General features: G+C 52.6%; 46 protein-coding genes and 1 tRNA gene (1 of these 47 running past the window's edge). 13 read left to right on the top strand and 34 right to left on the bottom strand.

Translation table 11 applies throughout. From position 1 onward, the window contains the following. The first annotated feature begins 72 nt into the window (after nucleotides 1–72). The gene (gene apaG / locus B4N58_RS10925) at nucleotides 73–456 is read left to right on the top strand and encodes a Co2+/Mg2+ efflux protein ApaG (RefSeq protein ID WP_008253163.1); all 384 of its coding nucleotides are present in this window, start codon (nucleotides 73–75) and stop codon (nucleotides 454–456) included. Here apaG and B4N58_RS10930 read toward each other — a convergent pair. Further along, the gene (locus B4N58_RS10930) at nucleotides 453–599 is read right to left on the bottom strand and encodes a hypothetical protein (protein ID WP_198006878.1); all 147 of its coding nucleotides are present in this window, start codon (nucleotides 597–599) and stop codon (nucleotides 453–455) included. The genes apaG and B4N58_RS10930 overlap by 4 nt on opposite strands. Here B4N58_RS10930 and B4N58_RS10935 point away from each other — a divergent pair. Next, entirely contained in the window at nucleotides 598–1,842 is a 1,245-nt protein-coding gene (locus tag B4N58_RS10935) for a murein transglycosylase A (protein ID WP_291749148.1), read from the top strand. The genes B4N58_RS10930 and B4N58_RS10935 overlap by 2 nt on opposite strands. Nucleotides 1,843–1,863: 21 nt before the next feature. Here the strand turns inward: B4N58_RS10935 and B4N58_RS10940 are convergent, their stop codons facing one another. Together B4N58_RS10940 and B4N58_RS10945 are read right to left on the bottom strand one after the other, a co-directional pair. Beyond that, a complete protein-coding gene (locus B4N58_RS10940; protein WP_291749151.1) occupies nucleotides 1,864–2,673 on the bottom strand; it encodes a DsbC family protein in 810 nt (269 codons plus the stop codon). Between the two features lie 86 nt (nucleotides 2,674–2,759). Further along, nucleotides 2,760–3,995 (bottom strand): FAD-dependent monooxygenase, encoded by a 1,236-nt coding sequence (locus B4N58_RS10945; protein WP_291749154.1) that lies wholly within the window; start codon nucleotides 3,993–3,995, stop codon nucleotides 2,760–2,762. A 135-nt stretch (nucleotides 3,996–4,130) separates the two neighbouring features. Here B4N58_RS10945 and B4N58_RS10950 point away from each other — a divergent pair. The 4 genes from B4N58_RS10950 to B4N58_RS10965 all read left to right on the top strand — a co-directional run bounded on the left by B4N58_RS10950 (nucleotide 4,131) and on the right by B4N58_RS10965 (nucleotide 8,404). Next, nucleotides 4,131–4,206 (top strand) — tRNA-Phe (locus B4N58_RS10950). A gap of 168 nt (nucleotides 4,207–4,374) precedes the next feature. Next, complete coding sequence (locus B4N58_RS10955; RefSeq protein ID WP_291749157.1) at nucleotides 4,375–6,762, top strand: GAF domain-containing protein; 2,388 nt, start codon at nucleotides 4,375–4,377, stop codon at nucleotides 6,760–6,762. A 41-nt stretch (nucleotides 6,763–6,803) separates the two neighbouring features. Beyond that, on the top strand, nucleotides 6,804–7,952 hold the full coding sequence (locus B4N58_RS10960; RefSeq protein WP_156799488.1) for a hypothetical protein: 1,149 nt from the start codon (nucleotides 6,804–6,806) through the stop codon (nucleotides 7,950–7,952). Beyond that, a complete protein-coding gene (locus tag B4N58_RS10965) occupies nucleotides 7,949–8,404 on the top strand; it encodes a hypothetical protein (protein ID WP_008247996.1) in 456 nt (151 codons plus the stop codon). Before B4N58_RS10960 ends, B4N58_RS10965 begins: the two co-directional genes overlap by 4 nt. A 30-nt stretch (nucleotides 8,405–8,434) precedes the next feature. Here B4N58_RS10965 and B4N58_RS10970 read toward each other — a convergent pair whose 3' ends face one another. The 20 genes from B4N58_RS10970 to B4N58_RS11065 form a co-directional block, all read right to left on the bottom strand. Further along, complete coding sequence (locus B4N58_RS10970; protein ID WP_159568245.1) at nucleotides 8,435–8,701, bottom strand: hypothetical protein; 267 nt, start codon at nucleotides 8,699–8,701, stop codon at nucleotides 8,435–8,437. Nucleotides 8,702–8,740: 39 nt separating this feature from the next. After that, nucleotides 8,741–10,231, bottom strand: a complete 1,491-nt coding sequence (locus B4N58_RS10975) for a pilus assembly protein TadG-related protein (protein ID WP_291749169.1) — start codon at nucleotides 10,229–10,231, stop codon at nucleotides 8,741–8,743. Nucleotides 10,232–10,337: 106 nt separating this feature from the next. Continuing rightward, nucleotides 10,338–10,748 carry a hypothetical protein gene (locus tag B4N58_RS10980; RefSeq protein ID WP_291749171.1) on the bottom strand — a complete coding sequence of 137 codons (411 nt, stop codon included), beginning with the start codon at nucleotides 10,746–10,748 and terminating at the stop codon, nucleotides 10,338–10,340. 103 nt (nucleotides 10,749–10,851) lie between these two features. Then, nucleotides 10,852–11,475 carry a ParA family protein gene (locus B4N58_RS10985; RefSeq protein WP_008247988.1) on the bottom strand — a complete coding sequence of 208 codons (624 nt, stop codon included), beginning with the start codon at nucleotides 11,473–11,475 and terminating at the stop codon, nucleotides 10,852–10,854. Between the two features lie 45 nt (nucleotides 11,476–11,520). Further along, nucleotides 11,521–13,749: a penicillin acylase family protein gene (locus tag B4N58_RS10990; RefSeq protein ID WP_291749177.1), complete on the bottom strand. Its 2,229-nt coding sequence runs from the start codon at nucleotides 13,747–13,749 to the stop codon at nucleotides 11,521–11,523. A 90-nt stretch (nucleotides 13,750–13,839) separates the two neighbouring features. Beyond that, complete coding sequence (locus B4N58_RS10995; protein WP_008247986.1) at nucleotides 13,840–13,962, bottom strand: hypothetical protein; 123 nt, start codon at nucleotides 13,960–13,962, stop codon at nucleotides 13,840–13,842. A gap of 84 nt (nucleotides 13,963–14,046) precedes the next feature. Beyond that, nucleotides 14,047–14,844: a ParA family protein gene (locus B4N58_RS11000; RefSeq protein ID WP_291749181.1), complete on the bottom strand. Its 798-nt coding sequence runs from the start codon at nucleotides 14,842–14,844 to the stop codon at nucleotides 14,047–14,049. Nucleotides 14,845–14,857: 13 nt separating this feature from the next. Continuing rightward, on the bottom strand, nucleotides 14,858–16,294 hold the full coding sequence (locus tag B4N58_RS11005) for a coniferyl aldehyde dehydrogenase (RefSeq protein ID WP_291749183.1): 1,437 nt from the start codon (nucleotides 16,292–16,294) through the stop codon (nucleotides 14,858–14,860). Between the two features lie 141 nt (nucleotides 16,295–16,435). Then, nucleotides 16,436–18,775: an efflux RND transporter permease subunit gene (locus B4N58_RS11010; RefSeq protein ID WP_291749186.1), complete on the bottom strand. Its 2,340-nt coding sequence runs from the start codon at nucleotides 18,773–18,775 to the stop codon at nucleotides 16,436–16,438. Nucleotides 18,776–18,790: 15 nt separating this feature from the next. Further along, entirely contained in the window at nucleotides 18,791–19,963 is a 1,173-nt protein-coding gene (locus B4N58_RS11015) for a WD40/YVTN/BNR-like repeat-containing protein (RefSeq protein WP_291749188.1), read from the bottom strand. A 70-nt stretch (nucleotides 19,964–20,033) separates the two neighbouring features. Continuing rightward, complete coding sequence (locus tag B4N58_RS11020) at nucleotides 20,034–21,401, bottom strand: DUF1329 domain-containing protein (protein ID WP_291749191.1); 1,368 nt, start codon at nucleotides 21,399–21,401, stop codon at nucleotides 20,034–20,036. Between the two features lie 27 nt (nucleotides 21,402–21,428). Further along, the gene (locus B4N58_RS11025; RefSeq protein WP_349677519.1) at nucleotides 21,429–23,282 is read right to left on the bottom strand and encodes a DUF1302 domain-containing protein; all 1,854 of its coding nucleotides are present in this window, start codon (nucleotides 23,280–23,282) and stop codon (nucleotides 21,429–21,431) included. Between the two features lie 376 nt (nucleotides 23,283–23,658). After that, complete coding sequence (locus B4N58_RS11030; protein WP_291749192.1) at nucleotides 23,659–24,318, bottom strand: TetR/AcrR family transcriptional regulator; 660 nt, start codon at nucleotides 24,316–24,318, stop codon at nucleotides 23,659–23,661. A 57-nt stretch (nucleotides 24,319–24,375) separates the two neighbouring features. After that, nucleotides 24,376–26,520: a CocE/NonD family hydrolase gene (locus B4N58_RS11035; protein ID WP_291749195.1), complete on the bottom strand. Its 2,145-nt coding sequence runs from the start codon at nucleotides 26,518–26,520 to the stop codon at nucleotides 24,376–24,378. A 128-nt stretch (nucleotides 26,521–26,648) separates the two neighbouring features. After that, nucleotides 26,649–27,809, bottom strand: coding sequence for an NAD-dependent epimerase/dehydratase family protein (locus B4N58_RS11040; protein ID WP_291749199.1), 1,161 nt, complete (start codon nucleotides 27,807–27,809; stop codon nucleotides 26,649–26,651). Nucleotides 27,810–27,864: 55 nt separating this feature from the next. Then, a complete protein-coding gene (cysC, locus tag B4N58_RS11045; RefSeq protein WP_291749202.1) occupies nucleotides 27,865–28,452 on the bottom strand; it encodes an adenylyl-sulfate kinase in 588 nt (195 codons plus the stop codon). Continuing rightward, nucleotides 28,430–28,822 (bottom strand): DUF4915 domain-containing protein, encoded by a 393-nt coding sequence (locus B4N58_RS11050; protein ID WP_291749205.1) that lies wholly within the window; start codon nucleotides 28,820–28,822, stop codon nucleotides 28,430–28,432. The genes cysC and B4N58_RS11050 overlap by 23 nt, the downstream gene beginning before the upstream one ends. 62 nt (nucleotides 28,823–28,884) lie before the next feature. Next, the gene (locus tag B4N58_RS11055; protein ID WP_291749208.1) at nucleotides 28,885–29,202 is read right to left on the bottom strand and encodes a hypothetical protein; all 318 of its coding nucleotides are present in this window, start codon (nucleotides 29,200–29,202) and stop codon (nucleotides 28,885–28,887) included. 14 nt (nucleotides 29,203–29,216) lie between these two features. Beyond that, nucleotides 29,217–30,074 (bottom strand): hypothetical protein, encoded by an 858-nt coding sequence (locus B4N58_RS11060; RefSeq protein WP_291749210.1) that lies wholly within the window; start codon nucleotides 30,072–30,074, stop codon nucleotides 29,217–29,219. 3 nt (nucleotides 30,075–30,077) lie between these two features. Continuing rightward, nucleotides 30,078–31,661, bottom strand: coding sequence for a type II secretion system protein GspD (locus B4N58_RS11065; RefSeq protein WP_291749213.1), 1,584 nt, complete (start codon nucleotides 31,659–31,661; stop codon nucleotides 30,078–30,080). Between the two features lie 139 nt (nucleotides 31,662–31,800). Here B4N58_RS11065 and B4N58_RS11070 point away from each other — a divergent pair, with 139 nt between their 5' ends. From B4N58_RS11070 to B4N58_RS11080, 3 genes are read left to right on the top strand one after another with little or no spacing between them, the layout of a single operon-like run. Continuing rightward, nucleotides 31,801–32,271, top strand: a complete 471-nt coding sequence (locus B4N58_RS11070) for a DsrE family protein (RefSeq protein WP_008247954.1) — start codon at nucleotides 31,801–31,803, stop codon at nucleotides 32,269–32,271. 12 nt (nucleotides 32,272–32,283) lie between these two features. After that, on the top strand, nucleotides 32,284–33,570 hold the full coding sequence (locus B4N58_RS11075; protein WP_291749216.1) for an MFS transporter: 1,287 nt from the start codon (nucleotides 32,284–32,286) through the stop codon (nucleotides 33,568–33,570). Then, nucleotides 33,545–33,709 (top strand): hypothetical protein, encoded by a 165-nt coding sequence (locus tag B4N58_RS11080; protein ID WP_291749219.1) that lies wholly within the window; start codon nucleotides 33,545–33,547, stop codon nucleotides 33,707–33,709. Before B4N58_RS11075 ends, B4N58_RS11080 begins: the two co-directional genes overlap by 26 nt. A gap of 11 nt (nucleotides 33,710–33,720) precedes the next feature. On the opposite strand, the gene B4N58_RS11085 is transcribed toward B4N58_RS11080, so the two are convergent. Together B4N58_RS11085 and B4N58_RS11090 are read right to left on the bottom strand one after the other, a co-directional pair. Further along, nucleotides 33,721–34,470: an LrgB family protein gene (locus B4N58_RS11085; protein WP_008247951.1), complete on the bottom strand. Its 750-nt coding sequence runs from the start codon at nucleotides 34,468–34,470 to the stop codon at nucleotides 33,721–33,723. Next, the gene (locus B4N58_RS11090; protein ID WP_291749223.1) at nucleotides 34,463–34,837 is read right to left on the bottom strand and encodes a CidA/LrgA family protein; all 375 of its coding nucleotides are present in this window, start codon (nucleotides 34,835–34,837) and stop codon (nucleotides 34,463–34,465) included. Before B4N58_RS11090 ends, B4N58_RS11085 begins: the two co-directional genes overlap by 8 nt. A 106-nt stretch (nucleotides 34,838–34,943) precedes the next feature. Between B4N58_RS11090 and B4N58_RS11095 the strand changes: the two genes are divergently transcribed. Beyond that, complete coding sequence (locus tag B4N58_RS11095; protein WP_008247949.1) at nucleotides 34,944–35,612, top strand: OmpA family protein; 669 nt, start codon at nucleotides 34,944–34,946, stop codon at nucleotides 35,610–35,612. A 64-nt stretch (nucleotides 35,613–35,676) separates the two neighbouring features. Here B4N58_RS11095 and B4N58_RS11100 read toward each other — a convergent pair whose 3' ends face one another. From B4N58_RS11100 to B4N58_RS11120, 5 genes are all read right to left on the bottom strand, one after another. Further along, nucleotides 35,677–37,446: an AMP-binding protein gene (locus B4N58_RS11100; RefSeq protein WP_291749227.1), complete on the bottom strand. Its 1,770-nt coding sequence runs from the start codon at nucleotides 37,444–37,446 to the stop codon at nucleotides 35,677–35,679. 245 nt (nucleotides 37,447–37,691) lie between these two features. After that, a complete protein-coding gene (locus tag B4N58_RS11105; RefSeq protein ID WP_291749231.1) occupies nucleotides 37,692–38,693 on the bottom strand; it encodes a CaiB/BaiF CoA transferase family protein in 1,002 nt (333 codons plus the stop codon). Nucleotides 38,694–38,973: 280 nt separating this feature from the next. After that, nucleotides 38,974–41,319, bottom strand: a complete 2,346-nt coding sequence (locus B4N58_RS11110) for an acyl-CoA dehydrogenase (protein ID WP_291749233.1) — start codon at nucleotides 41,317–41,319, stop codon at nucleotides 38,974–38,976. Nucleotides 41,320–41,391: 72 nt separating this feature from the next. Further along, complete coding sequence (locus B4N58_RS11115; RefSeq protein ID WP_291749236.1) at nucleotides 41,392–43,536, bottom strand: 3-hydroxyacyl-CoA dehydrogenase NAD-binding domain-containing protein; 2,145 nt, start codon at nucleotides 43,534–43,536, stop codon at nucleotides 41,392–41,394. A 21-nt stretch (nucleotides 43,537–43,557) separates the two neighbouring features. Further along, nucleotides 43,558–44,763, bottom strand: a complete 1,206-nt coding sequence (locus tag B4N58_RS11120; protein ID WP_008247942.1) for an acetyl-CoA C-acetyltransferase — start codon at nucleotides 44,761–44,763, stop codon at nucleotides 43,558–43,560. A 271-nt stretch (nucleotides 44,764–45,034) separates the two neighbouring features. Here B4N58_RS11120 and B4N58_RS11125 point away from each other — a divergent pair, with 271 nt between their 5' ends. From B4N58_RS11125 to B4N58_RS11135, 3 genes are all read left to right on the top strand, one after another. Continuing rightward, a complete protein-coding gene (locus tag B4N58_RS11125; protein ID WP_291749239.1) occupies nucleotides 45,035–45,661 on the top strand; it encodes a TetR/AcrR family transcriptional regulator in 627 nt (208 codons plus the stop codon). Nucleotides 45,662–45,729: 68 nt separating this feature from the next. Next, entirely contained in the window at nucleotides 45,730–46,983 is a 1,254-nt protein-coding gene (locus tag B4N58_RS11130; RefSeq protein ID WP_291749241.1) for a hypothetical protein, read from the top strand. 106 nt (nucleotides 46,984–47,089) lie between these two features. Continuing rightward, nucleotides 47,090–48,295 carry an ammonium transporter gene (locus B4N58_RS11135; RefSeq protein ID WP_008247936.1) on the top strand — a complete coding sequence of 402 codons (1,206 nt, stop codon included), beginning with the start codon at nucleotides 47,090–47,092 and terminating at the stop codon, nucleotides 48,293–48,295. A 13-nt stretch (nucleotides 48,296–48,308) separates the two neighbouring features. Here B4N58_RS11135 and B4N58_RS11140 read toward each other — a convergent pair whose 3' ends face one another. From B4N58_RS11140 to B4N58_RS11155, 4 genes are all read right to left on the bottom strand, one after another. After that, complete coding sequence (locus tag B4N58_RS11140) at nucleotides 48,309–49,010, bottom strand: DUF599 domain-containing protein (RefSeq protein WP_008247934.1); 702 nt, start codon at nucleotides 49,008–49,010, stop codon at nucleotides 48,309–48,311. Then, nucleotides 49,007–52,195, bottom strand: coding sequence for an accessory Sec system glycosyltransferase Asp1 (gene asp1 / locus B4N58_RS11145; RefSeq protein ID WP_291749248.1), 3,189 nt, complete (start codon nucleotides 52,193–52,195; stop codon nucleotides 49,007–49,009). Before asp1 ends, B4N58_RS11140 begins: the two co-directional genes overlap by 4 nt. Before the next feature lie 96 nt (nucleotides 52,196–52,291). Next, a complete protein-coding gene (locus tag B4N58_RS11150; RefSeq protein ID WP_291749252.1) occupies nucleotides 52,292–56,269 on the bottom strand; it encodes a translocation/assembly module TamB domain-containing protein in 3,978 nt (1,325 codons plus the stop codon). A gap of 71 nt (nucleotides 56,270–56,340) precedes the next feature. Then, nucleotides 56,341–57,671 carry the 3' portion of an autotransporter assembly complex protein TamA gene (locus tag B4N58_RS11155; RefSeq protein ID WP_291749256.1) on the bottom strand. The gene runs 454 nt beyond the window's last position, so 1,331 of the gene's 1,785 nt are visible here — the last part of the coding sequence; its start codon lies beyond the right edge, outside the window; it ends in the stop codon at nucleotides 56,341–56,343.

Consider the following 57,671-nt stretch of genomic DNA (forward strand, 5'->3'; position numbering starts at 1 on the left):
GCTTCGGATTTGTGAAATCGGGGGTTTGAAGTCATACTTGAAATCCAGAGCAACATTCACAAGCCACACCGCATGAGCAGCCCGTCACAGTATCAGTTTGAAGTCCGAGTCAGCACCCAGTTTCTGGAAGAACAAAGCGACAAGGACAAAGGCCCTTATGTATTCGCCTACACCATTGAAATTGAGAATGTGGGCGAGAGGACTGCGCAGCTATTAAGCCGCCACTGGATTATTACCGACGCCCACAACATTGTTCAGGAGGTGAAAGGCGATGGCGTGGTGGGTGAACAACCCACACTGCGCCCAGGCGAGCGATTTGAATACACCAGCGGTTGCCCCCTGCCTACCCCTGTGGGCACCATGAAAGGCAAATACACCTTTGTGGGCGAAGGTGGCGAGCAGTTTGATGTGCCAGTGCCCGAGTTTCTGCTTTCAATGCCCCGGGTATTGCATTAATCCTTGTCTGAGGGTTTACCGGGGCTGGATGATTCATCATCGGATTTTTCGACTGGATGATCGACCCTGGCCCTCAACGTCCACCACATGATGAACACGATCAGGCCCAAGGCCAAAACCATTTCCGCAATGAGTAACCACATGTTCAATCCACTCCGTTGTTGGTGGCCCAGCGCTGTGCTGGCTGCCTTGATTTTATCTGGATGCGCAACTGCTCCGACCCCGAAAACAGCTGAATGTTCATGTCCGGCTGGAGAAAAACAGGTCCAACTAGAGAAAAAAGACGAAAAACCGGCTTTGCCTCTGTTTGTGAAGTCAGACTTTTCTAGCTTGCCGGGCTGGAGCACGGCCAACCACGGCCGTTTTCTGGAGGCATTTGCTGAACAGTGCTCGGTAAACGGCAACGCGCTGGCAAAACGCAAAGCCACGCCCACCGGTTTGCTGGAAGCCTGCCGCAAGGCAAGACAAAATTTGAGCGGCAACGCACTTCTACCCGCACAAATCTGGATGGAAGCAAATTTTGAAGTATGGCAATTTCAACAGGAAGACGGCAAGAAAGAAGGTTTGCTGACTGGCTATTTCGAGCCAATGCTAAAGGGCTCACGCAAAGCCCAAGGCGCCTACAATGCGCCGTTGTACGGTGTGCCCGCAGATTTGATTACTGTAAAGCTGGACGAGCAGTACCCTGAACTGAAAGGAAAGCGCCTGCGTGGACGTTTGCAAGGCAATACGCTGGTGCCCTTCTTTGACAGGGCCGAATGGGAACGCCTTGGACCAGACCGGGAAAAGCCGATTGTTTGGGTGGACGACAAACTGGATGCATTTTTGCTGCAGGTTCAGGGTTCGGGCCGGGTAACCTTGCCTGACGGCAGCGTGATTCGTTTGAGTTACGCCGAGCAGAACGGTCACCCCTACAAATCAATCGGTAAAGTATTGGTGGATCGGGGAGAGTTAACTGCCGCGCAGGCCACCATTCCGGGCATTAGAAACTGGGCAAAAGCCAACCCGGGCAAGCTAGATGATTTGCTGAATGCCAACCCGAGCGTAGTGTTTTTTAAGGAAAACAAAGTGCTGCGTCCTCAGGAAGGCCCCGTGGGAGCCATGGGTGTACCCTTGACAGGCCAACTCAGTTTGGCCATAGACCGGGAAAAAATACCGTACGGCAGCCCAATCTGGATTGAATCCAGCAACCCAGTGACTAACACGCCAATTGCGCAGGGCACCCTGGCGCAAGACACAGGTGGCGCTATTCGGGGACGGGTGCGAGCAGACTATTTTTGGGGAACCGGGGAAGAAGCAGGTGCAGCAGCTGGGCTGACACGCCAACCCTTGAAAATGTGGCTGATTTGGCCCAAGGGCACGCCCCTGCCTGAAAGCGGAAGCTAGACCCAAGGGCACATTGCCTTGTTATTTGGCTCTTGAAGCCGCTGCAATGCGTCGATTCAGATCAGCAGAAGGGATGGCACCACTGACACGTGTGCCATCTTGAAAGAACACGGTGGGCGTGCCCGAAACCCCCATGCCACGCCCCAGGCTAACCAGCTCATCGATGGGTGGATTGCAGTTACCATTTCCGGTGGGGGACTGATCTTTCAGCATCCAGTCATCCCACATTTTGGACTTGTCGCTGGCACACATGACCTTTTGCGCTTTGTCGACAGAATCGCGCCCCAAAACCGGATACACATACGTGTAAACGGTGGTGTCCTGTAGTTTGGTTAAAGTTTCCTTGCGAAAACGTTTGCAATAACCGCAGTTGGGATCTTCAAACACGGCAATCTTCCGGCTGCCAGTGCCGTAGACGGATTTCAAAGCCAAACCTAAGGGCAGGTCTTTCTCAAAATTGATGGCATTGAGCTTATCCAATCTCGCTTCGGTCAAATTGGCCATGGATTTGCTTTCCATGAGCTCACCCAAAATAAGGTGACTGCCACTTGCGTTGGTGTAAATGATCTTCTTGGTGCCATTGTGATTCACCACCACTTCAAACAGACCATCGACAAACTCAATGTCGCTGACTGACACGACCTTCACACCAGAAGCCCCCAAGGACTCATTCACAGCAGCTGTAATACGCTCGACCTGTGATTTGCTTGCGGCTGCCTGCACGGGTTGAACAGATTGGGACAAGGCCCATGCGCCAGCCGACAAGGCAATTACAGAGAAAACAACAGCACTGCTGCGCTTGCGAAGGGACGAAGGTAGATTGAATTTCATAGGCCTGCTTGGGTAAAAATGATGAATTGTAATTAGGACACGCCCGAAGGCAATTTGTTCATTGCGCCAGGACTTTTCAGATCAACTTAACGCATGGCTTGTTGGGACAACCAACGCTTGAGCATGGGTAGCTGGTTGACAAGGTGCATGCCTTTGTTACGAACCCAGGCTGCACCAGGCAAGTCGAGCCGGAACAAGGTGTGAAGGCCATCGGTGAGAAAGTGCACCGGTGTACACGCCGCTTTGCGACGACGCTCCCAGGCGCGCCACAACTGCTCATCGGCAAGCCCCAAGCGCTGCACAGCCAGAAGACGCTTACGAGAGGTGAGTAGATTGGCCAACTCGGCTGCATCTTCCAACCCAAGATTCAACCCTTGACCCGCCAAGGGGTGGATCACGTGCGCGGCGTCACCCATCAACACCACACCGTTGTCGAACCAGACTGGCGCAACCCCATGCTTGAGCGGAAAGGCGTAGGTTTTACCCACAGGCACCAGATCACCATACAGTTCCTGAACAGCACCACCTGAGAGGGACTGCACACGACTGACCATGTCTGCAGGGTTGAGTTGCAGCAGCGCCTGTGACTGGGACAAAGGCATAGACCACACCATGGACACATGCGGCCCAGGCAGAGGCAACATGGCCAAGACGGAATCGCCTGAAAACCACTGACGTGCGGCACCGTGATGCGGCTTTTCAATGGCAAAGGTAGTGACCACGCCTTCGGCGCTGTAGTCATCGAGCGCGAAATCGAGACCGGCTTGCTTGCGGGTTTGGCTTTGCGCGCCATCCGCGGCAATCAGCAAGGGGACACGCACGGTTTTCAAGTTGGTGACCACGGCCCAACCCTCTTTTTCGCGGGAAAGGCCCTCGACTCTTGCGTCAAGCCAATCAATGCCCGGCTGATAGCGCATGGCAGAAAACAACACATCAAAGAGACAACTTTGCTCGATGATCCAGGTGAGGTAATCGACCCCGGTGTCACTGGCATTGAAACGCAAATGGCCCTGCGCATCCCCGCTGGAATCGCCCCAAACCTGCATCTCGGTCACAGGCTGTACTTTCTCGCTTGGGATATTGTCCCAAACCCGAAGCCGGTCGAGCACACGTTGGCTGCGATGCGACAAGGCGAACACCCGGGGATCAAACCGTTGATCGGGATTGGGCTGAAACTGGGGAGAACGAGCGCCGACCACCAGCACTTTAAAACCGGAGGTGGCCAACACCAGTGAAGCGACCAAGCCGACAACACCACAACCGATAATGGCCACATCGTAGCTGGGCGTTTGCTGAGGCTGCAGGCTTGTAAGATTGCTCATGGTCGATAAGGGTCGGCGAGGACTGCTTTGTTAATTATTGAACATGCTACAGCGATTTTGCATTTGTTGTTTGCGCAACGTCAAAGTTTCGGATAAACTTGCGGGCTTCGGTAGTGAACACCACCGAATACGCGTGGCCGAGTAGCTCAGTCGGTAGAGCAGAGGACTGAAAATCCTTGTGTCGGCAGTTCGATTCTGTCCTCGGCCACCACCCACTCCCCTGCACCGCCCGGTGCACCAAAAAAGGGGAACCCCCCTACTGCATTTCCCGAGTACATTGCGGCGATTTCATTAGCTGATACACTTGCCTCATAAGAAATAAATCAAGATTGGCGCCACGCCCTGCTTCACAACGCCACACCGTGCACAGAATGGATCGATGACCAAGCCCAATGAGGTGGCCGAGGCTTTAAGACTGGCCGAGCTGTATCAACTTGCGATTCTGGACACTCAACCCGAAGAGGGATTTGAGGCGATAGTTGATTTGGGTGTGTCTGCATTCAATTGCTCAAGCTGCATCGTTTCATTTGTTGACTCGGACCGGCAATGGTTCAAAGCCCGCCGTGGCTTTAACAGCCTGCATGCAGATGAAACCCCGCGCGACATTTCAATTTGCACCCACACCATCAAGAAAGACGAACCCATGGTGATCCCGGACTGCACCCTGGATGACCGAGTGAAAGACAGTCCGCTGGTGACCGGCTCGCCCTGGATTCGTGCCTATTTGGGCGTACCCATCAAAACTCCTTCAGGTGCCAGGGTAGGCTCATTCTGCTTGATCGACACAAGCCCCAGGATATGGAGCAGTGCTGAAATCAAAATGGCGAAATCGATGGCAGCACTGGTGGAAGTGTCGGTGGCGAACAGGCAGCAACAAGCGCAGGGCACTTATAGGCGCGAGCCCATTTTTCAGGATGGACACCGCAGTGACTTTGCTGGCCACGAACAATCCTATGCAAGCTGGAGAAGACAAGGTGACGAAAGTTTTATCGCCCTGTCACCCAACCTGGAGGACTGGCTTTGCTTGAGCCATAGCCCAAGAGTGAACTGGGCCTGGTTCAACAGCCTGATTGTAAGGGAGGATCGGCACGATGTTGAACTGGCCAGAGAGCTTGGCGACGGGAAGGCTTTTCAATATCAAATTCAGCTGCCCAATGGTCGTTTACTGACGCTAAAGGAACGTACTTACAAATCCCCCGAGGAGGAAGGAGAGACACTGACTGTGGGGCTGCTACAAAATGTGGCAGTGGCTGCACAGTTACCACGTGCGGCAATCCAGGGCCGCCCCAATCCACTGGACACCCTGAAAACAAACACCTCGGGGTTTCTTGCAGAATCAACGCGAGGTAAGTGTGTACTGGATTTGAACTTCAAATTGGTACAACTCGGGCAGGTTGACGACATCGAGCTTCACCGGGTGAAAGACAACCCGTCCATACTCGATTTTATTTACGAGGAAGACAGGGAAAACCTGATTCGGGAAATGGAAACCGTATTGGGCACGCGCCTGAAGAAAAAAGCATTCGCCAGGATCAGGCTACCCGACTGCAAACCCGTATGGACTCGCTTTGTGATTGACCGCCCCGCCCCAGGAATGGAAAGCAGCCGCAAAGCACTGGTGCTTCAATACACCAAGATGGTGAATGAATCGACCATGGTTGACCGGAATCTCTTTGATCAGACTTTGCTGGGAATGACTGAAAAGCTGGGGGGATTGGGCACCTGGTTTTACCATGTCGACAGCGGGCTGCTGAAGGTGAGCGATCAATTCAAAGCGATCTGCAAAGCCAAAGACTTGCCTTTGGGTAGTATTTTCGAACTGACAGAATTGTTGACCCGATTGACCGGAAAGAATATGGCGTCAACCCTCATCGAATGCATCAACAACCGCCAGGCCGCCAGCATTGAATGCGAGGTTAACCTCGACGGATTGACTGGGCAGCGTTGGTTTCGCTTTAGCTTTCAACCGATCAGCAACGGCCTGGGCAGTAGCAGCGGCCTGTATGGCTCGGTTGAAGACATTACCCACACCAAGCACCTTGCCCAGGAGTTGTCCCGGAAAAGTACCGCGCTGAACCAAGTACTGCATACGCTGACTGACGGCACGCTTGAACTAGACGAGGCCTTGCAGATTGAGGCCATTGATGCAAAGGCCCGACCTTTGGTTTTGGGCAAAGAACCGTTTGTTCACCACGCGGCCATTGCCGAAGTTTTGCCTGGACTGGATACGCAGGAGATTCGAAAACGCCAGGCGGAACTTCGACGGCTAGGTACTACAAAAGACTATGAATTTTTCCACGCCAAAACTGAACGTTGGCTGCGATTCAAATTTTTACCCAGCGAAGATGGCATTTCTATTTTGTTGCGCGACATCACGCAGCGCAAGGCCATGTACCGGGATTTGTTCATGGTGGGGTCTGCAATTGAGCAGATCAATGAAGTGATCATGGTGACCAACGACCTGGGCAGCAATGCCACTTCATTTCAGTGTATTTACCTGAACTCGGCTTTTGAAAATGTGACGGGACAAGCGGTTTCGAAGTGGTTGGGTCGTAACCCTTATCCTTTAATCGCAGACCGCTTGCCTCTGCGCGATTTCAGAAAACTGCTGGTTCACCTGCTGAAACGTGAGAAACTGACCATCAAAACCCGCTACGAAACTGACGGTGGTACGCATGTGCCCTGCGAAATACTGGTGTCGCCTTTTGTCGACAAAGAAACCGGAACACCATGGTCTTTGATTGTTTTCAGGCCATCGAGCGCTTGATAATAGGCGCACTCTAAAAATAATATGATTTGAGCCTGCTTTTGAATTTTGCCCTGACATTGCACAAATTGCTGAAGGCCGCCGCACTTGCGACGGGTCTTGCGCTCGCCCATGGGCAGGCCATGGCAGTGGACTACTCACTCAGCGGATTTGGCACTGTTCAATACACACTGGGTGACAACGAACAGAAGTACCTGCGTTTCATCAACGAAGACGGCACGTTCAAAGTCAACTCGATTTTGGGCGCGCAGCTGGATGTGAAATTCAACCCGCAACTGAGTGCAACAGTTCAGTATGTTGTCGCCCCGAAGCTGGACAACGATGAAGGCGTTGAAATTGACACCCGCTGGGCTTTCGCCACCTACAAGCCCAATGACAATTGGAGCTTCCGGGTTGGCCGCCAGCGACTGAACTTTTATCTGGATTCCGAAAATCTGGATGTTGGTCAAACTTATGTGCCAGCCAATTTAAGCCCTGAAATCTATTACAACGCGGGTGTTCTTGGCACAGACGGATTCTCGGCGAGCTACCAGTTTGAAGACACCGATGGTCGGTATTGGCGCCTTCAGGCCATTGCTGGCAACAGGGATATTATTCAACGGCTGTCTAACACCACGGCCGACTTCCCCACCAATCGCTATGAAGTCGCAGGGTTCGTGATTGGTGTAGACGGTGACAAATACCGCTTGCAACTTGCACATCATGAATCCCAGCTGGATCGGGAAATTCTCCAGTTCAATGGTCGGCGCGTTGTTGGGGGTTCGCTCAACGCGAGGCTACATTTCACCAATTTAGGTGCAGAGTACGACTGGCAACGCTACACGCTTCGCGCGGAGTTGAGTCAGCTCGAGTTTTCATCGACCAACAAAGGTGTGATTCCTGCTTTTGGACCACAAGTCCAGATTGTAGACACGCCGGAGTTTGAAGAGCATGGCGGCAACCTCACGCTGATTCGCAAAATTGGTGGGCAACATGCGGTTTACACCAGCCTGGGCCGCTTCATTTCCGAATTTGATGATCAGTACTCAATCGCGATTGGTGGAAAGTATGCATTGAGTGCATCTGACTCGCTCAAAGCCGAGATTCAGCATGTGGTCGAAAAAAATACTCGGCCTCAGCTGTCTGACAACCGAATTCCCAACACCACGTTCAATTTCCTGAGCGTGTCTTACAACTGGGTGTGGCAATGATTGCACGCACCACCAGTTTCGTGAAGGCAGCAACATCGATCGGCTTGTATTTGATGTTGGGTGTGGTTGGGGCTGCTTCCGCCGAGGTTTACGTGGTGTCGTCGGCGAGCCACCCGGTGAACGAAATCGCGATTCGTGAACTGCGCAGTATTTACAAGGGGCGTTTAAGCCAAGTTAACGGGCATCGCTTGACACCGTTGAATACCGCTCCCGGCACGACCGACCGTGATGAGTTCTTAGAACGCATCATGAACTTGAACGAGCTAGACTACACCGGCTACTGGCATGTACGCCGATACACAGGCCAAGGAACGCCCCCCGCGGAGGTTGAGAGCAAGGAAGCGCTGTTCGCGACGCTGAAAGAGCGGCCTGACGGCATTGGCTACCTGTGGGTTCCCGCAGGTACCAAGCCAAAATTGCCTGAAGGTTTGAAAGTGATTCGCTTGAAGTAATTCAATGAAAGCCTTCTGGGCTTGATTCCGTTATTCCTTGGTGTAGCCTTTGCTTAAAGGCAGCCACCAGGTGAAACCAAACACCAATGTTTTCAACACCACCTTGCCCACCGGAAGATTCAATGCGCGCAGGCGATTGATGGCCAGCGGAATTTCAAGCACATGGGCCAACAAAATAATGGCCGCAAATAGGGTGAGAAAAGGAACGTGAAAGCCCAGCAGCCCGACCAATGGGACGATCAGCCAAAAAACCACCAAACCGGCTTGAAGCCCGTACCAAACTCTTTGCTCGCCCATGTATGTCCCCTGCTTTTATTGATGTAGGGAAAGTTTAACTCAACGGGTGAGCACCGCAGTGTTGAAGCAATCCATGTTGTCAACTTGAACGTAAACTTCATTGGCTTCAAGACCCAGTACTTCAAGAATTTCATCAAGACCGCCACCCAACGAGTTTAAACCCGCCCGCAATACCGGGTTAGTGGCCAGCACATTGAGAATTCCGTTGAGTGCGTTTACACCCGTGTTCAGGTTGGTCAATAAATTGCCAACGCCCTGAGAAGCCTCAAAACTGTAGGAGGTGGTTACGGTGGGGTCTGGATAGCCCACCATAGGCACGTCATTGGCGCTGCCACTGCCAACGTTGGCGTTGACGGTACTCTGTCCCAACAATGGCAAAGAAGGCAAGCGCAGTGCAGCCGCGATTGGAGTCGAATCCAGATCAACTGCAACCGAAGAATCGGACTGAGGCAGCTTGCAGTCAATGTCTTTGATGTCGACAGAACCTCCACCAGCGGTCACCGTTAAATCAAGCACACCAATTCGACTCGAAACCGCAACCTGTTCGGTGCGTGCCGTAGCGATTACTCTCCCATCCGTGTTCCGCTTGGTAGCGACAAACAACTGGGGGGGGCTCAGCACTGAAACATTCAGCGTGTTGCCCAAATTAAGGCGAATGCCATTGCCACCCACCCCACTTGCCGCGGCAAAGCTGGAGGCGAAGGCCAAATTGCCCAACCGAACCGAGGCGCCAGCAAACTCGGAGTCTCCACTGGTATCCGCGGACAATATTTCACTGAGCAAAAAGTCGACTGTGTCTGCCGGACCATTGCCAGGAATTGCAATGACTGGAGCCTCGGGACCTGCAACATTCAGCGCCGCATCCAGCAAACGAGCCGCCGTAACTTCGGTGTTCAACAAACGGGCCATGTCGAGTTGATCACCCGCACCAAAAACACCCAGCTCAACACCCAATTGCAGTAAATCCACTTGAGTATTCGATGCCAACAAACCCTGGAAACCCAGCAAATTCAAACGAAGCTCAGAGCCGATCGCACTCATTAAAGGAGAAAGGCTTGAGCCATTCAAATTCAAGGCCAACAGATTGGTACCCACCAAGCCCGAGATCACCGGGGTCACAGTGGCTTCGGCCACGGCCACCACAGGCTCGGTGCCCAAAAACGCAGCGGGCACATTTCGCACCACGCGTACCAATACAGAACGGTCGCATGCGTTGGCGGGCAGCAAGGTATCTGTGCCCCTGACATTGCAATTAATCGAAATGCTGTCAGTGGTGTCGTCAAGGCCATTTCGCCTTGCGTAATCAACCGCTGCGGTAAAGCCCTGCGGCGCGTTGCCAATATCGCTGGCGGCAGCCTTGGCGGCCAGGTCGGCAATGCGTTGCACTTCTTCCTTTTCCCAAACCACTTGCCCCAAACCCAACACAGCCAAGGCACCCACGGTCATCAACATGATGAATACTGTGAGAATGGTCATGGCACCGCGCTGGCGGGAGGACACTGAAACTGACCTGGAAAATTGTGTGGACATGACGATGCTGCAATGGCGAACAAGCTTGATTTTGCATGAAAAGCCATCAATTTGATATGCAAAGCTAACGGGAAATCAGCATTCAGATCGTGTTTTCAAGGCTGGCTTATTTACCGTCTTTCAGAAACTTGCCAAGAATTCGCTTGCTGGGTTTGAGGCGACCAACCAGTGCTTTGGCCACGCTGGCGATGATTTCCATGGGGGCTGCAAGTCGGGAAGTTTGAGCGTGCGCGCCCAGTTCAAGCAAGGTTGCGGTGTCAAGAACACCCGTTTTACCCTGCAGCAACACAACACCCAATTCAGGGTTGTTCGCCTTGATTTGGTGAAGCAGTGGGGACTGACTGGCCTGCTCCGCATCAATCAACATGACCTTTACTTCATATTGATTAATTGAACTTTCAGCATGCTGCAGAGCCGGGCAGGACAAAACACGCTCAAATTGGTTGGAGGCCGTGAGTTGAGCTTCCAGCGCCAAGCGTGAGTCCTTGTTTGAATCGACGATAAGCACCGTGGTCATTGCCCCCTCCATTTGGTATTTGGAAGTTGTTTAGCAATTAAAGTGCCAGAAACAGGACGACAAAACAGCCCGTTTTGGTGCAGGCTCTGAATTCAAACTGTGCTTAGGCCCTGCCGAGCATGCCCTTGACTTCTCGCCACAAGCTGTCGATTTCGGCAGCCGCTTTGGAATTCGGCGCGAACTCATTGACGGATTTACCCAAGCCAACACTGATCACAAAGTCGTTGCGCTCATGCACGATGGTGCGGCAAATTTTAGCGGTGGCCTTGAGTTGTTCAAATACAATTTCAGGGGTGCTGCTGAACACGGAAGCACCATTGATGACCCAGGTCACCTTGCTGCCGGCATCGGATGCCCATTCCAGGGTGCTGCTTGCACTGTGAATATCAAGCGGGCTCGCTTTGGTGGGAATCAACACCAGGTCAGCATGCTCCATGGCGTCTTTGACCCATTTTTTGTCCGTGGGGGGCATGTCGATAAACACGTAGTCATAGCCTTCGTCCTCAAGCTCGGAAAGCTCAATCACGATGTCATTGAAACCCACTTTTCGCACATCCGGATAATCGGCCTCTCGCAAGGAATCCCAAAAACGGCTGGAGCCCTGAGGGTCAAGATCAAGCAAGGCCACTTTTTTCTTGCCCTGCTGACTGGCCAAGGCAGAAAGATTCAGGGAAAGCGTTGTTTTTCCAGCCCCGCCTTTGCGGCTGCTAATGATGATGGTTTTCATGGGTGGACATCCTGTGCAATAGGAAATTAAAGCAATATCGAGAATTTATTCTAACCTGCCTATGCAGTGGGGAAAAAGTTGTTCGATGCGGCTTGGCCGCAACGGCATTTGAATGCTTTGTCGGGTTTGCCACAGGGGAATTTGGTCGGTCAACAATTGGCTTCCCACCCAACCGTCTTGCCCACCCAACAACACAAAATGATTTTCATCGGGGTCGGACAAGTCTGAGAGATGTCGGCTTTGAGAGCCGTAGCTGGTTTCATCAAAACCCCGAATCAAATTGTGTGCATTTTTCATCAAGGTTTCCCGGGAGCCCGCAGCAGGAAACGATTTCGAAGAAAAAAGCTTGCCCAGCAAGGGCACATGCCCAAGTACATGGCGCAAGCGGATCTTGTGCAAATTGCCCCAAAGTTGCCAATGTTGCGCCTTGCGATTTGCCTCATCCACGCACAGCGGTACCACCCTGTCCCGTTCGGCATCGGTAAGATTTTCAAGGTCTTCCATCAAACATGCTGACAGATAAGACCATTGATCCATCAGGCTTGGCGTTCGACCCGCGTGGCGCAAAACCGACAGTTGTTTGACCAAGGCGGCCAGCAAAAACTCGAATTGAAGGGCTGCAAAACTGTCGGCTGTGTAAGCACCACTCCACAAATCAATTGAATTACACAACACGGTCTGCTCACTGTTGAGCAAGTGAGGGCGGCAAAACTCAGCCAATTGACTCGACAACTGATCGGCCAACGGAGAAGTGACATCCAGCTGCAGTGCCAGCAAGGCCTGTGGACTTAATCGCTTTTGAGAATTGAACAAGGCTCGTGCCCGCATGACACGATCGTCACCGTTGAACAGAAACCCCAAGCCGGTTACTTCTGAAGGCCTGTTGTTGGCAGACACAATAAAACCAGCGGCTGGGTTAATCACGCTGGGAAAGTCGCGGGCACACACTCGCACCGACCAGTGTTCACTGGCCATGGACTCGGCCAATACCCAATCGTTTTCGGGGAAACCAGGCCGCTTGGGCAAAGTAGCGGCCAGCACATGGCCAATATTTCCCGAGGTGTCAGCCCCAAGCACATTGAGTGGCGTAACGCCCACGCCATGCATGGCCTGCTGCAATTGCTCCACATTTTCAGCCTTCATGCCCAACAAAAAACTGGTGATTTCGTCGGTGGGCCAGTGCCCGGCCCAACGCAAGGAAAGATGGTCTTTGCCACACAGACGGCCCAAGGCTGCGCAATCGGTGAGCACAGGACCATGAGGGGAGAACCTGAGTTTTCTGCTTCGGGACCAGGAAAACCGGACCCGGATTTTTACGAGTTGCTCAGCCGTATTGTGCAAGGTGCTGTCATCGAGACGCACGAGGTCGGAGGATGCCGCACGCAAATTGGTACCGCCCCAGGCCAGGCTTGGGTTTCTTCCAAGACCGAGTATAGGCACACCCGGAAACATCAAGCCAACACATTGGTAAGTTGGCGTGCGCAGCCCCACCATCATCCACACATTGGGCAGGTGCTGACCCAGGTGCGGGTCGTTTACCATCAGCGGCTTACCGCTTTGGGTACGTGTGCCATGCACCACGATTGAATTGCTGCCGGAACGAGAAAGACTATTCAGAAATTCGCCGATTTGTTGAGCCGTGCTGGGCTTGCCAGAAACTGGACTGTCGAAACTGGTGGACACACCCGCCCCCACTCGGCGAAGCCGGTTCCACCATTCAATGAAGTCACCGGACAGGCGATGCTCGATGAGTGAGAAGTAAATGGGCCAGTTCACATCGGCGCCAGCCAGACGACCAAACAGCAGAATGTCCAAGGGGGTGTAAGGTTCGGGTTGAATGCCCAAAAACTTTTCATCCACTCCACGCTTGCGCTGAGCTTGAACACGGTTCAGCCCTGCCACAAAGCCTTCAACCCATTCTTGACTGCTTTTGGGCATATTGGCCCATATGTCCGGAGCGGCACGGCCAAAATCGAGCAAACGAATGAGATGGTCCATGTCAACGAAGCCACGGCCACCCATTTCAGAAAGCCGACCTTGGGCCAAACGTTTCAGAAACTGCAACTGCGGACCACGCTGAAACTCGGTGATTGCGCCCAACGCGAAAGCACCATCGCGGTCTGAATTTGAAAAAATGTAGGGTACAAAAAATTCGTTGAACCGGATGAAAGTACCCGCCGGAAACGGCAAGTTCAGAGCTTTGAATTGCTGTAACCGGTCTTCGAGCGTGTAAGTGGGATAGCGGACGGACAACCAGCCCATGGAACTGGACAAGCGGGCGATTCCCCGTGCAAGTTTACGCAATACGGGGTTTTGGGAAGGACCGAGGGATTTGAGCAAAGCTGGTCGGTAAGGGGTTCGCCCTTAAGAAAGACCGTAGGAGACCAGTTTGCCCAAGCGCTTCTGGAATTTTTTTTGCTGGCGCTGCTGGCGGGCTGCTTTAAACTGACCACCCAGCTTGTTGACCCAAACCATGGCTTGGCGCATTGAACACACTCACATTGAAATGATTTCGAAATGTGAGTGTGGGGCCTTCAGGTTTCAGGGATGTGACAGAACTGACTTAAATACTCAGGCCACTTTCTTTTTGCGTTTTGCCGCGGCCGCCTCAATCTCGGTGTGCATGGCCACGAATTCCTGACTGAGCTTGTGCGCAGGCATGAAATGGATCATTGGCTTGGCCGCCTCATGGCTTTCACGAATTTTGACGGATGAAGAAAGACAGGTATTCAACACTGGGTGCCCCTCTTCCAGTAATTCAGCCACCAATTTTTGCGGCAGGCTTGCGCGCGGCTGAAACTGGTTCACCACAATGCCTTCCACTTCAAGCGCAGGGTTGTGGTCGGCACGGATTTCATTGAGTGCATCCATGAGGTTGTACAAAGCACGGCGTGAAAATTCATCGCAATCAAAGGGAATGAGCACCGAATCGGCCGCAATAAGTGCGGAGCGCGAGAAGAAGTTCAAGGCTGGGGGCGTGTCGATGTATACACGGTCGTAATGGCCTTTCAGTTCATCGAGCGCTTCACGCAACTTGAAAATTTTATAACGCGATTCAAGTTTGACTTGAAGCTCTTCAAGTGCGGGGTGGCTGCCCAGCAAATCGAGGTTCTCATAAGGCGTTTCGACTACAAATTCAGCGCTTTTCTTGGGGCGAATTTTGAAGTTCAAGGCTTGATCGAAGAAATCGGCAAGAGAATATTCAAGTGGAGCCGAGCCACGGCCCATGATGTATTGGGTGCTGTTGCCCTGAGGATCGAGATCAATCAACAGCGTTTTCAGACCGCTGTTGGCCGAAATAGCCGCCAGGTTGCTGGTGATGGTGGATTTGCCAACCCCACCTTTTTGGTTGAAGACCACCCGACGCATGTAAACACTCCCTTTAGACGATTTTTTTCAATACTGTAACAACTTTTTCGAACACTGTGCCATAGGGAGCGCGCAGCAGAGGCGCGGCGTTGAATCTGGATTGCTCCAGAACAGGTTTGAGTTGGGACATTGCATTGAACCCCACCAAGCCGTGATAGGCACCCATGCCACTTGCACCGACGCCACCAAAGGGCATGTGGTCGTTCAGCACATGCCACATTGCATCGTTCACAGTAACACCGCCGGACACGGTTTGGCTCAATACCAGTTCTTTTTCGGCCTGCTTGCTGACAAACAAATAAAGCGCGATCGCCCTTTCTTTGGATTGAACCTGCGCGACAGCTTCTTCAAGGGTTCGATAAGCAAGAATTGGCAAAATAGAGCCGAAGACTTCCTCCTGCATGACTCGCATATCAGCGCTGGGGTTGACCACGAGCGTGAGAGGAAACTTCTTGGCTGAAGGCTCGAATACCTCATGGGCAGGATTGATCTCGATGATTTCTGCCCCCTTTTTTCGGGCGTCTTCGACCAGATCACGCAAACGAGCCATGTGCTTTGAATTGATGACACATGACACATCGGGGTTGTTTCGAATGGTGGGGTACTGCTTGTGGGAGGCCCGCTTTACCTCCGAAATAAAACGCCTGAGCTGACTTTCATGCACCATGGCGTAATCGGGTGCAACACACACCTGCCCTGCGTTGATCATTTTACCGTGAGCTGCACATGCGGCAGCCTGCGCCACATTGCCGCTGGGCGCAACAATCAAGGGAGACTTGCCCCCCATTTCAAGGGTGACTGGGGTGAGGTTTTCTGCCGCGGCCTTAGCCACCAGACGCCCTACCCGTTGCGAACCGGTGAACAACAAATGGTCAAACGGCAAACGGGAAAATGCATCGGCCACGGTTTCATCGCCTTCAATAACCGCCACGTGTTCTTCCCCGAAATTGTTTTCGAGCAATCGGGCCATGAGCGCCGAGGTTCTCGGGCTGTACTCGCTGGGTTTCAGCATGCAGCAATTGCCCGCAGCCAACGCTGAGGCCAGGCCTGCAAAACTGAGATACACCGGAAAATTCCAGGGTGTGATAATGCCAATAATGCCCAAAGGTTGGGGTTTGATGTACGACACCGACGGGCGAAGTTGCAGGGGTGTGGGCACTTTGCGTGCCTTCATCCACAAACCCACGTGTTTACGACTGTGCCGAACAGCAGACAGGCTGCTGACGATGTCGAGCATGGTGGATTCGTGTCGGGAACGATGGCCGAAGTCTTCCGACATGGCGTCTAGCAACTCACTTTCGTTGCGAAGAATAATCTCTTCAAGCAATTCGAGGTTGCTGATTCGCTCTTGTTTACTGGGGTGAGGATTGGCCCGATAGGTTCGCTGTTGGCAATCGAACACATCCTGCAATCGTCCACTGACCAGTTGTAGGTTATCGACTCGATCCAACAATCAACTCTCCATATCAATGAGGTTTGATTGTGAGGGCGCTAACAGTTGTACACAACCCCCTCAAATGAACTGTGTTGAAATGAAAAAACGGGCCGATAAAGCCCGTTTTTTCAATAACTTACAAATTTCTTACAGAAATTACACCTTTTCACCACGACGATCGAGGAAGTAGGCCAAAGCTGGCAGGAACACGACTGCGCCCACCATGTTCCACAAGAACATGAAAGTGAGCAACAAGCCCATGTCGGCCTGGAACTTGATGGGCGAGAATGCCCAGGTGGCCACACCGATACCCAAGGTTAGGCCAGTAAACACAACCGCCTTGCCGGTGGATTTCAGGGTTTCAAAGTAAGCGTCAGCAAACGGCATGCCTTCTTTCAAATACTCCTCAAGCTTGCCATAGATGTAAATGCCATAGTCCACACCAATACCCACACCCAGAGCGATCACCGGCAAGGTAGCCACTTTCACGCCAATGCCCAGTGCAACCATGAGTGCTGAACACAACAAGGAGGTGAGCGCCAGAGGGGCAATAATACAGATGACAGTGCGCACGGAACGGAAGGCCAGCCAAACCAGAATAGCCACTACACCGTAAACCCAGATCAGCATCTCGGTTTGAGCGCGTTCCACCACTTCATTGGTGGCTGCTTCAATACCGGCGTTGCCCGCAGCCAGTTTGAACACAGCGTCACCCGTATCGTTTTTGGCGATGAAGTCTTCGGCCGCTGCGACCACGCGCTTTAGCGTGTCAGCCTTGTGATCTTCAAGGAACACAATGATTGGCATGAAAGAACAATCAGAACTGAACAGACCGTCGGACAGGTTCATGCCGCTGATAGTACCGTTCAACACAAACTGGTTACGGTTCAGTGCATTCCATTTCAAGTCACCTTCGCTGTACGCGCTGATCACGAACTTGGAACGGTCGGCCAGAGAAATACTGCTTTGCACCCCGGGTACCTGTTCAATGGTCCACTGGAACAAATCGACTGCGGCCAGCGTGTTGTACTTGATACAACCGTCCATCTCGGTTTCAACCATGACCACGAACACATCGGTACTGGTGGAATAGTTGTCGGTGACATATGCGTTGTCCAGGTTGTAGCGAGAATCGGCGCGCAGCTCGGGGGCGCCCTTGTCAAGGTCACCAATTTGTACATTGGCATTGCCCCACAAGCCGACGGCCAACAAGGCCAAAGCGACTGCCAAGGCACCTTTGGCCATTTTGGCCTGTGCAAAACCAGCCAGAAAGTGCCACAACTTGTTGCTGCCAGATTCCTCTTGCTGCAACTTGGCCACCGCCTTTTCGTCGACACCCACGTAGCTCATGATCAAGGGCAGCAAAACCAGGTTGGTGAGAATAATCACCGCAACGCCTACCGAGGCCGCAATGGCCAAGTCGCGGATTACTGGGATGTCGATCACCATCAAGGTGGCGAAGCCGAAACCATCGGACACCAACGCAGTTAGACCGGCAATGTACAAGCCACGGAAGGCCAAACGGGCTGAGTCTAGCCTGTTGTGCCCCTCACCTTGCTTGTGGGCGATGGCACCCACAATTTGCACACCATGGCTTACACCGATCGCGAACACCAGAAAAGGCACTAACATGGAGTAAGGATCGAGCCCCATGCCCATGGCATTGAGCAAGCCCAACTGCCAAATCACGGCAGTGATTGAACAGGCCAGTGTGGCCAAGGTGCTTTTTATACTGCGGGAATAGAAAAACAACATGACCAAGGTGATGAGCACCGCGATGCCAAAAAACATCACCACCTGTGTTGCACCTTCAATGAGGTCACCTACAATTTTCGCGAAACCAGTGACGCGGATTTCAATTTTGTCGGAATTAAACTCATTGCGAAGTTCGGTTTCGATTCGCTCGGAGAACTCTTTGTAGTCCAGACGGTTGCCAGTTTCCGGGTTAATTTCCAGCAAAGGCAGATACACAATCGTGCTTTTGAAGTCGTTGCCCACCAAGCGACCAATTTGCCCGGAAAGCTCGACGTTCTGGCGAACTTGGGCAATGCTTTCAGCGTCACCGTTGTAGGTGGCGGGAATCACCTGCCCGCCTTCAAGGCCTTCCTCCGTTACCGAAGTCCAACGCACGTTGGCAGTCCACAGTGACGCCATTTCCGGGCGATTCACACCGGGAATATAAAAAGCTTTGTCGGTCACCTGCTTCAGTGTTTCAAGGTATTCGGCATTGAAAATATCGCCTTCCTTGGCTTGTACAGTGACACGTACCACGTTACCGAGGCTGGTGAGGTCGGCCCGGTTTTCAAGAAAGTTGACCACGTACTCGTGGTTGGTGGGGATCATTTTTTCAAAGCTGGCCGCCACTTTCAGCTGCGTGGCCTGCCAGGCCAGCACAATTGTTGCGATCAACATGAGCAGCATCACCACAGGGCGCTTGCTGAAAATCAATCGCTCGGCCAAAGGGGCTTTGGTTTTGGTTGAGTCTGGAGAAGTCATTTTGTATGGGGTCCGTTATTTGAATTCAGACAGGGGCAAGGTTTTAAAACCACGCAGACCCGCCAACAGAATTTCTTGATCGTTCAGTTGCACCACACTTGCGGAAGGCAGCTTGTCGGCACGACGTGCCACCTGAATAGTGCGGAAGTCGTCGGTGCTGCGCGCCAGAATACCGCGCGAACCCACCACCACCATGGAGCCATCGGCCAGCACAGTGGCGCCGCTGAATGTTTCTCGCAAATTGGTGCTTACCTCTTCCCATTGCTCACCACCAAACGGCAAACGGAAAGCGTTGCCTCGCAAACCAACTGCGACCATGGTGCGGGTGTCAGGCGCTTCCAGCAATGCAAACACCGAACCGTCATAATCAATTTTCTTGTTGGTCCAGGTTTCGCCTTCATCAGCGCTCACCAACACTGTACCCTGCTCACCAGCCACCCAAATTTCGCCGGTTTTAGACAGCAGCATGGTGTTCAAGTGATAATTGTTGGGGTTGTTGGTGCGGTCACCCAGATAAGTCCAGCTTGCACCTTGGTCGGTACTTTTCAGCAACTGACCGTAAGCACCCGCCACAAATACATTGCCGTTGCCATTCACGATCACATCCAGCAACGGTTTGGAGGGGCCTACTTCAAGATCGCCCTGTGCGGTGTCCACCACAAATGCAGCTTCTTCGGCTGCCACCTCGAGTGCTTCACGCACATCGGCAGGTGCATTTTCAGGCAGGTTATCCACTTGTTCTTGCAGTGCATCGGCTTTGGCCTGAACAATGTCGAGCACAAACTGGTTAATGGTTCCACCGTCGATCAATTTGACCCAATTCACACCACCATCTTCGGTTTTCAACACCACACCGTCATGGCCCACTGCGTAGCCCACGGCCTCGTTGGCAAAAGCCACCGAAGTCAAGGTAACAGACACAGGCACTTTGCCCGCAGTCCAGGTTTGTCCGTTGTCTTCGCTTTTCAGAATTTGACCAAACTCGCCCGCTGCAAACAGGTTTTTACCGACACGCTCTACATCAATCAGCAATGAGCGGGTTGCATTCACGCTTGGAATTGCGGGTATTTGAAGCAAGTCAACCTTGGCCGTAGACAGACTGCCGTAGGTAATCAAACCCGCGCACAGCATGGCACCCAATAGCAGCGTGGAGGCCGCTTTGTTGGAAAAACGATTCCGGAGAAACATTGAAGATCCTTTGAAATTAAAAAAGGCTACAAAGGGCCAATGCCCCCTGTAGCCTGAATTTACCTAGCGATTACTGAACGCCGAGTCGACGCAGGCCGGCCGGTGTGTAATTGGCGCGGTCTGGTGTGAAGTCAAATACGAAGGGCTGTTCTGCTTCATTGGTCAAACCAATGGTGAGGTAACGGCCCGCTTGCAAGTCGTACAAGGCTTCAGCAGCGTAGAAAGGAACCATTTCGTTGTAATACTGAATGTTGTGGGCTTCAGCAACGCGCCACAATGCACCCTTGCCATCGTAGTGATCGATGATGGAGGCTTGCCAGTTGTCTTCGTTCACAAAGAATACGCGCTTGGCGTAAATATGGCGTGCATCGCTCTTCAAGGTTGCTTCCACTTCCCACACGCGGTGCAACTCATAGCGCAGGTGCTCTGGGTTCATGTGCAGTGGCTGGTGGATTTCCTTGTAAGTCAGCTTGTTGCTGGCCAAACGATAGGAGTTGTACGGAATGTACATTTCCTTCTTGCCTTTCAACTTCCACTCATAACGGTCTGGCGCGCCATTGAACAAATCATAGTTGTCGGTTGTACGCAGGCCGTCAGCCGCTGTACCTGGTGAGTCGTAAGCCACTTGAGGTGCACGACGAACACGACGCTGACCCGCGTTGTACTGCCATGCACGGCGACCTTCAGTAACTTGGTCGAGTGTGTCGTGCACCAGCAGTACGTTGCCAGACACAGAAACAGGGCTCTTCAGGATTTGATAGAAGTAGAAGTTGATGTTTTCATCTTCGCCAGCCTTGTAGAAGTTGGGCAGGTTGCGAGGGAACACCAAGGTGTCTTCAATGCGGTTGATAATGAAGGTGCCATCGCGCTCCACTGGTACCTGAACGAAATCGCGCTTGGCTGCGCCGCCGCGATAACGGGTCAAGTGGTTCCAAATCACCTCAACACCATTTTGTGGAATTGGGAAAGGAATGGCCTGTTCAAAACCAACCACGGAGTTACCGTTGTTTTCAGTTTTGGCGTTGGTTGCGTTTTTCTTGGCTGCGTCCAACACTTTCTTGGGGTAAGCCGTTGTGCGGTGGGTTTTGTACACATTCATTTTGAATGTGGGGTACTTTTTCAGCATTTCCAGCTGACCTGGCGACAGGTTGGCTTTGTACTGATCAGCGTTTGCACCGGTGATGGTGAACAAAGGCTTCTCGCTAGCAAACGGATCCACCAAATGCTGGCCTGGCTTGTAACCTGCTGGTGCCTTGGTCAAACCGCCTGTGTAGGCTGGAATGGTACCGGCGGCATTGCCCGCCTTTTCAGCACCAAATTCAGTCAGGGTTGTGCCCAGCTTTGCCGCTTCTTGCGCGCTGACAGCCGCTTGCGCGGTGCCAACAGCAAACAAGCTTGCCAGAGCCAGTGCTGTGAGTTTTGTTTGAAACTTCAACATAAAAATTCCTCCAGTGTGTCTCTGTTCTTAGAATGAGTAGGATGCGCTCAAAGAGATGAAGTCGCGGTCTTTCAGGACGTCATAATCAGCTGAGTTGGCGAATGTGGTGTAGTTGATTGATGCCTTGGTGTTGGCATCAAATTCAAAGCCCAAGCCCCAACCAATTGACTGGCGACCCTCGTTGAAGGCTTGACCTGGTTCTGGCGACCAGCCATCAACATCATGCGACCAAGCGATACTTGGAATCAAATCGATACCCAGGAATACGTCGCGGTAAGTCGCTTGAGTGCGCATACGGTAACCCCAAGAAAACTCAGTGACGAAACCATTAAAGTCTCCCGTTTGCGAGGCTGAACCAAAGGTTGGAGATCGACCATATCGGATACCCCCGTTGCGTACATCGGGCAAACCATCCACGAACACAGCCGCAACCTCACCAACAAATACCACCTGACTTGAACCCAAAGCCCTGTCAAAAGTTTTAATGAAAGTGTTTTGAATCTGAGTAACATCAAAACGATCAAAACCGTCAACTATCGAATTATTTGGAGCGTTTGCTACACGCTGATTCAACTGAGTTGGAACCGTGGCTGCACCAAAAGCACCACTAAATGGATTGGTGCCTCCGTTGGTTAGACCAGCTCTCAACAAATCGGTAGCATTAATCTGTATTGGTAGGTCTTGAACCATAGAAGCTTCACCAGACCATGCCCAACCGCCTACGTTTGTCGCAAAACTCACACCGAACACCTTTTGATCCTCGGGATAATCAATTACATAGGCAGAATCACTATTCGCGCCGAAGGTCAGGTTATTGTTCGATCCTTTGCTCAGACTAGCCAAGGGAAGACGGGTGTGATACTGCATGGCATACACACCGAGTTCCGCATCCAAAGACTCGAAATAACTGCGCAGTGCAAAACCGAACTGGCCACCGTCGTCTGGCTGACGATCAATACCTCTGCGTACGAATGGTAATTGACCGCCAAGCGCACCAACTGGCGTGGAGAAATTTTGCTCATCTGACACAGGTGTTGGGCCTAGTGCCGGGAGGAACGCAAGACGAGCACAGCCATCAGCCGCAAAGTCAGCTGTCGAGAAATATGTACCGCAGCCTTCGGGAACTGTCTTTCTCCATTTCAATTGCAGAAAACCTTCCAAGCTGGTGGTATCCGTCAGGCCCAGGTTGGCGTACAGCATTTCGGCGGGTGTGAAGCCCTCTTTTAGTTCAGCACCAGGGCGGCGGAAGGCGGAAACGTCAATGGTGTTCAAACCAGCAATTGGGCTCAGAATGAAGGTACTTTCACCCCAGCTAATCACCTGCTTACCCAAGCGCAGGTCAAGAGGCATACCGCCTACGTTGGTATTGATATAACCAAATGCATCCAGCACATCGATACCATCAAAACGAGCATACGGATGGAAGCCGTTGTCATCCAGACGCTGATTGGGGCGATTGCTTGTGGGTTCATGCCCGTGGAAAACATCTTTGTTGTTCAAGGTGTGGTCGTAAAACCATTTCACACGTGAGAAAAAACCGTAATTGTCTTTTTTCAGCTCAAAATCGTGCACACCTTTAATAATTGTTGAGAAGGTGTCGCCTTTTTGAAAGTTCAAATTACCGTCGTCGCCAGTGTTCGAAGAACTGCGACCCCGAACACCAGCGGCGTTAACGTTGCCCACCGAATAGAGGGCTGGATCCTGCCCCTCAACACGGAAACTGGTACCCGCCGATACGGTGGAGTTCACGCTGAGGTCGAAATCACCAATTTGAAAATTGGCAGCCTGTACAGGCATCACAGCCGCGGCAAACAGCCCCGCTGCAATCATGTTGCGCACGGCAACGTGTGTTCTTGTTTTAGTAAAAGAATGTTTGTTCATGTAGCCCCCAAATAATTATCGAGTCAGCAGACGAAATACGTCTGCAATTGCCGAACAGCCCTCAGACCGAGGATGTCGGAAAATCAACTGAAAAATCGAATAGTTGTTCCGGCCTGCTAGAGGCGCGAACCAACCTTATGGGGAACTTCGAGAACCTTGAGAAAAATAAGACATGTCACCTCCAGTAATTGCACCTTGATTGATGCTTTTTGCTAATTTTTTGCTTAGTGTAAAGCAGCTTTCCAAAAAATAAAACCGTAATTACAGTTTTAATAATTTAGAGCGCCTTATCTAAAAATGTACCACCGGAGTAACATGAAATGTTGCGCGAATTGTCAATAGTCGCAATTTAGTAGTAATTTCACTACAGGGCTTGTCAGGACTCGATTCCGAGGTATCGACTTACCACATTCTGAATTCGCGTTTCGAATTCCTGGGTGCGAAATTTAACAGGGCCCGCATCACGCAGGCGGGCATTGTGAAGTGCACCGTAAACCACTTGTATGGCAAATGCCAAAGCCCGCATTGAGTCTGGGTGAACGGTGCTGTCGATGTGTTGCAACAGGGGCTTTGAAACCGTTGTGATAAAACCAAAACCCACATCCCTCATGGGCGTGGATTCGATGAAGCCTTTGGATTCCCGAATAAAAGCTTCGGTCAAAATTGAGCTGTACTCGCCCTGAAAAATACCTACAAGAAAGCTGACTACTTCGTCGCAAATCAGTTTACCTTCCACGCCGACCCAATTGCGATCGTCAAACTGGCTGGCCGCACTCATGAGCAATTCCTGGCAGCTTTCGGCAATCAAGGCATCAAAAAAACTTTCTTTGTCCTCAAAACGGCTGTAGAACGAGCCCACGGTGCAACCGGCTTCGGTGCAAATGTCCTTGATTGAAATTTCCTCAAGCACACGGGTGTGCAAAAGCTTGCGCCCTGCTTTCAGCAGGTCGTGGCGCTTTTGAAGGCTGCGCGCCTGCATGGCTGGGCGCACACCTTGGGTATTTTCTACAGCTTCAGCTTTGGCTTGGTTTTTCACTGGAAATAAGAGCGCCCACGTGGAGTGGGCGCTGCAAGTAATCGATTAATAGCCGGATTATGGCATTAAATTTTGCAATGTGGGTAAATTCAAAGTGCCGCGCAGTGCCACCAAAGGTGTGATTAAGTCGCGTGAGGCGGTTGCCAAATATTGCGGGTGGTAACCATACACCAGCAAGCCAAGGGTTTCACCTTCAGCCAAACGTTCGGCCACGCCGGTCATTTCCACATGGCGCTTGCCGAAACCGCGAACGGGCGTAACCTGATCGTCAATCAAGCGCCAGGCGCCATTCCGGTTCACACCCAGACCAACAAACAGCATGGGGTCGCAACCTGGCTCCAGCCCAGCCAAACCAATGGGCGACATGGCTGTTGCTGCATAAATTTCACTGCACAGCGGGTTCATCAACATGTCGACGGGCGGCGCAATTTCAAACGTAGCAGTTGGAATACCTGCCACGACGTTGACCCCTGCAGGCAATTCGATGGGCATGACCGCAGGTGCAAATGGATAGCGCAAAATGCCGGTAACCGCACTGGTGAGCACATTCAATGGGTCCGCACCAGGCGTGAAATCGATTGCAACCGGCTGAACGTTGCTGTTGGTCGCCTGGCCTTTGGCCTGTGGACCCAGATTATTGAAGAATGTGTTTTCGTTCACCCACAGTGCTGCATTTTCACTGGCCGAACCCTGGCCTACGTCGTCATTCAGACTAAGGCAAACTTTGCCTTTGTTCGCGGCCAAGGTTGCGAAGGCATTCGACTCGCTGGCATTTTTGATGGCCGCTGCCTCTTGGGGCGTAAACAACTTTTCAACCAGGAATGCAAATTGGGCCTCGGGAATACTGAGGGCACCACAAGCAAAAGGGCCACCTGGCTTCTGGAACTCAATTTCATTGAGACCGTTTTGTGCGCCCTGCTCGGTGAGGTCGGCCAAGCCCGGAACCATGGAAGGAGACAGGGGCAAAATATGACCGCTTTGGTGAGTTAACAAACGAACATCGGCTTTTTTGCCTTTGTCATCCTCAAGCGCGCGATAGCAGCTGAAGTTGTGGAAGGCATCGTTGAAGTTGAACAAAGTGTCCCGAAAGCCCTGGGTGAACAGAATATCAACCGGGTCTGGCGTTTTCTGGGCCAGGCCGGGCGTGACTTCGCTTTGAAGGAAGGTTTGTGCGCCCGGCGCTTCAGGATCACACCAGTAACTGGGGCTGTGATAACGGAAAAACTCGAGCGCACCTTCCGGGAAACGGTTTGCGGTGGCACCGCGCAGCAGGGTTTCGCGGATCAAGTTGTCTTGCCCGCTGGTTTGCAAAGCCATGGGGTCGCCTGCCTGTAACTTGGGCTGCAGTGAACCGGTTTCGCCACCAGCCACCAACAACAAGGCCCAACCCGATTTGACTGTGCCTGTGGGCTTGATATTGCCCTCAGCGGGTTCGAAGTTTTCAACACCGTACGCGCCGCCTGGGTTCAGGCTGTAGCGCAGGTCGTTCCATGCAATATCTGGAGTTAGTGCGTCCAGGCGTTTCAGTGGGTCAATGTTGTGGATCAACAATTGATAGCCACCGCCATAGCTGCCACCCGTGGCTCCAGCCACCATGTTGAATTCACGATTGCCTGCTGGCTTGGGTGTGCTCGCGTAGCGCAGCCAGTCCAGGTTGGCCTCGGCCCAATCAAGTATTTGAAGCAGATCTTGCCCTTCAAAGTCAGGGTCCATGACCCGGACAGAACCGCCGCTTTCACCAAAGCCGCGTTGGTCAATACTGATCACTCCAGCACCGGCCTCAATCAGATTGCCCATAATTCCACGGGGGCTGCTGGCACGCGAGCCGCCGTAGCCATGGCCTTCCAACACCAATGGGTTGCCCAAATCGCAGTTAAACTCAGCGGGCTCAAACACGGTGAATGCAATGTTGTGGCCGCTGGCCGACTGCAAGTTGACGCTGTAAATTCCACCACCTTCGCGTTGCTGCGTTGCATTGTCGCTGCAAGCAGTCGAAGTGAACTGCCGTTGCACAGCCTCAGGGTCGGGATTTTTAAAGTTGGCCACCAAGGTAATGGTGGGCTCAACTTCCTCATTGGGGTTCGTGGGGTTGTTGGGGCCAGCCAAACTCGCCGGGGTGTCGTCGCTGCCGCAGGCGGCAAGGCCCAAGGTGGCGCCCAAAAGGGCTGCGAGCAACAGTTTGCTGAAGGGTACTACAGTCATGGGTGTCTCCTGCCATCTCCGCCTTGTTGAACTCGGGCGTTGTGGATTTGTGTTTGTATCTCCTTGTTACCGGGAGATGACAGGATTTAGATGCGGCTGAAGTGTCGCCAAGCCGACACTACGGAAGCCTACACCTGATGGTACATGCGATACCAGGCGGCAAATTCGGCAATGCCTTGCGCCAGAGGGGTGGCCGGCCGGAATTGGGTGGCCATTTGCAAAGCACTGACATCGGCACAACTTTGGCTTTTCTCGAGAATTGGACCGGTGATGTATTCCTTGATCGCGGTTTTGTCCAAAGCATGTTCCAGCGCTGCAATCAATTCTTCAATCGACACTGGCAAGCTGTTGCCCACATTCAAAAGTCGCCATGGTGCGTTGCTGGTGGCTTGGTCGGGGGCTTCAACCAACCACACCGGGTTGGGTTCGGCAGGGGTGTCGCTGGCTCGCAATATGGCCTCAACCAAATCAGCCACGTAGGTGTAATCGCGGGTATTGCTGCCATCGTTGTAAATCTGAATGGGCTTGCCTTCCAGAATACGTTTTGTAAATGCGAATAGCACGGAGTCGGGCCTGCCCCAGGGACCGTACACCGAGAAAAACCGCAAACCGGTGGTGGGTAAATTGAACTGGTGGCTGTAGGAATGCGCAATCAATTCGCAAGCGCGCTGAGTGGCTGCATCCAGGCGCTGCGGGTGGTTGGCACTGTCGCGCTCGCTCATGGGTTTTTGAAAACCGGCGCCATACACCGCATGGCTGCTGGCGTACGTTAGGTGGTGAATTTTGAAATGGCGGCATGCTTCCAACAGCGACACAAAACTGTTGATGTTGTTTTGCACGCATTCGGCGGGTTTGTCTTGCGACAAAAACTTGTCGGTTTGACCCGCCAGGTGAATGACCCGCTGAACCTTGTAAGTTTCCAGGCATTCATGTAGCTGCGTGCTGTCGCAAAGGTCAGCGCGCACGGTGTAGTATTTCGAACCGGTGGCTTTTGCGATTTCATCGAGCATGGTCAAGCGCTCACGCTTGAGCCGGGTGTCGTAATGGCTGTTCAGGGAATCAAAACCAATCACCTTGTCGCCGCGTTCCAGCAGTGCCTTGGCCGTGTGAAAGCCGATGAAGCCAGCATGGCCGGTGACCAGTACGGTTTGCTTCTGGCGCGCCTGCTTCACCAGGCCCGGATCGACTGCCTCAAGCTCGGCCAATTCCTCGGTTTGCAGTTCGTCTGTTTTGGGTGCTGCATTTTTGAGCTGATCCGGGGCCGGAAAGGCCTCCATTTTGATTCCCATATTGGTTCTGCATGCACGGTAGAGGAACCTAACCTTACCCGAAACCGATTGATTGTCAATCCGGTTGTTGATCCGCCAAGCGCCTTTTCAACGCTGGCTCCAACATGGCTAGAAGGCTCTCGATGCAATCCGAAACGCTGTGTTCGTGGGTTTGCAAGATCAAACCAGGATTCTCGGGCACTTCATAGCCAGCGCTGATTCCGGTGAACAGCGGAATTTCTCCGCGACGTGCACGGCCATACAAGCCCTTGGGGTCGCGTTGTTCGCACACTTCCAGCGGAGTGTTCACATAGACTTCAAAAAACTGATCTTCATTGAACAAGGAACGTGCTTTATTGCGGCTTTGGGCGTGGGGCGAAATCAGCGACACGATCACCACCAAACCGGCATCGACCATTAATTTACATACCTGTGCTGTGCGCTGCACGTTGCTGGCTCGATCTTCCTGCGAAAACCCAAGGTCACTGTTCAAACCATGGCGCAAACAGTCACCATCCAGCATTGCGGTGTGAATACCCTGGTGGTGCAAGGTATTTTGTAGCGCCAATGCGAGAGTGGTTTTTCCTGCGCCACTCAGGCCAGTGAACCAGACCACACATGCGGCATGCTGCTTTAACAATTCATGCTGATACAGCGAGATCATTTTGCGCACAGGTGATTAGTTGCGGATGCTGGGCTTCGTCAAGATTCATGATCACACCATTTCGACAGTCGGGAATAACCACGGTGTCAAAGAACTCGCGTGCGGCACCTTCAAAAGTGATGGCCTGGATGACGTGGCCAGTTTTCAAATTGACCGCAATCAGTTGGCAACGGTCTGGCATATGCAGCGCTTTCAAACGATCATGCAGCGGAAAGTCTGGAACATAGCCATCGTGCCGGGGCTTGCTGATGCCAAAAATTGCATAGTCGCCAATAAAGCTCAAACCCCGCCCGTAACCACTCGTGGTACTGAACAAGGCAACCTGACCCAAGGCAGTGTTGTTGTCACCAGTGGTCAGGTTGTAGGCCACGCCATCAAGCGCCCCGCAATCAGGTTGGAGTAAATGCTTTTTAAATTGATGGCTTCCACGGCTTAAGCTCCAGACAACACAACTTCGTTTTGCAAATACACCACGGCCAGACTGAACAACACCGCAATACCCGAGTAAGCAAGAGAAGCGACGAATGCAATGACTGCAAATTTGCGTGCAGCGCTGTTGGCTTTGTCATCGCGGGTTTGTGATATCGAGGCCAGGCACTCAGCCAGTTGAGCCTGGTCTTTGTGCGCCCGAAGGCTACCCAATTCGGCAGACCGACCCTCGCCACGCAAATGCGTATGCTGTTGGCGAAGCAAATTAAGCTGGTGGTCATCCAGCCCGGCTTGCACCAAATCGGCTTCAAGTGATTTCATGCGGATTGTTTCCTTCAGTTGGGAAAGCCTGTGCCAAAACCGGGCTGATTATTGCCACCCTGGCTGCCACCGAAACCACCATTGCCACCACCGAACCCGGAGCCAAAGTTGCCCCCTTGCTGACCACCCAAGGTACCCGAAGGTGAAAATGTCTGTGTTCGCAACACCGGTACCAAATGATCAAACTGATCGGTTTCAACTTTCAACAATTGCGAATCGCTGGGCACTTGCGGCAACCCACCCGCGCTCGACTCCAGCGCACCATAAAACACATTGACCCAGGTTCCGTTTTCACTCAACCAATCAACTGTAATGTCCTGACCATTGACCTTGGCGCGAAGCGGATAACCACTGACATTCTCTGTTTGGCCAACGCGCAAACGCAGTGAACCCGACGAACGCGACACAGGACGAGGTGCCACAACAACCGGCGGTGCGTCACTACGGCTGTTGCCGGATTGCTGAACAGCAACTGGCTGACTGACTTGTTGCGGCGTGAAATCGTTCTCGACCCGTCGCATCACAATTGCACCCTGAAAATAAGCAGTGACCTGCATGTTTGTGAACAGGTTGATCAGCGGAACCGGCAATACCGGAGAATTCAAGGCCTGTTGCCGAATGTTCAAATCTTCTTGAGTAATTCGCCGTTCGGCCTGCCGGCGCAACTCGGCAGCATCGCCAGTGGCTGCTGGTTCTGCCGGGCGCTGCGTGGCTACGGCAGAATCTGGCCCACTCGCCGCAGGCGCACCCTGCAACAGGGCAGGGCGAATCAAGGGATTTGCAATGGTTTGCTGCGCCAAGACACTGCCACAGCAGGCTACGAAAACACTTGCAATGCAATATGTGATGGCTTGTTTTTTAAGTGCATGCATGAATCACTGCTCCTGAAACGGGGTCAGTTTCGAAATCATTTGAACTGGCGACGGCACAAAACCCAGGCTTTTAGACAAGCGCAATGGGCCACCCACTGTCGCGACAGGTTCAAGCACACTGGGTGCCTTGGGCTCAATTCGGCGTTTGATTTTGGCAGCAGGTTGTTCAAGTTCAGCCACCTCACCGAACAACAACAAGCGCGGGCGGATGGTGACCACCAATTCCGTTTGCTTGGTGCTCTCGGTGCGGCTGCGTGTGCCCAAGCCACTTTGAAAATCATCCTGCGCTCGCGACACCGTAATGCCACCCAGCAATATGGTGTCGCCAGGCCGGCAACGCACCTGGGTTTTCAATTCACGGTCAGCCACTTCGGGCAAATTCAAATCCACACCCAAGGCGGTAAAGCGCTTGAGCGCCAATAGCTCAGTGATTGAAATATTGATGCGGGTGTAAATGGTGGAATCGTGTGCTTCACCAGTTAGCGAAACCTCAAGGCCTGTGCGCAGGTTTTGGGTATCGGCAGTCGACTGCGCAACACCGTTCACAATTTGTGAACCCACACGCGAGACGAATGTGGTGGACTGACCCACGCGAATATTGCCGTTGGTGCCATTCATCAAACCAATTTTCGGTTGGCTCAATGTTTTGACATCGCCTTGCGACTTTAAAAAATCAATCAGAAAATTGGTTGAAAAGTTTTCCCCGAAAATGAGGGTTTCGATTCCGGATGCAGTCCGTGTTAACTGGGTAATTCGATCAGCAGTGCTTGAAGCACCGGCAATGGATGAATCGGGCGCGGTGTTGATTCCCCCACCAGCTTTGTACAGCTCCCAACGAACACCCATATTGTTGGAATCATTCAAATCAACCTGCAACACATTCATGTCGTACACAATCAGCGAACGCGTAGCGCGTGCCCGTTCCAGATAATTTTGAATGTCACTCAATGCCCGTCGGTTGGCGCGAAACACCAGCGACCGGTTGATGCGGTCCAGGTACACATCGCGCGCACCCAGGTACTGCATGGTGTTGGTAATGCCAGCCATGCTGTCCTCGTTCAGCACTGGCGGCATGGTGACGACAAACTGTTGCTCAGGCATGATCCTCAACACACCTGACTCAGTCACAGTCCAGAAGAAACCCATGATCTCGCCCAACTTGTTCATCACCTGCGGCAAAGTGCCACTGAGATTGTTCAGCGTGACCACCCCATACCGGGACGCTGCATCCGCCCCACCCTCAAAACTCAATGGCATATTGGTGCTGGCGAAGATCAGCTGCAGCACATCAAACAAACCGCGTTCAGTCACCGACAGGTTCTCAACCACGCGGCTGGGCAACTCGCCCTCGGAAATTTGGGGGCGAACCCAGAATGTATCGGAGGGCAAACGCTCAATGGGCAAAGTCACCTGCGGGGCTGCCTGACTGGCCCCGGTTATTTCAGGCGCTTTCAGCTTGGCGCGAAACTCGTCTTCCTGCCCAAATGGCCTTAACGATGAGCAAGCCATTGCACCCAAGGCAACGGCCGCGTAAACACCAATTTTGCTCACCGTGAAAGCGGTGTTTAATGCGGTGTTGGGTTTCATACTGTTGCTCATCCTTTTAAAGCGGTACTGTTGAGTATCCCGATGCAGGATGGGTTAAACATCCCTCTAAGGAGTCACCTCGCCGGCCCCACCTGTTCGCGGGATAAGGCAGGGTTAACCGACATTGAAGGAGCAATTCATGAATTGGCTGATGATCAGAAATACCTTGGTAGCCTGTGCAGCAGGCTTGTTGATGACTGGCACGGTGTATGCGCAGGAATCTGCCCCTGTGAAGCGAATGACTACACAGGACATTACCTCGAAGGTGGTGTATCACATTGACGGTGCTGAACAACCGCTAAAGGCTTTGCGCAACATTCGCAACCACCTGGATGTTTCACCGAGAACCACCATCATCGTGGTGACCCATGCCAATGGCGTGGACTTTTTAATGGAAGGCGCAAAACATGCTGAAACGGGAACTCAGTACGCTCCACTGGTAAGCGCACTGACTGCCCGCGGCGTGGTGTTTGAAATTTGTGAAATTACCCTGAAAAACCGCAAATTGACCAAAGACCAATTTGTACTGGATGCCACCTTTACCCCCTCAGGCGTGGTGCGTGTGGCCGACCTGCAAACCCAACAGGGCTTTGCTTACATCAAACCTTAATACCCACTTGCCATGCAATTGAACTCACACAAGGCAGTATCACCCCTCACCGTATTGTGGTGCGGGGCTTTCATCATGACCATTTCATTGGGCATACGCCATTCATTCGGGCTTTTTCTGCAGCCCATGAGTTTGAGCAATGAGTGGGGGCGTGAAGTGTTTGCCTTTTCAATTGCCATGCAAAACCTGGTGTGGGGTGTGGCACAACCTTTTGTGGGAAGAATGGCCGATCGCCTGGGGTCAGCCATCACCATGATTCTGGGCGGAGCACTGTACGCACTGGGTCTGTTTTTAATGGCGATGGTTGAAAGCCCGGGCATGCTGACTTTGAGTGCCGGTATTTTGATTGGCTTGGGTTTGAGCGGCACCACCTTCCCGGTGGTGTTTGGTGCAGTCAGCCGTGCAATGCCCCCTGAAAAACGCAGCATGGCCATGGGCATTTCCATGGCACTGGGTTCATTGGGGCAATTTGCCTTTTTGCCTGGAGGTTTGTTTTTGATCAACCAGGTGGGTTGGTCTTCTGCGCTCACCATTCTGGCCTGCTTTGCCGTCATTATTTTAGTGTTGGCCTGGCAATTGATTGAACCCAAAGCCAAACCCTTGAAAACCGACGATGCGCCCTGCAGTGCCGAGTGCCCAAATACCGCAGCCAGCCATCAGGAAGCACCTGCAGACAAAGAACTGGGCATGTGGGCCTCGCTGGGGCAGGCCATACAACACCGTGCGTTTCTCATGTTGAGCGTGGGTTATTTTGTGTGCGGCTTTCAAATTCTGTTCATCAGTGTGCACTTGCCCAGCTACCTTCAAGACAGCGGCATACCTGCCAGTGCGGGCAGCACTGCATTGGCCTTGATTGGTCTGTTCAATATTCTGGGCAGCTACCTGGCTGGGCTGTGGGGTGGAAAGTTCAGAAAACCCATGCTGCTGACCGGCATTTATGGCTTGCGCGGTGTGCTGATTGTGGCCTTTATCCTGGCACCGTTGACTACATGGAGTGTGTATTTGTTTGCAGCCGGCATGGGCGTGTTGTGGTTGTCCACCGTGCCTTTAACCACTGGCACGGTGTCTGCGATGTTTGGGGTAAAAAACCTGTCGATGCTCGGCGGCTTGGTGTTTATGTTTCACCAAATTGGCGCCTTTGTCGGGGGTTGGCTGGGTGGCTTGTTGTTTGATGCCACGGGCAGCTACATATTGGTGTGGTGGATTTGCGTGGCTTTAAGTGCAATCGCAGCTGCGGTAAACTGGCCCATCAAGGAACAAAGTGCAACCCCGAATGAGCCCGCAGCCCAAGCCGCCTGAAAATACAGACACTAACCCACCAATGATGCCACGCTGGGCCAAGGTGGTGTTGGTGGCGTTTGCCCTATTGGTGATGCTGGGCTATGCCAGCCCCGACATGCGAGCAGTGTATGTGGCCGCCTGGGCCGCCTGTTTTTAATGCCTTGGCACTTAGCTGAAAAAACCAAACGCCCACGGAATTAGCAGCGCACCAAAAATGCCGTGTAAACCCATGCCCAAGCTTGCATAGCGACCCGCCTCGGGATGCACTGAAAAGGCGCGTGCCGTGCCAATGCCATGCGCAGCCAGACCCATGGTAAAACCGCGAACCCACCAACGCTTCATGCCCATTGAATTGAATAGCCAAGTGCCAACCGCCGCCCCCAAAATTCCGGTGACAATTGCGAACAAGGCAGTCAGCGTAGGCGAGGCACCAATGCGTTCACTCACCCCCATGGCGATGGGTGCTGTCACTGATTTGGACCACAAACTTTGAACAATGTCCAGGTTGGCACCCAACAAATGGGCTGTACCCAACGCGCTGCCGATCGACAAGGCACCACCCACCAACAAGGCTGCACTCAGCAACACCAAAGTACGAATGGTTTGCCCCTTCACCGCAGTAAGCCCCTGGTAAATAGGAACCGCCAAAGCCACAGTGGCAGTGCCCAATAAAAAGTGAACAAACTGGGCACCTTCAAAATACTGCTGATAACTTAAACCCGTGATTTGCAAGAATGCCGCGAGCAACAACACCGCAATCATGACCGGATTGGTGAATGGATGCTGACCACTTTTTTTGTAGCACCACAAGCCAATTTGGTAAGCCAACAAGGTAAGAAACAGGGCACTCAGCGGGTTACCGCTGAGATAAACCCAAATTTCAGGAAGCTCCAGCACGCGGCGAGCCGATTCACTCATGTTTGCTGCCCTCGCTGACCTCGCCTGGCATGAAACGGGTGGCCAGTTTGTCCAGTACCCACGCTGTACCCACCAAGGTGACCACCACGCTGACCAGCAAAGTAATCAAAATCACCACGCCAAACTCGGCGAGAACTGGCCAGAACACCACCACACCCACCGCCGCAGGCACAAACAGTAACCCCAGGTTTGCGGTAAATACATTGGCAGTGGATTGAATATCGGCGGGCACACCACCCTTGATGAAGAAAAACACCAACAAGGCAATCAAACCCAGCACGGGGCCAGGAATGGAGGGAAACAGGGAGAAGCTAAGCAACTCGCCCAAAGCTTGAAAAGCAAGAAGTATCGTCAATGATTTAAGCATGTGGCAGTGTAGCGCCATGAAATTTTTATAGTCAACCTGAAAAAGCGTGAGGCGTTAGAATGAAACAGACCGCAATTGAACTAGAACAAAACCCAAGGAATACACCATGAATAAATTCAAACTTTCAGCAATCGCCCTCACCTTGTTCGCTGCAGGCTGTGCCAGCAACGGTGGTGGCGTGTTTCAGCAACCACAGGCTCCTCAGCAAGCGGCCCCTGGATCACCCGTGGCTGTGGCTGGCTGCCCTATGGCACCCGAGCGCAAGGTAGACAACACCAAAACAGCCATTGGTACCGCCGTGGGTGCAATTGGTGGCGCGATCGTGGGTAACAGCATTGACGGCAAAGACACCGTACGCGGTGCAGCACTGGGCGGCCTGTTCGGTTACCTGGTGGGAAGCCAGATCGCTGTACGCGAACAGCGCGACGGCTCGGTGATGCTCGACATTCCAGGTGCCGCCCTGTTTGACACCAACAAAAGCGACGTGAAAGCACAATTTGCCGGCACGCTCGACCAAATCGCTGCTACTTTGCGCGACAACCCCAACACCATCGTGTGTGTAATCGGTTATACCGACAGCACTGGCAGCGACCAATATAACCAGGACCTGTCTGTACGCCGTGCACAGTCCGTCACGAACTTCCTGACAGCCAAAGGTATTTCAGGTGCACGTTTGACTGCCGCCGGTTTGGGCGAGGGCTTTCCAGTGGCCAGCAACGACACTGAATCTGGTCGTGCCCAGAACCGCCGTGTTGAGATGTATGTGCGCAATTAAGTTTGTTGTCGCATGAATAAAAAAAGCCACCTTCACAGGTGGCTTTTTTATTGGACTGAACTGCTTACGCTGTTTCTTTCGGCTTGTCGCGCAGTTCACGGCGCAGAATCTTGCCCACTGGGGTTTTGGGCAAGTCGTCGCGGAACTCAACAAATGAAGGAATCTTGTAACCGGTCAGGTTTTGGCGGCAGTGTGCAATCAAGTCTTCCTTGGTCACGCTCTGGTCTTTCTTCACCACAACCAGTTTCACTTTCTCACCAGTCACTGGGTCGGGTACACCAACCACGCCACATTCCAGCACGCCTGGGTGCTGGGCAACCACGTCTTCAATTTCGTTGGGGAACACGTTAAAGCCGCTCACGATGATCATGTCTTTCTTGCGGTCCACGATCTTTACAAAGCCTTGCTCGTCCATCGTGCCGATGTCGCCAGTGGCCAACCAGCCGTCTTTGTCGATTGTTTTGGCTGTTTCTTCGGGACGATTCAGGTAACCCAACATCACTTGTGGGCCACGCACACAAATTTCACCGGGCTCATTCAAACCAGCCCACAGGCCATCGTCACGCTTCAAACGCACTTCGGTGCCAGGAATCGGCAAACCCACGTTGCCGCGGAACGCGGGGCGCTCGCCACCATGCAGAGGTGGCACTGTTACCACTGGGGAAGTTTCTGTCATGCCGAAGCCTTCAGAAATCGCGCAACCAGTGACTTTGTACCAGCGCTCGGCGATGGGCTGTTGCAAGGCCATGCCGCCGCTCATTGCAAACTTCATGTCGGAGAAATCGCGGTTGCAGAATTCTTCGTTATTCAGGAATGCATTGAACAGGGTGTTAACCGCAGTGATCACATGGAATTTTTCCTTGCGCAGCACTTTCATCACGGTGCCTACATCACGCGGGTTGGCAATCAGAATGTTGCGTGCGCCAAAGGTCATGAACAGCATACAGTTCACGGCCAGTGCATAGATGTGATACAGCGGCAGCATGGTGACCACGCAAATCGGGTCTTTGCCAATGGCTTCGCTCATCCAGGCCAGGCCCTGTTCCATATTGCTCATCAGGTTGCGCTGAGTCAGCATGGCGCCTTTGGACACGCCAGTGGTACCACCGGTGTATTGCAGCAAAGCCACGTCGTCCAGCTTGGGGCTGGGCTTGGGATAAGAAACACCTTTGCCAGCGGCCAACGCCTTTTTGATCGGCACTGCTTGCGGCAGGTTGTATGCTGGCACCATTTTCTTGACTTTGCGCATGACAAAGTTAACGATCAGGCCCTTCAAACCACCGAGCAAATCGCCCAACTGGGTAATGACGATGTTCTTGACCTTGGTGCCCTCGAGCGATTGCTGCAAGGTGTTGGCAAAGTTTTCAAACACCACAATGGTGGTTGCGCCAGAATCTTTCAACTGGTGATTCAATTCACGCACGGTGTACAGGGGGTTCACATTGGTCAGCGTGCAACCCAGCTTCATGGCACCCACAAAGCACACAGGGAACTGCACACAGTTGGGCAACATAATGGCCACAACATCACCGGCTTTCACGCCAATCGATTTCAGGTAGCCCGCAAACTGGTCCGACATATCATCGACCTGCTTGTACGAGAACTCCGTACCTGCAGACACAAACGCGGGGCGGTCTGCATACTTTTTAAGGCATTCGGCCACCAGTTCCAGCATGCTGGTGTATCGCAATGGGGGCATATCGCCACTGACGCCCGGAGGGTAGCTTTTGGTCCAGTAACGGGACTCAAAAAGCTCCTGCGCTTCTTTGCTGACAAAACCATTGAATTGATCGGGCGACACCTTAGGGGCGGCCTCGTCGGGACGTGCTGACATGTACTGATCTCCTGTAAACCGAGCGAATGCTGCCAAGGAGGTGCCACTGTGGGTGGCTTTTTATGTCTCCCCGGCTGAGCCTGCGTGGGCTCGGTTTTTATAAGTGTTGTATAAGACTTCCGGCAAATTCAACAATACCATTCTTCCCGCGATTTTGGTAAGAATCGCGTAAGTTAACCCAAAGAATTCAGGATTTTAGACGCAGTACTCGATTTACCGGCGCAACTTTCCCATCCGAAAAAACATCAAATGCGCAGCAAATTTCTCTGCTTGATTTCGGCTCGGGTCAGGACAGGGGTAATGCAGGCATCCACATTGCCAAACACCTGCTCCCAATGGGCAAGGGGTTGGGATGCAATCAGCGCCTTCATGTCGGCCAGCATTTGAACCGCCGGGGGAGTACCGGGCATGGCACCTCGACTCCAGTGAATATTCACCCACTCGGGCTTGCCCATGGCTTCGCAAGCCACTTTCCAGAACTTGTGCTCCAGTGAACCTACCGCCAAATGACGCTGGTCTTCAGTTTTGTACACGTTGTAACAGGCCAGGCCGCCGCTCAGCAAATCGTCTTGATGCTTGGCGGGCTTGCCGCTGAGCATGATCCACATTTGTTCCATGCTCTCGGGCATGATGTTTTGCTTCCACAGGTTGTGGGTCATGGACACATCCACAAAGGTGCCCTGCCCAGTGCGCTGCGCCTTCAACAGGGCGGCCAAAATACCTTGCACGGCGGCCGACGTACCACCGAACAAATCACCAAACTGCACGGCAGGAACAGGAATGTCACCGTCGGCTGTTTGCAAACCATCGAGTACACCGCTCAAGGCCATGTAATTGATGTCGTGCCCGGCCTTTTCAGCCAAGGCACCCTTCTGCCCGTAACCTGTGATGCAGCACATTACCAATTTCGGATTCAGTGCTTTCAAAGTGTCGTAGCCACAACCCATGTCGGCCATCACGCCGGGGCGGAAGCCATCGATCAGCACATCGGCTTTGGCTGCGTGATCTTTCAATGCCTGAATGCCCTCGGGCGTGCGAAAGTCGGCTGTCACAATCTGCTTGCTGCTGTTCAAAGCGGCGTACAGCATCGGCATGCTTTTGGCATCATCCCCATGGGGCGGCTCCATCTTGATGACCTTGGCACCCATTTGCTGCAAGATCAGTGACGTTGCTGGCCCAGGCAAATTGCGCGACAAATCGAGCACGGTGATGCCTTCGAGCAAGGTGGGGTCTTGAATGGGTGACATGAGTAATGGCCTCGGTGATTGGTTGGTAGTTGAGTGTAAAAACGGCAGCTCGCGAATGAGCAGGTTGAATGCCCATACGCGGGGTGATACTCGCTTTGCCCGATTTTGCAAGGTTTCCCGGCGGATTCGCAGCGCGGGGCGATTGCGCAGCAATCGATGCGAAGACGCCAAGGCGTTTCGCATGCCCCAAGCCAGAAGCATCAAGCCGGAAGAAGAAACCTTGCTTAGGGCGAAACGAGTAACACTCCAAGTAAATGGGGCATTACCCGCACGCAGCGTCTTAAGAGTTCACAACTCTCAAGCGCTCGCCTTGTACCGCTGCGCCATGGCTTACATTGGGCACATTGGCACATTCAAAACCTGGCGCGTAAGTTACCGAGTTGTCACCGAAGAATTCCTGCGGTGTGAACTCGTCAACCATGATGGCTTCCAGGCTGATGCGGTTGGCACGGTCCAGCAGTTTTTTGTCGGCTGCTGTAATAATGCCTTTGGCCAATGCGGCTTCGGCCATTTCCTGCACAGAACCCTTGTCCACCAGCTTGGAACGGCGCGCCTGAATGACCTTCATTTGCACCACTTCGGCTTCCTGTACGGCCTGGAAGGCCGCCATCAAACGCTTCACGCCTGTGGTTTGTGCCAGCACTTCATCGCTGTCCATGTCGGCCAGGTTGAACTTGGGCATGTACAAATCACCTGTGATACGGCCCAGTTGGGCACCGCTCTTGGTGATTGTTTTGGCCACGGTCGGCACCAAACGATCCAGACCAGAACCAACAATCGGGTTCACGCGCAAGCTGAAATAGCCCACGGTGCGCAGCAAAAAGCCCACTGCGTTGTTGCCAAAGTTGGAATAGATGGATTCGAATGCTTTTTGCACTTTCGCCAAGGCGTATTCGCAAGCGTACTGCACCAGTGGCAAGTCTTCCTTGATTTCACCTTCAGCCACGTAGCGGCGAATGGTTGAAATGGCCAGCAGTTGCCAGCCCAAAGCATCGGCGAAATGGCCGGTCAGTTGCTGGCGGGCTTTCAACTTGCCACCCACGGTGATCAGTGCCATGTCGGTCAGGAATGAATAGCGTGAAGACGCCCAAGCCAGCTTGCGCAGGTAAGGTGTAACGCCATCAATCTTCGGTGTGCTGGCCAGGTAACCACGAGTCAAGGTCAAGCCCACCAAGCGACCCGTGTTGACTACCATGTGACCAATCCAGCCTTTCAATGCACTGCTGAATGTAGGCAGATCGTTGGCTTCCAGGGCATTTGCAATTTTGAATGCATAGGGGTGACAACGCACAGCACCTTGACCAAAGGTAATCAGCGAACGGGTCATGATGTTCGCGCCTTCAACAGTAATGGCAACCGGGGCTGAACAGTAGCCGCGGCCGATGACGTTGTTGGGGCCTTGCATTACACCGGCACCCGCCATCACGTCCATGGCATTCTTCGCCTGTTCACGTGAAAGCTCGGTGAGGTAGGCTTTCCACACAGCAGAAACAACCGGGGGCTGCTCATTGTTGTCCAGTGCGCTCACTGCATACACGCGTGCCGCTTCACTGAGGTAAGCCATGGCTGCAATTTCGGCCAGCTTTTCCTGAATGCCTTCCATTTCAGCAATCGGCATGCCGAACTGTTGGCGAACACGGGCGTATGCGCCTGAAGCAGCCGCTGCTGCACGCACGCCACCCACCGCACCAGCAGGCAATGAAACTGCGCGACCACCGGCCAGCTGTTCCATCAACATGCGCCAGCCCTGGCCGGCACATTCAGTACCACCAATAATTTCGTCGGCGTCAATGACTACATCGTGGCCGATAATGGGGCCGTTGTAGAACGCATCACCAATCGGCTGATGGTGCTTGCCCATTTCCAGACCAGGAATGCCACGGTGAACCAGGCCCACTGTAATGCCAGGCTCAGCGCCTTTGCCCAACAGGTTATCCGGGTCGTGCAGTTTGAAGGCCAAAGAAATGAGGTTGGCCACAGGTGCCAAAGTGATGTAGCGCTTGCGAAAGTTCAGTTTGATTTGAACCTTGCCTTCTGCGTTTTTAAACACCACACCACGCGCCAGAATTGAAGCAGCGTCTGAACCTGCAGTGGGTTCGGTCAAACCGAAACAGGGCAGGTATTCACCAGTGGCCAGGCGTGGCAGGTAATGTTCTTTCTGCGCTTGTGTGCCGTAGTGCTTGATCAATTCGGCTGCGCCCAAGCTGTTGGGAATCACCACCAAGGTCGACAGCAATGGGCTGTGCGACGTGATCATCGCCATAATGGTGGAAATGGCGTTGGCAGAGAATTCCAGGCCACCAAACTTTTGCGGAATCAGGAAGGAATAAAAACCTGCTGATGCCAAAAAGTCCACTGCCTTTTTCGGAATAACACGCGTGGTCGCAATTTCATGCGCATCACACATTTCGCACAACTGCTGCACGGGGCCGTCGATGAACTCGCGCTCACGCTGGCTCAGTTTTGAATAGGGCTCGGCAAACATTTTTGCAAAGTCGGGCTTGCCGGAAAAAACCTGGCCGTCGATCCACACCGTGCCTGCTTCAAGCGCCTGGCGCTCGGTCGGCGAAATTTGCGGCATGGCTTTGGCTTTGATCAAGCCATTCATGATTGCTTTGAATACCATGGTTACTGCTCCTGTTTTCGTCAAACAATGCGGGGCCATCTGCACAAAGCAAACGGCCCCACCGGGTAAAAATTACGCCAGATTGTCTTCCAGCTTTTTGCCTTGAGCGGCCATTTCCACCAGCATGCTGGCGGGCTTGAAACGCTCGCCATACTGGGCAGCCAATTCTTCACAACGCTTTACAAACTCGGGCAAGCCCTTGGCGTTGATGAACTGCAACATGCCGCCGGTGAATGGCGCAAAACCCAAACCGAAAATCGAACCGATGTTGCCGTCGGCCACTGAACGCAGCACTTTTTCCTGCAAGCAGCGTGCGGCTTCATTGGCCTGGATGTACATCAAACGGTCCTGGATTTCCTGTGAGCTGGGTTGCTCTTTGGCCAGCGGGAATTCTTCGCTCAAACCTTTCCACAGGGTTTTGCCTGCGGGGGAGTAGTCGTAGAAGCCTTTGCCGTCTTTCTTGCCGATGCGGCCATGCTTTTCGGCCACGGTAATCAGTGTTTTGTAGCCTGGGTGCTCGGGGAAAGTTTGGCCTGCGGCTTCCATGTCTTTCTTGGTTTGCTTCATGATCAGCAAACTCAAGCTGAGCGACACTTCGTCGTACAGCGCCAAAGGTGGCATGGGCATGCCGGCTTCCAGACCCGCCATTTCGATGGAACGGGGGTGAACACCCTCGCCCACCATGGCAGCTGCTTCCATCAGGAAGGTACCGAACACACGGCTGGTGAAGAAGCCACGGCTGTCGTTCACAACAATCGGTGTTTTGCCGATTTGCTGAACATAGTCGAAGCCCTTGGCCAGTGTTTCATCGTCGGTTTTTTCACCCATGATGATTTCAACCAGCGGCATTTTGTCCACAGGGCTGAAGAAGTGCAAACCGATGAACTGGTTGGGGCGCTTGGAAGCCTCGGCCAAGCCAGTGATTGGCAAAGTCGACGTGTTGGATGCGTACACGGCTGTTGCTGGAATAACCGCTTCTGCTTTGGCGGTTACATCGGCTTTCACGGCACGGTCCTCGAACACGGCTTCAATCACCAAATCCGCACCTTCCAGCATGGAATAGTCGGTGGTGGCCGTGATCAGGCTCAGCAGTGCTTCTTTCTTTTCAGGGGTGCTGCGCTTCTTGGCAATGGCTTTGTCCAGCAGGTTGGTGCTGTAGGCCTTGCCTTTGTCGGCGCCTTCTTGCGTGGCGTCGATCAACACCACTTCAATGCCAACCTTGGCGCTTACATACGCAATGCCGGCACCCATCATGCCTGCACCCAGCACGCCAATTTTCTTGACCTTGCTTTTTGCAGGTGCGCTTGGGCGGCTTTGACCTTTCTTGATGCTGTTGAGCTGATACCACAGCGTGTTCATCATGTTCTTGCTTTCTTGCGACAACACACAAGCAGCAAAGTAACGGCTTTCCACTTTCAAGCCAGTGTCGATGTCGGTAATACCGCCCTCGAATACGCAGCTGGCAATGTGAGTCAACGCTGGGTAATTACCAAATGCCTTGGCGTTGGCCATGCTGGGTGCGATCGCCCAAATTTGCGCAATGGCTGGGTGCTTGGAATCGCCACCGGGGAATTTGAAGCCCTTCACATCCCAAGGCTGCAAGGCTTTTGGATTGGCGATCGCCCAAGCCTTCGCCTTGGCAATCATTTCTTCAACTGAATCCGCTGTGTCTTGAACGATGCCCTTCTTCACGGCCTGCTCAACGCGCAGCTCGGTGCCCTGGGTCATCATTTCCAGCGCGCCCTGAATGCCGATCATGCGTGGCAAACGTTGTGTACCGCCGCCGCCTGGCAACAGGCCCAGCTTCACTTCGGGCAAACCGAACTTGGCTTTGGGGTTGTTCAGTGCAACGCGGTGGTTACAGGCCATGGCCAGTTCCAAGCCGCCACCCAATGCGGTGCCATTCAAGGCGCACACAATTGGCTTCTCGCACTTTTCCATGCGGCGCAACAGGGTTTTGAAGGCTTCCGCCAAATCAAACGCTTGCTGTGGGTCGGTAATTTTGTAAACCGTGTCCAAATCCGCGCCTGCCAAAAACTCTGGCTTGCCAGAAGTCAGCACCACACCTTTCACGGCCGCATCGGTTTCAATGCGGGTCAGGGCTTCCGCGAACGGGCCCATCAGTTCTTCGTTCAATACATTCATGGAACGGCCGGGCATGTCGAGCGTGACTACCGCGATGCCATCCTGACCGAGTTCAAATTTCACTGCACTCATTGTTGTTTCTCCTTCGGCCAATTAAATGCGTTCGATGATGGTGGCAATACCCATGCCGCCGCCCACACACAGTGTGGCCAGGCCCAGGGTTTTGTCTTGCCGCTCAAGTTCATCGAGCAAGGTGCCCAAAATAATTGCGCCTGTTGCGCCCAGTGGGTGGCCCATGGCGATCGATCCGCCGTTCACGTTCACGCGGTCCAGGCTAACGCCCAGATTGCGTGCGGTTTGCATGGGCACCACAGCGAAGGCTTCGTTGATTTCCCACAAGTCGATGTCGGAAGCCTTCAAGCCTGCTTTTTGCAGAGCCTTCAAACAGGCTGGCGTTGGGCCAGTCAGCATGATGGTGGGCTCGGAACCGATTACTGCGGCAGCGCGAATGCGTGCGCGTGGCTTCAAGCCAGCCTTGCGTCCGGCTTCTTCACTGCCTACCAGTACCAAAGCGGCGCCGTCCACGATGCCGGAAGAATTGCCCGCATGGTGAATGTGGTTGATGCTCTCAACAGTGGTGTACTTGCGCAGGGCGGTTGCGTTGAAGCCCATGCTGCCCATCATGGCAAATGAGGGCTGCAAACTGGCCAGGCTTTCCACAGTGGCATTGCCACGAATGAATTCGTCGTGGTCCAGCATGATCAAGCCATTGAGGTCTTTCACGGGCACACGGCTTTTGTTGAAGCGGCCTTCAGCTTGCGCTTTGGCAGCGCGGCGCTGGCTTTCAACTGCGTAAGTGTCTACGTCCGTGCGGCTAAAGCCTTCCAGCGTACCGATCAAATCGGCTGAAATACCTTGTGGAATGAAACCGAGTTTGTCGTTGATGCGGGGGTCCATGAACCAGGCGCCGCCATCACTGCCCATGGTCCAGCGGCTCATGCTTTCAACGCCACCAGCCACTACCATGTCTTCAAGACCGCTGCCCACCTTGGCTGCTGCCAGGTTCACTGATTCAAGGCCTGAAGCGCAGAAGCGTGACTGGGTAACACCTGCCACTGTTTCGGCCCAACCTGCATCCAGCACAGCTGTGCGCGCAATGTCAGCGCCCTGCTCGCCCACTGGGGTTACGCAACCCAGTACCACGTCGTCCACCAAGCTGGTGTCGAGATCATTGCGCTGCTGCAAAGCGGTCAGCAGGTTGTTCAGCAACCACACTGGAGTGGCCTGGTGCAGGCTACCGTCTTTTTTACCTTTGCCCCGTGGGGTTCTTACTGCGTCAAATATCAGTGCCGATGGCATCTGTGCCTCCTGGATTTTCTGGATTCGGTAACCGAAATTACCGAAGGTATCGTGAATTCTTCACGGTCCAGAATGGCGATGTGCAAACGCACAATCAACCCAAGAAGTTACTTTAGAGTGTCACCTCTATGAATATGGTAATTTAGCTTACCGTTTTTATCTTTCCGAGTGATGCTGCGTAGAATGCAGGTTGACCAAACCGGCACCGGTACCAGATGATTCGCTTTTCAATTCCACCCACAGAACCTACAACAAGCAGGGTTTGGCCAATATGAACGCAAGCGCAAGCAACAACAAAACTGAGGCCAATGCCAACCCGGCAACCATGCGAAAGGCCACCCTGGATCGAATTGAAAACGCTGTTCTGGAACTGTTTACCAACCATGACTTCAACAGCGTGCCTTTAATTGAGGTAGCCCGTACAGCCAATGTTTCATTGCAAACCATTTACAAGTACTTTGGAAGCAAGGAACAGTTGGTGGCTTATGTATTGGACGCCACACTGAGTCGATTGGCCAACCGCATGATTGACCACCTCGAGGGTATTGAAGATTACCGTGAACGCCTGCGCAAAACCCTGTGGGTGATGCTGGATTACTTTGACAAGCACCCCAAGGTGATATTGCTGCTGACCGTGTCCATACCGGCCAGCCGCTATCAAGACCTGCCCGTGTATGAAAGCCCGGAGTTGATGGGGGCTTTTCTGGGCATGCTGAAAGAAGGTCAGCACAAGGGCGTATTTAACGACACCGTTTCAAGCAAAATGCTGCTGGACGTGTTCATGGGCGTATTCGGCCGCGTGGCTCAAATGCACTTTTTGCGCAAGGAAAGCCACAAACTGATTGACCAGTTTGACGACCTGTTTGGAATTTTATGGGGTGCATTGAAAGCGAACTGAAGGCGAACTGACATGGAACCTTGATCACTGATTGGGCACACAATACAAATCAAGCCACCACAATCTGCATGTCGAGTTCTGTTGAAGGTTTCACCGCCGCGGGCTGGAGTCAGCTTGCTGCGCAGGCTGCAAAAACCATGCACACTGATGCGGATGGCATCGACTTGCCCGCAATTGCACCAAGCGGTGCAGCCTGGGCAGCTTTCAAGCAATCTCCCGAATTACGCGCAGCCTACACTGCGCAACTGAACACCACCATCAAGAATATTCAGCAGTTTGTGGGGCAACACGCAAGTACGGGTGCACAACGGCAAAAAGCAATTGGTAATTTGAATCACTTTCTTCAAACCCGGGTCAATTGCAATGCCGACAAGCTTTCACCGTTGGTCGTCAACGAAAGCCGGCGCAACCTGAACCTGTTTGCACAACAACTGAACAACCCGAACATTCCAGCAGACAAAAAACTGTCTTGCGCACTGGCTTTGGCACAAGGATTGGGCGTGTGCAATGAAGGCGAAACGCTGAACATTCTTGAAAACACCAGGGACCTGTGCAGCCAGCAAACCGGCCTTGCCGGGGTGTTGACCCGCGCCAAAAACAACCTTGTCGAGCAACACCTTCAACAATTGGTAAGGCATGAAGACAAGCCACGTTTAAATGACAAACTTGCCCTGCAGCTTGAAATTCACCATATTCAAGCCCTGAAGAATCATGTGGCAGGGCAATGGGGATTGGAAGTAGTTGAGGACCGGTACGCCACACAGGCTTACCAAAACCAGGTGGGCCCGATGGCTGAAGAACTACTTCGGCAAACCATTACACCCGCCGTGCTGGCCAATACAGTTGCCGAACAAATTGCCCAAACGTTTTGCAACCACACCCACAGTAAATTAAGTACCGGCATCCCGACTGAACAACTGAAAACCGAGCCTTTGTGCCGAGCCATTCAGGCCGAATTCGGATCGGAAATTGAACTGGAAAACTGCCTTGAATTCAATGCCGACTACACCCAGGTGAAATTAAAGCCATTGGCCGAAATTTCACTGCATGTCATTGAAAAATGCCAAGACCTTGGCTTGATAAACCCACATGCCAATCCCGTTGGTGTGCTGAAACAAAGCACCCCCGATCTTCAAGCGTGCATCAAGCAGGTGGGCTTTTTGCGCGGCGCACCTGCCAACAACCCCGCTTATTCGCCCATGTTGTCCAACTTCTGGGCGGGCTACACAAAAATTGTGGTGTCCGATTCTGAGAAAAAACGACATCAGAAAGAGAACTCTCCCGCCGACTTCGTCCGCATCCTGAGAAAGCTTGGGATCTAGGCCCAGCCGAAAACGCACCACCACAGTGCACAAAACGCTTAAAAAGCGGGCATTGTTTTTGCTGCTAATGCCCCACTTTTAACCATAAACCTGAAAATTCACCAAAATGGAACAAATCACTCTCGCACTGGACACTCTTTTTGTGCTTCTAGGCGCCATCATGGTGCTTGCAATGCACGCCGGTTTTGCATTTCTGGAAGTGGGCACGGTGCGCCACAAGAACCAGGTCAATGCGCTCGTCAAAATTCTGGCTGATTTTTCAGTCAGCACCATCAGCTACTTTTTCATCGGCTATGCCATTGCTTACGGCGTGGGTTTTTATGAACCCGCCGCAGTACTCAACGAGGGCAATGGCTATTCACTGGTGAAGTTTTTCTTTCTGCTGACATTCGCTGCAGCCATTCCCGCCATTGTGTCGGGGGGTATTGCTGAACGCGCGCGCTTTGTGCCCCAGTTGGTGGCCACAGCGGCATTGGTGGGCTTGATCTACCCCGTGTTTGAGGGCATGGTCTGGAACGGCAACTACGGCTTTCAAGAGTGGCTAACCGCCAGTTTTGGCGCCCCTTTCATGGACTTCGCGGGCAGTGTGGTTGTTCATGCCGTGGGTGGCTGGATCGCCTTGGCGGCCGTATTGCTGCTTGGATCACGCCGTGGTCGTTACACGAAAGACGGGCGAATCAGTTCTCACCCGCCCTCTTCCATCCCTTTCCTGGCACTGGGCAGTTGGGTACTGGCAGTGGGCTGGTTTGGCTTTAACGTCATGAGCGCCCAGAAAATTGAAGGCATCTCTGGCCTGGTGGCCGTGAACAGCCTGATGGCCATGGTGGGCGGCACCTTGGGTGCACTGGCCGCAGGCCGCAACGACCCCGGCTTTGCCTACAACGGCCCATTGGCTGGCCTGGTAGCCGTGTGTGCGGGCAGCAACATCATGCATCCACTGGGTTCGCTGGCTGTGGGATCCATCGCAGGCGTGCTGTTTGTGTACATGTTCACCTTCACCCAGAACCGCTTGAAAGTTGACGATGTATTGGGGGTGTGGCCATTGCACGGCATTTGCGGCGCCTTCGGCGGCATCGCAGCTGGCGTGTTTGGTCAGCAGGCCTTGGGCGGCATGGGCGGCGTGTCGTTCATGAGCCAGTTGATCGGCACTTTGGCTGGCGTGGCGTTCGCCTTGCTGGGTGGCTTTGTGGTGTACGGTGTACTGAAAATGACGGTGGGTATTCGCTTGAATGACGAAGAGGAATTCAACGGTGCCGACCTGACCATTCACAAAGTCAGCGCCAGCCCCGAACGCGAAACCAGCAGTTGGTAATCAACACGGTTGCTTACTTTGACATGATCTCCAGGGCTTCTGAATAGAAGTCCCTGCGGATCAACACCAACACAATCAAAGCACTGAATGCCACCAGTAAACCTGGATGAATCATCCAAGTGACCGAGGCAATTCCGAAATAATAACTGCGCAATCCGCGGTTGAATTCATCTCCGGCCAGGCTGTTGATGCGCGCCATCCGCGACACATAGGCCTCGTTGTATTCCTTGTCCGGGTTTCCGTCGGGTGCTGCCCCTACCAGAATGGTCAGCAGGTTGAACTGGCGCAAGCTCCACGTAAATTTAAAATAAGCCACCACAAACACGGTGAGAACCAACAGCACCTTGATTTCCATCAATCCTCGGCTGACCTCTCGGCTGAAGGGTAGATCACTGGTGATATTGACCAACTGATCCAGCGTACCCAACAAGGCAAACAAACCCGCAATAATGTAGATCGTGGTGTTGGCATAAAAAGTAACGCTGTTGACCAGGTTGCCAATCAAGGCCGTGTCGCCAACGCGGTTGCTTCGAGCAAGCATTTCACGCGCCCACAGCTTTCGGAATTCATGCGTTTTTTGCGACAATCCGCGCCTGCCAAAGCGACTGCGCCCGTCAAACACGTAGTTGTAACCGCGAAAGCAGATCACAAAAAATGCCACCGCGATCCAGTCGAACACGGTGAGTAAAGAAATTGCGGTTTGAACAGCAGTCATGACAGCACTCCAACAGCTGAGAACAATTGGCGCCAATGGCGCGCCGCCTCGGCGTGACTGAATCGGTTCGCCAACGCAAAGGCCTTACCGCTCATGCGTTTGTGAAACTCATTGTCATCAAACACCGAAATGATTTGCTCGGCAAGCGCCTCAGTGTCTCCGAAAGGAGCCAACAAGCCGGTTTCGCCTTGCACAATTAAATGCGATGGTCCATAAGGAACATCAAACGCAATCGCGGGACATGCGTGACAAAGACTTTCCATAATGGCCAGTGAATAAGCCTCGGCCTGACTGGTCAACAAGGACAAGCCTGCGCGCAGGTAATGGGTTGCAGGCGCATCAGTCCAGTCATTCAAACCAATATGGTTCTGTAAGCCCAAGGATTCAACTTGCGCCTTCAAGTCAGACAACAGTGAACTTCCCGCAACTGCGAAACCATAAAAATCAAGGCGCGCTTGAGGATACTTCTTGACCACCTTGGCGAAAGCTGCGATCGCCAAATGATGGTTTTTCTCGGGACTGTACCTGGCCATAGAGACGATACGAAATCGGTCTCGGGTTTCAAAATCGGGAATCGAGTCTTTTACTTCACAGGAGTGAGCAATCGGAAATAGTTGCCCGTTGCCATATCTTGAGGAAATGTCATTCATTTGCTGATTAGTCAGCGTGATGATTGCATCTGGACGTTTGATATCGTGCAATATATCCCTGAAATTGGAGTTGGTCGGACTTGTTGCCAGGTTGTCGACAGTTTGAGTGTGTAGCGCATGAATGACCGGTACCACTGCCACCTGACCAGACGATTCCTGATGCAATTGGTCACGCGCCGCGATTGCAGGCAAATACCAATACCGATTCTTGTCCACCACCAACACATGCTTGCCGCCCTTGGCCTTCAGCATGGAAACCAACGCAAAAGTCAGCCACTCTGACTCACTGAACAAACAGGCGACCAGCACTCCGGTCGAATCATGCAAACGAATATTGGACAGCTGTGATTTTTGATCGATTCGCTTGTAAAGCTTCGCAATGGCCAAGGTGCCATCGGGGCGCAAATAATGCTCATGGCTAACCGTGCCCCCTGCATCCAAATACTGGACACAACTTAGAAATCCACGGCTGTCGTAATAATCCTTTCGGAACTTCACGCCTTCCGAAAAATGATTAATGTGAATAAGCGCGTCATTGACCGGATTTCGAACCACATACATCAACAATTGTCCATGTTGGCTCATCACACGGATATCCCGCCTGTCCGTCAGCAACTGGCACCGTAACATTGGATTATCAAAAAAAGATTGTCCGGTATTCAGCTGCCTTGAAACCACTTCAGCATTCTGAAAATAATCGTAAACGGATCGACACTGCGAGGACGCGGGCAAGGCTTTGTTGGCCACCAGCTTGTCGATTGACTCATGCAGTCGCGGATTGTAACGACAGGTCAACAACACGGGCTTCAACTGCATTTCCTGATCAAAAACCCGGTAGCGAAGCAATGCTGCATTCTCTACACCAGAACGCTGGAAACCAAAATTCTGGTTCAAGAACCAAAAAGTAGTTTCTTCCGCTTTTGCATTCAACAAGGTGTTTGGCCTGGCCGTTTCCTGAGCTTGATTCAACTCACCCTGAATCAGAAACTTTCGGTAAGCAACCAAGCCCGACACATAGTGCTCAACATCGTCAATGCGCACCCGATAAGCATGATGCCGAATAAAGAATGAGCCATTCAGCGTGTCGGGCTTTGCAAAGTACATCGCCCACTCAGGCCAAAAATACCCGGTTGTCAAGTAATTGGCACGCCAGTGCAAGGCACGGTAAAACTTCTCGGTATCCACTTGTAAATACAAGTCAGCAAACTCGGGCATGGCTTGCAAACGCGAGAGCATTTGTTGCGCAGCCATCATCAACTCAAGCAGCGTGGGAAAGGTGGTGATACGAGTTAATACAAAATCGAGATGATTCGAAAAATTGCGAATTCCAAACTCAAAATACTCACGCTTGGGTCGATACAAAGTGAGCTCATTGACGCAGTAGCTCATCCAGTGATCATTTGCTTTCCAGTGACGCGCAGCAATAAAGTATTCAAAAGCCAATTCAACCGCTTGTAGCCATCTTGCCCTGCGAGTGATTTTGTACAAACGCATAAGGGCGAACGCGGCCTCACCATCGTAATAAATGATCCTGAATTGTTCTTTGACGGTAAGGTCGGGGTAGTTCAACACGTGCACAAATTGACGAGTATCCGGATTCAGCATGGCGACAATGCCCTGGGCCAGTTTCTCCATCAACTCAATGTATTCGCGGGTGCCCGTCAGCTCGGTGTATTTGGCCAGTGCAAGAATGCTCACGGCATTCCCACCCAGCTTGATTTCATTTCCCGTATCGACCAAAAAGGCAGCTTGAATTCCACCACTTAACTCAATCTGCTTGATCAATTCATTCGTTAAACAATGCAGTGAACGGTCAATCGCCGACTTCAAAAATGCACTCTGGGTCACTTCCCACGCTTCAATCATTGCGTAGGTGGAACTTGCATGACGAAGCGTGTTGTAAGTTGGAATTTCCTTGTTAAAGCATGGAAACAGTCCGTATACAAAAAAACCGTTGTCCTTGACCTGACGCGCCAAAAACTCACTGGCATTCAACACCAGCTCGCTACTTGATTGCACATCCAGATCGGGTAACTGGCGGCGTCCCACAGCCACACCATCTTCCTCCAGGTGGTGCACTATTTCATCTGTGCCAATGTAGGCACCCTGCGTCAAAAACAGGTACACCGGTTGCTCATCATCATGGTTCAGTGCGAAGGACTGGCCATATTTCTTTCGAGCATATTTTTCGAAATTCCCAACATTGAGCTTAGAAAACTCTTCCTCCGAACCGCCATACAACATGGCGTTGCCGTTGAGTTCGCCCCACAAAAAGGAATATTCGAATTGCGGATCCAGCGCGATCCCGTAACTGAAGTAATTTCGTTTCGTTGTTGAAAGCAGCACCTTCAGTGCAGCCCAATTGGTTCTCTTGACCTCGCAAACCCGATCCACGCGGACATGCGCATAATCAACACCTGTTTTATCAAAAGAAGCAGAGGCATGGGAGCACAGTGCTTTCCAGCCAGTTTCAAACGACTGACCAACAAACGTTTCTACCTGGGCTCGCTCAAGCCCATTCGAACTAGACAACATCAAGACACAGGGTTTTTGACTCGGTGAGGTACCGAGTTTTGAAAAACAATTACCCAGTTTTTCAAGTCTGGCAGGATTAATCATGTTGTCCTGAAATCAGTCAAAAGAGAATTGATAAAGCACATCGACTGCATTGTCCGCCCCCGCCCGTGCAATAAAGCTGAGCTTGCGTGAGTATTGATAGTTCAGTTTCAAAATACTGGCCGCTGTTGTCACAGATTGATCAAAACTCAGATAAACACGATCGCTGAATCGTTTTCCCAAGGACACAATACGTTGCGACAGCAAGGGATCATCAGACCCAATCACGTTTGCGGAAGCATCTGCACCAGGTGCAATGGCCACCTTGCTGCCCACCGCACGGGAATCGGCTGCGGTCAAGGAACCTGTGCTCAAACTCAAGTCATCGATGCCAATTGATTTCGCAATTTTACGGGTCGTACTTTCGTCCTCATCACCAAAAATTGCCGCAGCAGCGGTCAGCAACAAAGTGGAATCGCGGTCTGCCGAACCACTTCCTCGTCCTAGAATCATCCACGACAACTTCTCCGAATCTGGCACGGCTGGTTCACTGACCAGACTGACCGTGGGCCGCTGCGCAGTGCCAGTTACCTCTACACCCGCCTCAACAGCCACGCCCTTGCGCACTGCACGAACATTCAGCCCCGGGTTGTCCAGCGGACCCTGGAAGTTAACCACGCCTCGCTCGATTGAGAGATCTTGCCCATAGGCGCGATAGGTACCACTCACAGTTTGAATGGTGCCGGTGGCGCTCAAACGTCTTCCCGATCGACGCTGCCCACTGCCACCAACCCCCTCAAGCATCACCAAGCGCAAACCACCCTCAAGCCGGCTTCGCAAGCCTTCAGCGTTCACGTAAAACCGGTCACCCAAATTGGCGCGCAATTGCAGGTCTATCGGCAAACCTTGCCCGGCCAGTTCACTGCGCCCTTGAATGAACACATCGTCGCCCAGGGTTTGAGGACCACTCTCAGGCATCTCGAAGTATGCCCCCAAGGTATCCACTTCCCCCCGAATCTTTAAGGGTTGTCCGTCAACACTGGGTTGCTGCAACGTCACACTCGAGTTCACCATCATCCATCGATCGAGTCGCTGCAGCAAGGGAACCCTGTCCATGGACAAGCGGATTTCACCATTCAAACCCGTCAAATTCCAAACACCCTCTGCCTTCACTTTCCCGTTGCCCTGAATCAACGGCCCCAACTCCTCGAGGTAGCGGCGAGGTGAGCGACGGTTGTACACGGTGAACTCGAAAGTGTCGATACTGGCCTTGTCGGTAGTGAAGTCAACCACCACATTGCCGTCTTCAAAGCGTACCCCTTGGTCAAGCTGAAACACATCCAGATCCAGCGCAAACAATCGTCCCTGAACATCGGGGTTGTTTGCAGTGCCCGCAATCGCCATTGCAATCTGGCCTGTACCGCTGGTTCTAACCCCACCACTGATCATGGGGCCCAGCCAGTTAAGCTCGGTAAATCCGGCCGCCACCGATCCCTGCATCGCCTCATTGCCTGCAATTTCCCAGGCTTTGGTTTGCGGGTTTTGTTGAACCGGCAGTTTCAGATTTGCAGTCACTGCACCGAAATCATCGGCAAGAATATTCAAGTCCACACTGGCCGCCTCTCGATTGAAATCGAGATTTGCAGTCATGGTTCGAATATCCACATCCACCTGTGAATCCTCAAGCACCTGCAAGCCACCCGACACATGCTGCACATCCACATGGCCATCTACCTTGTTGGGATTGGCCAAGTAGTTCCATTTCACTTTTGCAATCAGATCCTTGGGTTCTACTGTCAGTTGCTTGCGCAATATCGGAGACATGCGTGGAAAATAAAACTGGGGCATTTCACCCTCAACCCGTATTTCCCGGTTCGCAATACGAAGCACTTTGTTGTTCAACACTGAGGTGTCTTCGCCTTTGAGTACAAAATTCGTGAGCTCAAAATACCCCGGCGCAATCGTGAGCGGTGCAGGAGCCTGGAGAGCAAAGCTGCGAGCAGGCAACCACATGCCCTCGATTTTCAATTGAGTCCATTGCCCTTTCCAGCCAGAAACGTTTTTCGGTGTGCGCAAAGCCCCAACCCCACCCGCAAATGCAAACTCGCCTTTCAACGCACGCAAACGACTAAAGGGCTGCAAACCACTGGCAAACTCGCCCCGTAATTCATGCTGGTTGCGAACACCACGAAGCGTGAGCTTTAATTCATTCAAGGTGTTGGTCACCGCGCCGGGTACTTTGACTTTGCTCGCCACAATGTCGCCAACCCAGGGCGAATTTGGCGCTGAACCCAGGTTGAACTGTCCCGACACGGTATCAATCTGAATCGTGTCATCCAGCTTCAACTGACGCACATCAACATTGCCCTCACCCGAGAAGTTTCCGTCAATCCCTCTCAGTTTTCCTTTCAAACGCGCCGTCCCGGAAAGTTTCATCTGAATCAGTTTTCCGAGACGCGCGAGTTCATCCAGATTCACATCCACATCAACGAAATCAGACTGGGTTCCATAACTGCCAGTGGCTTTCACCGTGTTTCCCACCACGTCCAGATCAAGCAACATATTGCTTAAGCGAGAAACCCCGCCAGTGGCCTTGGCAACCAGTGTAAGCGGGGCGTTGGCCAGGCGGGAATTCATTAAATCAAGATTGATCTCACCCAAGGGGTCCACTGCACCTGCCTTTCCACTTTGCACCAAAACCCCATTGAACGAGGCTTTTCCGTTCAAATCACCTTGCAATAATGGACTGGCATCTGGAACGTAGTTGGCAGGGTTGATTCCCTTCAAGTCAAGCTGAACATCTACCGGTACTTTTCCACGCAAATCCACACGCAACTTACCTTGAAGTTCTGCTTGCCGATCTCGAACCGAAAGGCGTTTGACCTGCAACTGCTGCCCATTCTTGGTGCCTTGAATTGTAGAGGTCAGTGCGAGTTGCTGGGGCAAACTGGCAAATACAGAAGCATCTAAATTATTGGTCTTGACATCAAAATTCACATCCCCCGCCAAAACATCCAGAGTGGCAATCTGATCGTCACTCTGCTTGGACGCTCGCCACTGAATAGAGGCATTCGCATTGCCAGCCTGACGTTTTCCATCGGCCAACTGGAGCTCATCCACCCACAAATCAAATTGTTCGGGAAGTTGCTCCCTCAGGTTCAAATTAAACCGGGCCCGCATGAACGACAACGGTAACCCACCCGACTGAACGGTTGAAGGTCGAGCATTTCTAACCGAGAAATTGCCTGTACTTTCAGAAAAATCTGCATTGGGCTCTACCGTTGCAACAATCGCAAGCGATGCGCGTGGCGCCCCATCCAGCCAATTTGACGGATCGAAATTTTCTGCGTTCAGTCGTACCGTTTCAAACGGAGTTGAACCCAACAAAGTGAGCACTGCATTGGCTTGCACACGCTGTGTTTGATCCGCCTTGCCCGGGTTTTCCCCTTTGGCATCCAGGGCAAGCGCCAAGCGTTCGATAGAGCCTGTCGCAGCCAACTGCGCATTCAGCAACAAATCATCCAATTTCCGCTGTGCGTTCACCGCACCTCTCATTTGATAGGGTTTCGCCAGCGCCATCTCAAGTGAAGAGTTGATTTGAGTGTCCCGCACATTCAATGAAAAATTATCGATGTTGAGCTGTTTCGATTGAACCGAACCCCGAGCACTCAACTGCGTTAATTCTTCACCATTGATTAACAATTGCTGCACGCTGAGATGACGCAAGTCCACATCAACGGGTACGCTGATTTCATCCGGAATAACAAGCGGAGAATCTTCTTCAGAAGGCGGTGAATCAACGCGCACAACCTGTGCCGACAAATTGCTGATTCGAACCATTCGATTCAATACATTTGACCAGTCGATTACGAGCTGAATTTGCTCAATTTCAACCGTGGTATCGGCTTGCTTCCATCGAACAAACTCAAGATCCAACCCTTGCGACAAGGTGCCTTGAACCTTGCCGAATTCAAGTTGTTGATCCGAATTTTCATTCATCCAGTCCTGCGCTTGACCCACAGCAAACCGAAGGCCGTGTTCAGTATGAACCACCCACAGAACCCCAGCAGTGACAGCCACGGCTACAGCCAGCAAGAACGTAAATAAAGCGAATACCCCACGCTTCAAAATGCCACCCCCAGCGCAAAGTGAATTCTCAAGTTGTCCTGGTCTGCGGCTTTGGCCACATCAAAAGCGATAGGCCCAGCTGGGGTTTTATAACGTACCCCCACACCAATTGCCGGCTTGGGATCAAAGTCATTCCAGTTGTCGGCAACATCACCCACATCTGTAAAAACAGCAGCGCCAAGCGGTCCGCCATCAAACCACCGGGTGTACTCGAGGCTACCAATCATCACTCGACGGCCCCCCACCAAAACACCTTGATCGATTACGCCCAAATCTAGAAAGTCAAATCCACGAAGGCTGTTGGTCCCCCCCGCGCGAAACAGGTAATCCTGTGGAATATCCCGACGTGCACTGGCCACGACCGTACCAGCCTCGAATCGTGCAGAAAATAAATTCTCTCTGGAAGGCGACCAAAACTTCTGCACTCGACCATACAAACGAACAAAGTCTTGATCGGAAGCAAACTGTTCCGAAGCAAGGGCCAACTGGCCGAAAGCAATATATCCCTCCGAAGGATTCAGGCGATCATCTACGGCATTTCTTGTCCACGATGAACTTGCAACCAGCGCCTGAGTTTGTCCAAAATTGATACCAAGCGCGCTTCGCTCTTCCAACTGAAAGTTCAGGCCCAAACGGTAATCATTGATACCTTTGTTGAATTCTCGTATGGCTCCCACAGAAGATCGATCCACTTCAAGGTTCGATATTTCCTGGTGATCAATCGCCACCCCAACCGAGTCGGTAATGCCACGGGTTGACGGGGGAAGGAATACATCCGCATATGCAGACTGGCGCTTTTGTTCAATGCGAACACCGGTAACAAGCGAGTAGGCTCGATCAAACAAATTGTTGAATTGATAGGTGGCCTCAGTTCGAAACCCGGTATTGGAACTGTAGCCTGCACCCAAACCAAGGCGCTTGCTGTCACTTTCCATCACAGTGACCTCGATTGGAACATTCACTGGCTGTCGATCATCCGCATCAATTTTTACGTCCACAGCCGAGAAATAAGTTGTCCCTTGAAGATCCGCAAGCAGCCTTAACAGACGTTCTTGCTCGTATCGATCACCGGGGCGGATGGTGTTGTAACGTGAAACCAGGTCTTGGGGATATTTTGTCAATCCCTTAATTTGCAGATCTCCAAAAGTAAACACCGGGCCACTGTCGTAAACCACACTCAAAGCGACTGTATTCTTCTCAGGATCAACATCAGCCAAGCTTTCAGAAAGAGTCGCAGCCGCGAAATCTTTGGCCAACAGATCCCTCAACAGACTGTCTTTACTGGCACTCCAGTCAGCTTGATTAAAGGGCTGGTTAACTCCCAAAA

This window comes from Limnobacter sp. UBA3528 (assembly GCF_002377005.1).
Taxonomy (GTDB): domain Bacteria; phylum Pseudomonadota; class Gammaproteobacteria; order Burkholderiales; family Burkholderiaceae_B; genus Limnobacter.

Excerpts from the sequence above, each read along its gene's own strand:
- apaG (WP_008253163.1), top strand. The coding sequence starts at position 73 with ATGAGCAGCCCGTCACAGTATCAGTTTGAAGTCCGAGTCAGCACCCAG.
- B4N58_RS10935 (WP_291749148.1), top strand. The coding sequence starts at position 598 with ATGTTCAATCCACTCCGTTGTTGGTGGCCCAGCGCTGTGCTGGCTGCC.
- B4N58_RS10930 (WP_198006878.1), bottom strand. The coding sequence starts at position 599 with ATGTGGTTACTCATTGCGGAAATGGTTTTGGCCTTGGGCCTGATCGTG.
- B4N58_RS10940 (WP_291749151.1), bottom strand. The coding sequence starts at position 2,673 with ATGAAATTCAATCTACCTTCGTCCCTTCGCAAGCGCAGCAGTGCTGTT.
- B4N58_RS10945 (WP_291749154.1), bottom strand. The coding sequence starts at position 3,995 with ATGAGCAATCTTACAAGCCTGCAGCCTCAGCAAACGCCCAGCTACGAT.
- B4N58_RS10955 (WP_291749157.1), top strand. The coding sequence starts at position 4,375 with ATGACCAAGCCCAATGAGGTGGCCGAGGCTTTAAGACTGGCCGAGCTG.
- B4N58_RS10965 (WP_008247996.1), top strand. The coding sequence starts at position 7,949 with ATGATTGCACGCACCACCAGTTTCGTGAAGGCAGCAACATCGATCGGC.
- B4N58_RS10970 (WP_159568245.1), bottom strand. The coding sequence starts at position 8,701 with ATGGGCGAGCAAAGAGTTTGGTACGGGCTTCAAGCCGGTTTGGTGGTT.
- B4N58_RS10975 (WP_291749169.1), bottom strand. The coding sequence starts at position 10,231 with ATGTCCACACAATTTTCCAGGTCAGTTTCAGTGTCCTCCCGCCAGCGC.
- B4N58_RS10980 (WP_291749171.1), bottom strand. The coding sequence starts at position 10,748 with ATGACCACGGTGCTTATCGTCGATTCAAACAAGGACTCACGCTTGGCG.
- B4N58_RS10985 (WP_008247988.1), bottom strand. The coding sequence starts at position 11,475 with ATGAAAACCATCATCATTAGCAGCCGCAAAGGCGGGGCTGGAAAAACA.
- B4N58_RS10995 (WP_008247986.1), bottom strand. The coding sequence starts at position 13,962 with ATGCGCCAAGCCATGGTTTGGGTCAACAAGCTGGGTGGTCAGTTTAAA.
- B4N58_RS11000 (WP_291749181.1), bottom strand. The coding sequence starts at position 14,844 with ATGCGTCGGGTGGTCTTCAACCAAAAAGGTGGGGTTGGCAAATCCACC.
- B4N58_RS11010 (WP_291749186.1), bottom strand. The coding sequence starts at position 18,775 with ATGACTTCTCCAGACTCAACCAAAACCAAAGCCCCTTTGGCCGAGCGA.
- B4N58_RS11015 (WP_291749188.1), bottom strand. The coding sequence starts at position 19,963 with ATGTTTCTCCGGAATCGTTTTTCCAACAAAGCGGCCTCCACGCTGCTA.
- B4N58_RS11020 (WP_291749191.1), bottom strand. The coding sequence starts at position 21,401 with ATGTTGAAGTTTCAAACAAAACTCACAGCACTGGCTCTGGCAAGCTTG.
- B4N58_RS11025 (WP_349677519.1), bottom strand. The coding sequence starts at position 23,282 with ATGAACAAACATTCTTTTACTAAAACAAGAACACACGTTGCCGTGCGC.
- B4N58_RS11035 (WP_291749195.1), bottom strand. The coding sequence starts at position 26,520 with ATGACTGTAGTACCCTTCAGCAAACTGTTGCTCGCAGCCCTTTTGGGC.
- B4N58_RS11040 (WP_291749199.1), bottom strand. The coding sequence starts at position 27,809 with ATGGGAATCAAAATGGAGGCCTTTCCGGCCCCGGATCAGCTCAAAAAT.
- cysC (WP_291749202.1), bottom strand. The coding sequence starts at position 28,452 with ATGATCTCGCTGTATCAGCATGAATTGTTAAAGCAGCATGCCGCATGT.
- B4N58_RS11055 (WP_291749208.1), bottom strand. The coding sequence starts at position 29,202 with ATGAAATCACTTGAAGCCGATTTGGTGCAAGCCGGGCTGGATGACCAC.
- B4N58_RS11060 (WP_291749210.1), bottom strand. The coding sequence starts at position 30,074 with ATGCATGCACTTAAAAAACAAGCCATCACATATTGCATTGCAAGTGTT.
- B4N58_RS11065 (WP_291749213.1), bottom strand. The coding sequence starts at position 31,661 with ATGAAACCCAACACCGCATTAAACACCGCTTTCACGGTGAGCAAAATT.
- B4N58_RS11070 (WP_008247954.1), top strand. The coding sequence starts at position 31,801 with ATGAATTGGCTGATGATCAGAAATACCTTGGTAGCCTGTGCAGCAGGC.
- B4N58_RS11075 (WP_291749216.1), top strand. The coding sequence starts at position 32,284 with ATGCAATTGAACTCACACAAGGCAGTATCACCCCTCACCGTATTGTGG.
- B4N58_RS11080 (WP_291749219.1), top strand. The coding sequence starts at position 33,545 with ATGAGCCCGCAGCCCAAGCCGCCTGAAAATACAGACACTAACCCACCA.
- B4N58_RS11085 (WP_008247951.1), bottom strand. The coding sequence starts at position 34,470 with ATGAGTGAATCGGCTCGCCGCGTGCTGGAGCTTCCTGAAATTTGGGTT.
- B4N58_RS11090 (WP_291749223.1), bottom strand. The coding sequence starts at position 34,837 with ATGCTTAAATCATTGACGATACTTCTTGCTTTTCAAGCTTTGGGCGAG.
- B4N58_RS11095 (WP_008247949.1), top strand. The coding sequence starts at position 34,944 with ATGAATAAATTCAAACTTTCAGCAATCGCCCTCACCTTGTTCGCTGCA.
- B4N58_RS11100 (WP_291749227.1), bottom strand. The coding sequence starts at position 37,446 with ATGTCAGCACGTCCCGACGAGGCCGCCCCTAAGGTGTCGCCCGATCAA.
- B4N58_RS11105 (WP_291749231.1), bottom strand. The coding sequence starts at position 38,693 with ATGTCACCCATTCAAGACCCCACCTTGCTCGAAGGCATCACCGTGCTC.
- B4N58_RS11110 (WP_291749233.1), bottom strand. The coding sequence starts at position 41,319 with ATGGTATTCAAAGCAATCATGAATGGCTTGATCAAAGCCAAAGCCATG.
- B4N58_RS11115 (WP_291749236.1), bottom strand. The coding sequence starts at position 43,536 with ATGAGTGCAGTGAAATTTGAACTCGGTCAGGATGGCATCGCGGTAGTC.
- B4N58_RS11120 (WP_008247942.1), bottom strand. The coding sequence starts at position 44,763 with ATGCCATCGGCACTGATATTTGACGCAGTAAGAACCCCACGGGGCAAA.
- B4N58_RS11125 (WP_291749239.1), top strand. The coding sequence starts at position 45,035 with ATGAACGCAAGCGCAAGCAACAACAAAACTGAGGCCAATGCCAACCCG.
- B4N58_RS11130 (WP_291749241.1), top strand. The coding sequence starts at position 45,730 with ATGTCGAGTTCTGTTGAAGGTTTCACCGCCGCGGGCTGGAGTCAGCTT.
- B4N58_RS11135 (WP_008247936.1), top strand. The coding sequence starts at position 47,090 with ATGGAACAAATCACTCTCGCACTGGACACTCTTTTTGTGCTTCTAGGC.
- B4N58_RS11140 (WP_008247934.1), bottom strand. The coding sequence starts at position 49,010 with ATGACTGCTGTTCAAACCGCAATTTCTTTACTCACCGTGTTCGACTGG.
- asp1 (WP_291749248.1), bottom strand. The coding sequence starts at position 52,195 with ATGTTGTCTAGTTCGAATGGGCTTGAGCGAGCCCAGGTAGAAACGTTT.